Origin of the sequence: Pseudomonas sp. BF-R-30 (assembly GCF_019956175.1) — a bacterium.
Taxonomy (GTDB): domain Bacteria; phylum Pseudomonadota; class Gammaproteobacteria; order Pseudomonadales; family Pseudomonadaceae; genus Aquipseudomonas; species Aquipseudomonas jessenii.
Genome location: NZ_JAHBDE010000037.1, coordinates 1 through 48,475, shown reverse-complemented (window position 1 = coordinate 48,475; position 48,475 = coordinate 1). Strand labels below are relative to the sequence as shown.

45 protein-coding genes and 1 pseudogene are annotated in these 48,475 nt (G+C 59.7%); 33 read left to right on the top strand and 13 right to left on the bottom strand.

The annotated features are described in order from the left end of the window. Positions 1–511: 511 nt before the first annotated feature. From cas7c to KGB20_RS19410, 4 genes are all read right to left on the bottom strand, one after another. Positions 512–1,405: a type I-C CRISPR-associated protein Cas7/Csd2 gene (gene cas7c / locus KGB20_RS19425; RefSeq protein ID WP_150814317.1), complete on the bottom strand. Its 894-nt coding sequence runs from the start codon at positions 1,403–1,405 to the stop codon at positions 512–514. Further along, the gene (cas8c, locus tag KGB20_RS19420) at positions 1,402–3,192 is read right to left on the bottom strand and encodes a type I-C CRISPR-associated protein Cas8c/Csd1 (RefSeq protein WP_150814318.1); all 1,791 of its coding nucleotides are present in this window, start codon (positions 3,190–3,192) and stop codon (positions 1,402–1,404) included. The genes cas7c and cas8c overlap by 4 nt, the downstream gene beginning before the upstream one ends. After that, positions 3,189–3,863, bottom strand: coding sequence for a type I-C CRISPR-associated protein Cas5c (gene cas5c, locus KGB20_RS19415; RefSeq protein WP_150814319.1), 675 nt, complete (start codon positions 3,861–3,863; stop codon positions 3,189–3,191). The genes cas8c and cas5c overlap by 4 nt, the downstream gene beginning before the upstream one ends. Before the next feature lie 794 nt (positions 3,864–4,657). Next, positions 4,658–5,035: a hypothetical protein gene (locus KGB20_RS19410; protein WP_150814320.1), complete on the bottom strand. Its 378-nt coding sequence runs from the start codon at positions 5,033–5,035 to the stop codon at positions 4,658–4,660. A 560-nt stretch (positions 5,036–5,595) separates the two neighbouring features. Between KGB20_RS19410 and KGB20_RS19405 the strand changes: the two genes are divergently transcribed. The 27 genes from KGB20_RS19405 (at position 5,596) to KGB20_RS19275 (ending at position 28,629) form a co-directional block, all read left to right on the top strand. Continuing rightward, positions 5,596–5,931: a phage holin, lambda family gene (locus KGB20_RS19405; protein ID WP_223532911.1), complete on the top strand. Its 336-nt coding sequence runs from the start codon at positions 5,596–5,598 to the stop codon at positions 5,929–5,931. Between the two features lie 128 nt (positions 5,932–6,059). Next, entirely contained in the window at positions 6,060–6,506 is a 447-nt protein-coding gene (locus KGB20_RS19400; protein WP_223532909.1) for a DUF1737 domain-containing protein, read from the top strand. Between the two features lie 467 nt (positions 6,507–6,973). Beyond that, on the top strand, positions 6,974–7,573 hold the full coding sequence (locus KGB20_RS19395) for a terminase small subunit (protein WP_223532907.1): 600 nt from the start codon (positions 6,974–6,976) through the stop codon (positions 7,571–7,573). Between the two features lie 3 nt (positions 7,574–7,576). Further along, a complete protein-coding gene (locus KGB20_RS19390) occupies positions 7,577–9,586 on the top strand; it encodes a phage terminase large subunit family protein (RefSeq protein WP_223532905.1) in 2,010 nt (669 codons plus the stop codon). Between the two features lie 53 nt (positions 9,587–9,639). Then, entirely contained in the window at positions 9,640–9,846 is a 207-nt protein-coding gene (locus KGB20_RS19385; RefSeq protein ID WP_027923826.1) for a phage head-tail joining protein, read from the top strand. After that, positions 9,846–11,330 (top strand): phage portal protein, encoded by a 1,485-nt coding sequence (locus tag KGB20_RS19380; RefSeq protein ID WP_223532903.1) that lies wholly within the window; start codon positions 9,846–9,848, stop codon positions 11,328–11,330. The genes KGB20_RS19385 and KGB20_RS19380 overlap by 1 nt, the downstream gene beginning before the upstream one ends. Further along, the gene (locus KGB20_RS19375; RefSeq protein ID WP_223532901.1) at positions 11,327–12,481 is read left to right on the top strand and encodes a head maturation protease, ClpP-related; all 1,155 of its coding nucleotides are present in this window, start codon (positions 11,327–11,329) and stop codon (positions 12,479–12,481) included. The genes KGB20_RS19380 and KGB20_RS19375 overlap by 4 nt, the downstream gene beginning before the upstream one ends. Then, positions 12,478–12,822, top strand: coding sequence for a head decoration protein (locus KGB20_RS19370; protein ID WP_223532899.1), 345 nt, complete (start codon positions 12,478–12,480; stop codon positions 12,820–12,822). The genes KGB20_RS19375 and KGB20_RS19370 overlap by 4 nt, the downstream gene beginning before the upstream one ends. A 63-nt stretch (positions 12,823–12,885) precedes the next feature. Beyond that, entirely contained in the window at positions 12,886–13,881 is a 996-nt protein-coding gene (locus KGB20_RS19365; protein ID WP_223532896.1) for a major capsid protein, read from the top strand. A 2-nt stretch (positions 13,882–13,883) separates the two neighbouring features. Then, entirely contained in the window at positions 13,884–14,198 is a 315-nt protein-coding gene (locus KGB20_RS19360) for a hypothetical protein (protein ID WP_223532895.1), read from the top strand. Continuing rightward, complete coding sequence (locus KGB20_RS19355) at positions 14,195–14,830, top strand: hypothetical protein (protein ID WP_223532893.1); 636 nt, start codon at positions 14,195–14,197, stop codon at positions 14,828–14,830. The genes KGB20_RS19360 and KGB20_RS19355 overlap by 4 nt, the downstream gene beginning before the upstream one ends. Continuing rightward, positions 14,823–15,386 carry a hypothetical protein gene (locus tag KGB20_RS19350; protein ID WP_223532891.1) on the top strand — a complete coding sequence of 188 codons (564 nt, stop codon included), beginning with the start codon at positions 14,823–14,825 and terminating at the stop codon, positions 15,384–15,386. Before KGB20_RS19355 ends, KGB20_RS19350 begins: the two co-directional genes overlap by 8 nt. Beyond that, positions 15,353–15,913: a phage baseplate assembly protein V gene (locus tag KGB20_RS19345; RefSeq protein WP_223532889.1), complete on the top strand. Its 561-nt coding sequence runs from the start codon at positions 15,353–15,355 to the stop codon at positions 15,911–15,913. Before KGB20_RS19350 ends, KGB20_RS19345 begins: the two co-directional genes overlap by 34 nt. A gap of 58 nt (positions 15,914–15,971) precedes the next feature. Then, on the top strand, positions 15,972–16,193 hold the full coding sequence (locus tag KGB20_RS19340) for a hypothetical protein (RefSeq protein WP_151213738.1): 222 nt from the start codon (positions 15,972–15,974) through the stop codon (positions 16,191–16,193). A gap of 13 nt (positions 16,194–16,206) precedes the next feature. Beyond that, entirely contained in the window at positions 16,207–16,533 is a 327-nt protein-coding gene (locus KGB20_RS19335) for a GPW/gp25 family protein (RefSeq protein WP_043302559.1), read from the top strand. Beyond that, positions 16,530–17,408 (top strand): baseplate J/gp47 family protein, encoded by an 879-nt coding sequence (locus KGB20_RS19330; RefSeq protein ID WP_223532887.1) that lies wholly within the window; start codon positions 16,530–16,532, stop codon positions 17,406–17,408. Before KGB20_RS19335 ends, KGB20_RS19330 begins: the two co-directional genes overlap by 4 nt. Before the next feature lies 1 nt (position 17,409). Further along, positions 17,410–18,021, top strand: coding sequence for a phage tail protein I (locus KGB20_RS19325; protein WP_223532885.1), 612 nt, complete (start codon positions 17,410–17,412; stop codon positions 18,019–18,021). Next, positions 18,014–20,323 carry a phage tail protein gene (locus KGB20_RS19320; protein WP_223532883.1) on the top strand — a complete coding sequence of 770 codons (2,310 nt, stop codon included), beginning with the start codon at positions 18,014–18,016 and terminating at the stop codon, positions 20,321–20,323. The genes KGB20_RS19325 and KGB20_RS19320 overlap by 8 nt, the downstream gene beginning before the upstream one ends. Further along, positions 20,323–20,910, top strand: a complete 588-nt coding sequence (locus KGB20_RS19315) for a hypothetical protein (protein WP_223532881.1) — start codon at positions 20,323–20,325, stop codon at positions 20,908–20,910. The genes KGB20_RS19320 and KGB20_RS19315 overlap by 1 nt, the downstream gene beginning before the upstream one ends. 101 nt (positions 20,911–21,011) lie before the next feature. Further along, complete coding sequence (locus KGB20_RS19310; protein WP_223532879.1) at positions 21,012–22,175, top strand: phage tail sheath family protein; 1,164 nt, start codon at positions 21,012–21,014, stop codon at positions 22,173–22,175. 12 nt (positions 22,176–22,187) lie between these two features. Then, positions 22,188–22,691: a phage major tail tube protein gene (locus tag KGB20_RS19305; RefSeq protein ID WP_104449518.1), complete on the top strand. Its 504-nt coding sequence runs from the start codon at positions 22,188–22,190 to the stop codon at positions 22,689–22,691. 11 nt (positions 22,692–22,702) lie between these two features. After that, on the top strand, positions 22,703–23,011 hold the full coding sequence (locus KGB20_RS19300) for a phage tail assembly protein (RefSeq protein WP_223532877.1): 309 nt from the start codon (positions 22,703–22,705) through the stop codon (positions 23,009–23,011). A gap of 142 nt (positions 23,012–23,153) precedes the next feature. Further along, the gene (locus KGB20_RS19295; RefSeq protein WP_223532875.1) at positions 23,154–25,496 is read left to right on the top strand and encodes a phage tail tape measure protein; all 2,343 of its coding nucleotides are present in this window, start codon (positions 23,154–23,156) and stop codon (positions 25,494–25,496) included. A gap of 11 nt (positions 25,497–25,507) precedes the next feature. Beyond that, positions 25,508–26,365 (top strand): phage tail protein, encoded by an 858-nt coding sequence (locus KGB20_RS19290; protein ID WP_223532873.1) that lies wholly within the window; start codon positions 25,508–25,510, stop codon positions 26,363–26,365. Continuing rightward, positions 26,340–26,546: a tail protein X gene (locus KGB20_RS19285; RefSeq protein ID WP_223532871.1), complete on the top strand. Its 207-nt coding sequence runs from the start codon at positions 26,340–26,342 to the stop codon at positions 26,544–26,546. Before KGB20_RS19290 ends, KGB20_RS19285 begins: the two co-directional genes overlap by 26 nt. 52 nt (positions 26,547–26,598) lie before the next feature. Beyond that, positions 26,599–27,633, top strand: coding sequence for a phage late control D family protein (locus KGB20_RS19280; RefSeq protein ID WP_223532869.1), 1,035 nt, complete (start codon positions 26,599–26,601; stop codon positions 27,631–27,633). Between the two features lie 201 nt (positions 27,634–27,834). Continuing rightward, a complete protein-coding gene (locus tag KGB20_RS19275) occupies positions 27,835–28,629 on the top strand; it encodes a DNA adenine methylase (protein ID WP_218478692.1) in 795 nt (264 codons plus the stop codon). Positions 28,630–28,796: 167 nt separating this feature from the next. Here the strand turns inward: KGB20_RS19275 and KGB20_RS19270 are convergent, their stop codons facing one another. Further along, positions 28,797–29,837 carry an AraC family transcriptional regulator gene (locus KGB20_RS19270; protein WP_060539968.1) on the bottom strand — a complete coding sequence of 347 codons (1,041 nt, stop codon included), beginning with the start codon at positions 29,835–29,837 and terminating at the stop codon, positions 28,797–28,799. Between the two features lie 255 nt (positions 29,838–30,092). On the opposite strand from KGB20_RS19270, the gene KGB20_RS19265 reads away from it, so the two are divergent. The 4 genes and pseudogenes from KGB20_RS19265 (at position 30,093) to KGB20_RS19250 (ending at position 32,810) form a co-directional block, all read left to right on the top strand. After that, positions 30,093–31,424: an MFS transporter gene (locus tag KGB20_RS19265; RefSeq protein ID WP_150756533.1), complete on the top strand. Its 1,332-nt coding sequence runs from the start codon at positions 30,093–30,095 to the stop codon at positions 31,422–31,424. Then, positions 31,421–31,519, top strand: a pseudogene (locus KGB20_RS19260) (DsbA family protein); the annotation flags it as partial. The gene KGB20_RS19265 and the pseudogene KGB20_RS19260, both read left to right, overlap by 4 nt. A gap of 128 nt (positions 31,520–31,647) precedes the next feature. Next, the gene (locus KGB20_RS19255; protein ID WP_223532867.1) at positions 31,648–31,803 is read left to right on the top strand and encodes a hypothetical protein; all 156 of its coding nucleotides are present in this window, start codon (positions 31,648–31,650) and stop codon (positions 31,801–31,803) included. After that, the gene (locus KGB20_RS19250; RefSeq protein ID WP_150756534.1) at positions 31,800–32,810 is read left to right on the top strand and encodes a YeiH family protein; all 1,011 of its coding nucleotides are present in this window, start codon (positions 31,800–31,802) and stop codon (positions 32,808–32,810) included. Before KGB20_RS19255 ends, KGB20_RS19250 begins: the two co-directional genes overlap by 4 nt. A gap of 308 nt (positions 32,811–33,118) precedes the next feature. Here the strand turns inward: KGB20_RS19250 and KGB20_RS19245 are convergent, their stop codons facing one another. After that, on the bottom strand, positions 33,119–34,162 hold the full coding sequence (locus KGB20_RS19245; protein WP_060539964.1) for an AraC family transcriptional regulator: 1,044 nt from the start codon (positions 34,160–34,162) through the stop codon (positions 33,119–33,121). 360 nt (positions 34,163–34,522) lie between these two features. Here KGB20_RS19245 and KGB20_RS19240 point away from each other — a divergent pair, with 360 nt between their 5' ends. Continuing rightward, positions 34,523–35,596: an alpha/beta hydrolase gene (locus KGB20_RS19240; protein WP_218478687.1), complete on the top strand. Its 1,074-nt coding sequence runs from the start codon at positions 34,523–34,525 to the stop codon at positions 35,594–35,596. A gap of 106 nt (positions 35,597–35,702) precedes the next feature. Here the strand turns inward: KGB20_RS19240 and KGB20_RS19235 are convergent, their stop codons facing one another. The 4 genes from KGB20_RS19235 to KGB20_RS19220 form a co-directional block, all read right to left on the bottom strand. Next, positions 35,703–37,346, bottom strand: coding sequence for a 3-(methylthio)propionyl-CoA ligase (locus tag KGB20_RS19235; protein ID WP_223532866.1), 1,644 nt, complete (start codon positions 37,344–37,346; stop codon positions 35,703–35,705). Positions 37,347–37,520: 174 nt separating this feature from the next. After that, positions 37,521–38,000: a 2,4'-dihydroxyacetophenone dioxygenase family protein gene (locus tag KGB20_RS19230; RefSeq protein ID WP_064678531.1), complete on the bottom strand. Its 480-nt coding sequence runs from the start codon at positions 37,998–38,000 to the stop codon at positions 37,521–37,523. A gap of 106 nt (positions 38,001–38,106) precedes the next feature. Then, positions 38,107–38,979, bottom strand: coding sequence for a TauD/TfdA dioxygenase family protein (locus tag KGB20_RS19225; RefSeq protein WP_208601474.1), 873 nt, complete (start codon positions 38,977–38,979; stop codon positions 38,107–38,109). 781 nt (positions 38,980–39,760) lie between these two features. Beyond that, complete coding sequence (locus KGB20_RS19220) at positions 39,761–39,970, bottom strand: hypothetical protein (protein ID WP_060539960.1); 210 nt, start codon at positions 39,968–39,970, stop codon at positions 39,761–39,763. A gap of 884 nt (positions 39,971–40,854) precedes the next feature. Here KGB20_RS19220 and KGB20_RS19215 point away from each other — a divergent pair. Next, entirely contained in the window at positions 40,855–41,058 is a 204-nt protein-coding gene (locus KGB20_RS19215) for a hypothetical protein (protein ID WP_102671513.1), read from the top strand. On the opposite strand, the gene KGB20_RS19210 is transcribed toward KGB20_RS19215, so the two are convergent. From KGB20_RS19210 to KGB20_RS19200, 3 genes are all read right to left on the bottom strand, one after another. Continuing rightward, the gene (locus KGB20_RS19210; protein WP_223502688.1) at positions 41,051–41,332 is read right to left on the bottom strand and encodes a hypothetical protein; all 282 of its coding nucleotides are present in this window, start codon (positions 41,330–41,332) and stop codon (positions 41,051–41,053) included. The two genes, KGB20_RS19215 and KGB20_RS19210, sit on opposite strands and share 8 nt — an antisense overlap. After that, positions 41,322–41,699, bottom strand: coding sequence for a hypothetical protein (locus KGB20_RS19205; RefSeq protein ID WP_154859801.1), 378 nt, complete (start codon positions 41,697–41,699; stop codon positions 41,322–41,324). The genes KGB20_RS19210 and KGB20_RS19205 overlap by 11 nt, the downstream gene beginning before the upstream one ends. A gap of 810 nt (positions 41,700–42,509) precedes the next feature. Then, on the bottom strand, positions 42,510–48,023 hold the full coding sequence (locus tag KGB20_RS19200) for a DUF5801 repeats-in-toxin domain-containing protein (RefSeq protein WP_223532865.1): 5,514 nt from the start codon (positions 48,021–48,023) through the stop codon (positions 42,510–42,512). Positions 48,024–48,475: the final 452 nt, after the last annotated feature.

The following is a 48,475-nucleotide window of genomic DNA, read 5'->3' as shown; positions in this document are numbered from 1 at the left end:
TGTAGAACCTTGCTGAAGGGCACCGATGCGATATTGATCAACTATGGTGCCTTAAGCGGACTCACTCAGCGAACAGCCGTCGGCTCTTCGCGCCGACAAGGCCCTAATGCGTTTTTACACACTCTGGACCCATTGCTGCCTGTCATGAAGGGCGGCTAGAGCAGTCGTAAGCGTCCGGCAAACACGCCTTCCTGAAGCCATCGCTTAGGACGATGGTGTCCACCTATTTAAGTGGACACCATTTTTAGCCCCACAAGCGGATCGCCATGCGCCAACGAACCTCTTACGTAGGCAGGGTTTATGGAGCGCTGTTGATGCATTGCGCTCTATATGCCGTTGTTCGATTGGCGGCTGGTCGGTACATTCATGCAGCAAGCGCCCTTCGGTCGTATGGCAGATTCTCTGCCTACAACTGCTCGGCATGTACTAGGGCGCACCGCCGGGAACAGTCGAGATAATGCTACTAAAGCGAACAGTGAAATCAGATCGGTATCTTCCATGACCGTCCCCTTCAGATCAGCTCACGTACGCTGACACCTTTTGGCAGGGACTCTCTGTTGATAGTTACCTGGTAGTCACCGAAGCTGCGGGCGGGTGTATCGGTCTCACCATGCACCCGAGCGACCTTCACTGTATCGAACAGCACATGGGCCGGCGCATTACCCATTGGATGTTCGTGTTTGAATACGATCAGCTTGCGTGCCGCCATTTCACCACGGGTAGAGGATCGGTCATGTTCGAACATGTTGATCAGGCTGCGCCAGAGCAGTTCGAGATCGTCTTCAGAGAAACCAGTCCGCTCAGCCAACTTGGCTGAGACAAAACCGTGGGCGCGGTACAGTCCGTAGGGAATGATGTGTTTACGGCCCATTGTACGGTTGTCGCCGCCTTGCTCCTCGGCTTCTTTCATCGTGGTCACGGCCATGCGGGTGATGGCGATTTCAATGGGCACCACCGGATCGATGGAGGTGGCAAAGGCCATTTGAATCGGGCCTCGCACCTGACCGCAGTTAACGCCTGTGCTCATCACCGCGCCAAATGTACGTACGTCGAAGAAGTTGGCGCACATCCAGTCGGTCAGCTCCTTGGCCTTCGCCAAGTCTTTGGGTAGTTTTTTGTAGCCATCCTTGACATCAGCTGCGATATCCAAGGCTTTCCATGCCAATTCGTGCTGACTATTCAGTACGGATTTCTCCTGCATATAAATGGCGTAACCCGCACCGTTCTCTTTCTCCAAACTGACGTAGTTGCGGATCTTGCGTTTGAGGCAAACATCGGAGACTAACCCCTGGCTGGTCTCAGGGTCGAGGCGCGGAAGGTTGCCAGCATCCGGATCGCCATTCGGATTGCCATTAATGACATCGAACAAGAAGACAAACTCGTAACGGTTGGCGATGATACTCATTGCTCTGTTCCTTGCACTTTGTCGGGCGACTTATTGGTGCTGGCTTCGCTGTTAGGGCTAAAGTGCGCGTGGGATTGTTGGTAGTAGCCGATGGCGAAACGCCCCTGATCCTCAAGTTTCAATCCGCGTGGGAATTGGGTACCGAAGCCATCGATGATTTCGCCTATCTCGCGCTCCAGGTGATGGGCCAATCCCGGTTTTTCTTTACGCAGCTTGGCCAGATGGTTTTGCGCATGGCGCAACAGCATCGGAAAAATCGTGGTGGGGGTTGCTGACGCCACGCCGTAATAGCGATCACGGATGCTGGTATTGATAGCGCCTAAGGCACACAGCTGGGCGCTTTCCAGTGCGGCGAACAGCCGCCCCAAGCGATAACCGGTGTTGCTGGCTTCCTTATCGAGGCTCACAGGCACTTCCTCGTTGACTCCCTTGACGCCAAGGCGCAGGTCGCGCACCAGGACTGCCTTACACAGCGCTACCCGCAAACCGGAGACATCTTTATCGGCGCGCATACGCATGATCACGTTGGTCAGCAGGCTTCGCGGGTAACGGCTGCCAGTCAAAACGGCGCGGGTCATTTCACCGGCCAGTTGTGGCGTAATGTCTTCGGCTTTAGCTTTGCCATCTCGGCTGGGGGCCGTAGCTTTGAGTAAGCGCCAGATTGCTGGCTCGTTTTTCCAAGGCGCCGGCTCAATATGCAGATCCTGGTAATGCTCGGCCAGACGTTGCGCAAAAAAAACCAAACTGCCTGTCTGCCAGAAGCGAACCGACAGGCGAGCGGCATTCGGTACCAGACCCAGCACAAACAACTGCGTGTTCTCATCCAGTTGCAACCCCAGATCACGTAAGGAGCAACCCATGGCTACAGCGTCCAGTATGCAACGTAACTTGGCGGCTTCCCGGACATCGTCGCTGGCTGGACTGAGCAGGTCAGCAAACACCAGTTCGGCATTACTAGCCTCCTCTAAGGTATCGGCTATGGCCCAGAACACGACGCTGGCATCACCAATTTGCATGCGCTGGCGGTTATGTTCATCCCGTCGCAACAGATGGTTAAGCGCCATTGTGTAGGCGAAAGCCACGGCCTCGGAGATGGGTGCGTTTGCGCCCTGGCTTTTATCGTAGGAGCAAAAGGATTCCAGGTTGAAGGAGACGATGGAAGCACCGGAACTCTGGGCACCATTGACCCCCTTTATAGCTGGGTGAAGACGCGCCAGTGGCAGCCACTGGCCAGTCACCAGGCATAAACCTTTACGACTTTTAGAGCTCGTCAGCAGCTTGGCTCTGAGAAGTTGCGCGGCAGGTTGCTCATGCAGGTAGCTTTGCTCACCTTCGAGACGGAACACAAAGTTGGCATCGAGCATTTCTTCACTGAACAACGGCGCTTGAAATCGATCAGGAGACCAGCTATCAAGAAAAGCCAAAAGTGCTTGAAGGGAGGGATCAAGTTCATCGATTAGGCATTGCTGATGTAGACTCTTGAAAGCCTGGTGTTCTTGGTTGCTGCGCCCGATTGCCTTAGCACTGACGCCCAATACATAACTGGACTTGTCCCAGAGAAAATTGGGCTTGATTCCGATTGTTCGTTTTTCTGATTGAGGAACAGTTAGGCGCTTGGGCTGCGGTTTCTTGCCGGATTTGTCGCGCACATCCAGCACATCCACCAGATCGCCCTTGGCCGACAGTACTAGCGCATAGCTGATGTTCTCCTTGCTATAACCAAACACAGGTACCTTGTCTTGCCCGGCCAAGCGCAGGTAATAGTCATTGAGCGCAGCGAGGATCATGCCTTGACCTTCGCCGCGATAAAGGGCGGCACTTCGATTAGGCCATCGAGCATCTGCGCCCGGAAAAAATGTGGGGTTATGTCATCAGCAAAATCGATGTCATGCAGCATCCAGCCTAGATCACGAGCCCCCACCAACGCAGCATCGGCAATCGGCTCGACTATGCCGGGCTCAAGCAACTGGAAATTGGCGGGAAACTCGCGTACCCCCAAACAGGGCGAATGGAAGTACTGCCCCTTGCGAGCGCGACGATTGAAAATATCCAGGTGTTTTCCAATAGAATCGCTGTCATCGGCTTTTTCGGTCAGCACGAAGTGTGCCTCGATGACATAGGCCACATCCCTCAGGACGGTGGCAGCGCGTTGCTGACGGTGTTCATTGACAAAGGTAATCAGACCGTCTGTACGGTTGGCCTTCATGGCCTTACCAACACTGTCTGAGGATAGTTTTCCGCCCACCTCGTTACGCCGTAGTGACTCGAATTGAATCGGTTTGAGAACCTTAATTCTATCCACCGACCAGCGAATTGCTGGTTTCCAATGTATGGCATCGAGAATACCGCGCGCCGCAGAGGGAGTGATAACGTCATAAGAGACGCGCTCAACCTTCATTTCTGGCCGGGTAAAACAAGCGCGTTCGCCCCAGATCAGCAATCGAACTCCGTAGGCCATCTGGCCCTCCTTCTCAGTTTGCATTCCGCGCCAGCGAGCGCGCGACTTCTGCTTACCAAAACAACCGTTCGCTACTGATTAAGCCTGGATTAGGCGTCTCTCTCCAGAAGGTATAGTCGCCGATAGGCAATCGCAGGTTGCCCTGGCGGAATTCAACGCTGTTTCAGCGAGGAATAGATTTTGATCGCGTGATTGATGATTTTGGTTGAAGGCGAGCTTAAGCGTCACCTAGATACGCAGCTCGGCCGCACTACGATGATCAAACGCAGCCGAAACTGCTTCAAGCGAGGTTTGGTAGCTGTTCAATCCGCACAAACATGTCGGGTGCGACATCCATCGGATAGTCGTCTTCCTGATGCCACGGGAAGCGTCACTCCCCACCCGCGTGAGGAGCGACATAACAATCTGGGCTACAGTAGTGCCCTGGGAAGTTTCAATCCGCACGCCCGCGCAGGGCGCGACACCACCTTTATCTTATAGTCCAATTATGGATATAAAGAAAACTCTCCAGTTTTCGCGCACCGCAACGTATTACCACGGTATGCGTCGTGGGGTTTGCGATTTTTTTCGAAATCTGTCCACCGACCGCTTTTGGCCGTTTTCAGCCTGCCGCGACCGACTGAAAACGACCCTTCTCGGACGTTTATGTACGTCGCGACATATGATTTCTTTGCGCCTCAAGTCGGTCGTTATGCAGTCGCTTGCCCTGTTCCGATTGGGTGAGCAGAAGCTGATCGACGTGATGCTGTCGAGTGAAGAGTAGGTGTGCCGCAGGTGAGTGCAGCACGGAAGCGTTACTTGGCGACTCTCCAATAAACGACAGGGTCTGAATAGCCTGCTTCTCTGAGTGCCTGAGCTTTGTGCAAGTCACTATCGAGCGACATAGAGGCGGTGCCGCTTAGCTTGTCCTGGACATGGTAGTAAAGGACATCCTGAGCTGGCGCTAGCGCCGTTAAGATTGTGACCGTCTGGGGCAAGTTGTCATGCTTGAATTTCAACTCGGCAGAAAGCTGCTCGCCACGATTGAGCGCGTCGCAAACTGAATATGCGTCGCTCTCAACTTCATAAGTCAGGCCGCGTAAAGGCCATGATTCGTTGTGGATCGTGAAGATCGTTCCTTTGCCGCCCTTGTACCACTCAGGGTTTGACGTCACGACGCGAAATTTATTCAAAATCAGCTCTCCATGCGATCTATCGAAATTTAGTGATACAGGCAACCTGCCACTACTTCAAGTCCTACTTTAGTCCTGATCGAGACAATTTATAACAACCAAGCAACCCGACTGGGAGGCAATCGAACGGCCCTGACAGTCGGGGCATCATACTGAGACTTTTATTGGCTAACCTGCTGAATCAAGCATGCCCCAAGGCTTCTGCCACATTTCGGACGTTTGACCTCTCACGTGCCAACGTCTGCACTTGGCCGATTGCCGCCTGTCGCGCGAGCAATTTGCCAAGTTCATGCGACAACTGGCTAGGGGCAATTTCGCATTGACTGCGAAAAAGCCTTTTCCGCGCGGAATAGACCTGCTTTTATAGCAGCGTGTGTTGCTGTGAACGCAGCGAGACGCCTTTCAAGAACCCGACCATTGAGTCGGTTTTTTTGTGCCCGTTTATGAGCCCTGCCATCGAGCAGGGCTCTATTGTTTTTGGCTCCGCCACGCCCATCGCTTCGAGCTGGGAAGTGATGCTGGAGCCGATCTATTGCGCTTCCCGAAAGGGAGAAAACCGGATGACCAACATGCCTGACAAACCAGACACTTGGCTGCTCGTTATCGCGTGGCTGGGGCAGCATTTGCCGACGATTTACGCCGGAGCATTGTCATTCGTGGTCGGTGCCTTGCGGATCATTTACGGCGGTGGCACGCGGCGACAGGCGTTGCTTGAAGCTTCGCTGTGCACGCTGATCACCATTGGCTTGATTCCGTTGCTCGAGTACTTCGGCTTACCGCAGAACTTCGCCACGGCTGCAGGTGTGTTCATCGGATTTCTTGGCGTGAAGAAGATCGCCGATCTGGCTGATCGGTTCGCGGACTTCAAGTTTCCCAAATCGGATTCGGTGCCATGAAGCGCTGCCCTTGGGTGCTGCCTCTTGTGCTCCTGCTGGCATACGCAGTGACGGGCTACATCCGTTGTGGTGAATCGCGTGCCTGCCAGCCGCTCGCCGCTCAATCATTCAATCGTGAGATTTAGAGAATGGCCTACACCCAATACGAAACCGTCGTCGCCAACACTCCTGAGGAGTTGACGGCCAAGCTGGCACAGGCCATTGCCGAAGGCTGGCAGCCATACGGTAGCCCTGTCTCCATCACTGAAGGCTTTCAAGTGCTTCAGGCTGTGGTGAAGGGAACGAACAATGCAGCCGGCACGCCAGGCGACATCACCTCTGAAAGCATCTCGGACGCCTCAGATGTGGGCAAGGCTGTGCTGGTGAGCGTCGACGCCGCCGCTGCTCGTATTGCTATCGGCAGTGGGACTTCCGACTTCTCGGGCAGCTACAACGACCTGACCGACCAGCCAGTCATACCCGCTGAGGGTGATGCCGCACTGCTGGAAGCCGGTACCGACCTCGTCGCGCATACCTGGTCAGCCAAACTGATTCATGACGAAGTTGCCCGTCAGATTGCAGCGCTACCGGTATAAGCATCACATCCACAATTTCGACTGCCTCCGTTTTAAACGCGATCTCCAATCAGGGCAGGACCAGGGTTTCCAAACCCGCCGGGGACCCTGGCAACTTCCAAAGAACACGGGGCATAAGACTCGCGCAAACGCGTTAGCGGCACCCGGCCAAAGTTAGTTAACTGGTTAACTCGCCGGGTGAACCGGGTTGAAAGCCTTATGGGCTGCGGCTTACAGGTCGGTTAACTAAGGAGTTAACCTGGTTAACTCAGCCAACTGTCGAGTCGGCTGAAAGTCAGGCGGGCCGCGGCTTTCAGCCCGGTTAACTAAGGCAGTTAACCAAGAGTTAACTAAGCAAATGACTGAAAGGCTATGAAATTGGCTGAAAGCCAGGCGGGCCGTGGTCTTGAGGTGGTTAACCTAGGAGTTAACCGACTATTTTACTCGGTTAACTCTTGGCCCCGCCGGGTTAACCGTAAGGCATGGACATGACAGCACTCACCAAAGCGGAGTTCGCCACGCGCCAAGGCTGGTCGAAACCCTATGTGTCGAAGTTGGCCAAGAGCGGTCGTCTGGTTCTGATGGTGGACGGCATGGTGGATGTCGAGGCCACGGACCGATTGCTGTTCAGCACCGCGGATCCGAGCAAAGCCAATGTGGCGGCGCGGCACGAGCGCGAACGGATACAGCGTAGGCCGGAAGGCAATACCCCGGGCCCCCAGATCGAATGCGAGCCTTCAGCCGTTCTTTCGCACCAGGCGCCATTGTCTGTCGAGGGCATCCCGGACTTTCAGGAGTCGCGCGCCTATCGCGAGTTTTATGAATCACGCCTGACCGAGAGCGAATTTCACAAAAATCGCGGCGCCCACGTCGAGCTGGAGGCCGTTAAAACGGCGGCGTACACGACCGGGCGGATGTTGCGGGATCTGTTGCTGGGTATGCCGCCCCAGTTGGCCCCCGAATTGGCCGCCATGAGTGATCACTGGCAAATCGAGAAGCACCTCACTGCCGCCTTGCGCCGGGTGTTGGACGATGCCGAACGGATGTCCTCGACGGACCTCATCCATTCTTTGACTGCAGCGAGCTAATCCATGTCAGCGGAAATGCCCGACGGTGCAGCGGTGTACCGGGAGGCGTATTTCCGCGGGTTGCGGCCAGAGCCGGATGTCTGGATTGATCAGTGGGCTGACGAGTTCATGCGCATCCCGCGGGATGCAGGGGCCGCCGAACCCGGGCAGTACCGCACGGCACGTACGCCGTATGCCCGCGAGCCCATGCGTTGTCTGTCGCCGGCACATCCATGCAAGCGTGTGGTCACCATGGTGGCCTCGCAGTTGATGAAAACCCAGATTGCCTTGAACTGGATTGGCGGCCTGATCCACATGGCGCCGTCCAACATTCTCACGCTGTTGCCCAGCCTGGGGTTGGCCAAGCGAGTCTCGTCGCGCATCGGCAAGACCATCAAGGCCACCCCGGTGCTGCGCGAACGAGTCGCCGCGAACCGTTCGCGGGATGCGCGCAACACCATGGACACCAAAGAGTTCGAAGGTGGTTCGTTGTATGTCACCACCGCCGGTTCGGCAGCGAACCTGTCGGAGTTGTCGGCCCGGTACATCTATGGTGATGAAGTGGATCGCTGGGTGGTGGACGTGGGCGAGGAGGGTGACCCGATTGAGCTGGCTGAAACCCGGGGCAGTACGTTTGGCCGCAACGCCAAGTTTTACTTTTCCAGCTCGCCGACGATCCGGGGCGCCTCGCGCATTGCCGATCTGTTCGAGACCAGCGACCAGCGTTTTTACTACGTGCCGTGTCCGACTTGCGGACACATGCAAGTTCTGGAATGGGAACGCCTGCATTACTCGACGGACTGCCAACGGGCGCACTATGAGTGCGCCGGGCCTGACTGTGACGTGCTGATCGAGGAACATCACAAGGGTGAGATGTTGGCCAAGGGCGAGTGGCGCGCCCATGCCCAGGGCGATGGTGAAACCGTCGGTTTCAACCTCAATGCGTTGTACTCGCCGCCTGGCTGGACTGGTTGGGCCGCGCTGGCCAAACAGTTCGAGAAGGCCAAGACCGCCATGTCCCGTGGTGATCTTGAGCCGATGCAGGTGTTCTATAACACCCGTCTGGCCAAGGTTTGGGACAGCGCCCAAGAGCAGACCAAAGCCGATGTGCTGATGGCTCGGGCTCGGCTGGAAACGTATGGTTTGGGTTCGATGCCGTGCGCCGTGCTGATGCTAACGGCCGCGGTCGATGTCCAGGCCAACCGACTGGAGTTCATGGTGGTGGGCTGGGGCGCCGGCATGGAGCGCTGGATCATCGACTATCAGGTGATCTGGGGCGATCCCTCCGACGAACGCACCTGGTCGGTGCTCGATGACAAACTCAAGGCGCGTTATCCGCATCCGTGTGGCGCGGACCTGACAATCCGGGCAGCCGGCATCGACTCCGGCGGCAACCACACCGACGAGGTGTACCAGTTCTGCCGGCTGCGGCGCTGGCGCAACATCTTCGCGGTCAAGGGCGCGAGCAAGCCGGGTCGGCCGGTGATTGCGCAGCGGCCATCGATGATGGATGTCACCTGGAAAGGCCTGACCGAGCGCAAAGGTGTCGAGTTATGGTTCATCGGTACCGACACGGCCAAGGACTGGATTTACAACCGCTATCCGGTGGAGGACGGTCCCGGCGCGCTGCACTTTGCCAACGACCTGCCGGATGATTTCTTCGCCCAGTGTGTCGCCGAGCGCAAGGTGACTCGGTACATCAAAGGCTACAAAAAAATCGAATGGGTCAAGGGCAAGGCGGAGCGCAACGAAGCCCTCGACTTGATGGTGTACAGCCTGGCGATGGCGCATTACCTGGGACTGAACCGTTACAAGGAGCACGACTGGGAGCGGGTAAGAGTCGCTTTGTTGCAGGCGGTGCCGCCGGGTGAGAAGCCCGTTGCGGCTGAACGTGTCCGCGTTGCGGCGACATCACCGCAGCAACGGGCTGATCCCGTGCCGCCACCAGCGAAGCAGCCAGCAGCAGCGCTGCCGATTGCACGGCCTCCGCAGCGTCGAACCTCCAGCAGCGGCTACCTCAAAAAGCGGCGTTGAGTGAAAACGTGCAGTTGCACACCACGTTGTCTTTCTATTTTAGAGCGATCCCCATGGCCTTTACCCAACAGCAACTCGATGCGGTCGAGAAGGCAATTGCGCGTGGCGAAAAAATCGTGCGTTACGCCGATCGCAACGTCGAGTACCGCGACATCGACGAATTGCTCAGGGCACGCGACGAAATTCGTAGCTCGTTGATCGCGGCGGCCGGACCTCGTTCGCGCATCGTGCGGCTTTACCATGGAGGCAAGGGACTGTAATGGCTCGTCACTTTCCCACCTTGGGCCGCAGCGGATTCTTGATTCCCTCGAACATCAAGGCCAGCTATGAAGGCGCGGCCGAAGGGCGTCGTTCCGCCAGCTGGGATGCGCCCGACGTCGGCTTCAACAGCATTGCCATTCCGGCGTTACGCAACCTGCGCTCGCGTTCCCGCGCGGCGGTGCGTAATGATCCGTACGCCTTCAACATCATCGACAAACGGGTCAGCAACCTGATCGGCACCGGCATCACGCCGCGGCCGAAAACCCAGGATGACGAGCTTCGGCATTTGCTGCAGGAGCTTTGGGCCGACTGGACCGAAGAATCCGACGCCGATGGTCTCACCGACTTTTACGGACAGCAGGCGTTGATCGCCCGGACGGTGGAAACAGCCGGCGAATGTTTTGTCCGCCTGCGCCCGCGCAGCCTCGATGAGGGGCTGGTGGTGCCGCTGCAACTCCAGGTGCTGGCACCGGAGTTTGTGCCACACGACAAATCCGAAATGGCCCGTAACGGCAACGTCATTCGCGCCGGCATTGAGTTCAGTCCGGATAGTCGCCGGGTGGCGTACTGGATGTATCGCTCGCATCCCGGCGATGCCGCGTCGTTGAACAATGGCTACAACCAGCTGGTGCGCGTACCGGCGAGCCAGGTGCTGCACATTTTTGAGCCGGTCGAACCGGGTCAGCTGCGTGGTCTGCCGCGTTTATCGCCGGTGCTCAAGCGCCTGCGCAGCCTGGACAACTACGACGATGCGGTGTTGTTCCGCCAAGAGGTGGCCAACCTGTTCGCCGGCTTCATCAAGAAGCCATCACCGGATGACATCCAGACGCCGGTCGACCCAGTGACCGGAGCGCCACTGAACCTCGCTTCGGATGGCTTCACGCCGATGGTGGCATTGGAGCCCGGGACCATGCAGGAGTTGTTGCCGGGCGAGGAGGTCGAGTTTTCCTCGCCGCCAGATGCCGGCAACAACTACCCGGATTTCATGCGTCAGCAATTGATGGCGGCGGCGGCCGGCGCCGGAATGCCGTACGAGATCCTCACTGGCGACATGCGCGAAGTGAATGACCGCGCGCTACGGGTGGTGCTCACCGAGTTCCGGCGTCGACTTGAGCAGCTGCAATTCGGTGTGTATGTGCACCAGTTATGTCGACCGGTGCGGGCCGCGTGGATGGACATGGCCGTGCTCAGTGGCGCCGTGCTGTTGCCGGACTATGCCCAACGACGCCGTGAGTACCTGCGTACACGCTGGGTGCCACAAGGCTGGGCCTACATCCATCCGGTTCAGGATGTTCAGTCACGCACGATGGAAGTGAACGCCGGCTTTGCTTCGCGCAGCGAGATGGTCCTGCGCACCGGCTATGACGCCGAAACGGTGGACGAAGAAAACGCCGCCGATGCCGAGCGGGCTCGGGGCAAAGGTCTTAATTACAGCACGCTCGTCGAACTGCTCCAGGCGCTCGACGACAAGGAGCAGACATGAGCAAGAAAACGCCGCCGCGCATTTACAACAAGGCCGGCCAGCGGGTGCCGGTGCAGGACAAAAGCTGGTACGCCGTGCATGCCAGCGGTGAAGCCACCGAGCGGCTGATTGAAGTCTTTGTGTATGGCGAAATCGGCACCTGGGGCATTACGGCCAGTCAGTTCATGCAGGATCTGCGCGCGGTCGACGACGGCGTGTCGCCGGTGATCGCGGCGTTCAACAGCATCGGCGGCGATCTGTTCGACGGGTTGGCCATGCACAACACCTTGTCGCGGCTGGGCGAACGTTGCACGGCGCGTGTCGATGCATTGGCTGCAAGTGCGGCCAGTGTCGCGGTGTGCGGTGCCCACAAGGTGGTGATTGCGTCCAATGCGATGTTGATGATCCACAACCCGTGGACCTATGCGGCTGGCGACGCCGAGAGCTTTCGCAAGGTTGCGGATGTCCTCGACCAAACCATGGAGGCGATCATCGCGGCCTACAAGGCCAAGGCACCGGACATCGATGAGGTGGAATTACGGGGTTTGGTGGCCGCCGAAACCTGGCTGACAGCCAGTGAGGCAGTGGCACTGGGGCTGGCTGATGAAGTGGGTGACGGCGTCCAGGTCAAAGCGTGTCTGGGTCAGGGCGGGGTGATGCAGCGTTATCAGCACACCCCAGCTGAATTGCTGGCCCAGCTCGATGAGTTGCCTGAGCCAGATCTGGAGTCGGAGCCTGCGCCAAACGATCCACCCAAGCCCCTGATGGATTCGGCCAAGTTGGCGTTGTTGATCACTCAACGTTGTGCCGAGTCGGGGATCAGCAACCTGGTCGCGCCATTGCTCAGCTCGACCCAGCTTGAAAGCGAAGAGATCGTCCTGGCGGGGCTGACCCGGGCCAAGGCGGTGCATGACCTGTGTGTCGCGGCACGACTGCCAGAGCTCAGCCTCGAGTACGTGGCCGCGGGGCTGGATGAGCCCGCGGTACGCGCGCGGCTGTTCGACAAGATCGTCAGCAGCGGCAACGGTTTCGAAATCGACAATAGCGTGCCCCTCGACGATGACCCTGCACCGAAGGTGCTGGCGAAACAACCGAATCCGTCTTCGATCTGGGCAGCCCGTCAGGCCGTCCATGCGGGGCAATCCAACAGTGCAAAAGGAGCACGAGCATGACCGTAAAGTACGAAACGCTACACGCTGGCGAGTTTCTGCTCTCCGAAGGGGCCGGGAAGATCTCTCGTGAATCCATTCTGGTGGCTGCAGGTGCTGCTTTGAATGCTGGCCAGGTGCTGGGGCTGGTCACGGCGACCAATGAGTTTGCCCCCTACGATCCCGCCGCCACCGACGGCACCGAAGTGGCAGCCTGCGTCCTCTACGGGCCACTGGGCGAATCGACCGAAGAGCGTCGCGCCAGTGCAGTGGTGCGGCTGGCCGAGGTCAGCGAGGTGCATTTAACCGGCTTCGATGCTGAGGCCGAGGGTGCCTTGGCGGCTCAGTTTGTGATTGCCCGCTAAGGCATTTACCTTTCATCCAAACCCCGCCTTGAGCGGGGTTTTGCTTTTCTGGAGAGCTCCTTCATGGCCGATATTGGCATTTTTACCGACGATGTTTTTTCCGTATCTTCGCTGACCGCGGCGATCAATGAGCAGGAATACCTACCGGGACGCATCAGCAGCCTGGGCCTGTTTCGCGAGGAAGGGATCAGCACCCTGACCGTGCAGATCGAAAAGGACGGCAACACCCTGGCCCTGGTGCCGGCGGGTGAGCGCGGCACCTCGGGTCTGGTCGTGGGTGCAAGCAAACGTCAGATGATTCCGTTCAACACCGTGCACCTGCCGCAGCGTTTCACCATCAAGGCCGACGAGATCCAGGGCATTCGCGCCTTTGGTTCGACCACCGAGTTGCAGGCCGTGCAGGGCGTAGTCAACACGCGCCTGAGCAAGGCCAAACGTCAGCTCGATGCCACCCATGAATTTCAACGCATGGGCGCGCTGAACGGCCTGGTGCTGGACGCGGATGGCTCGACGGTCCTGCTGAACATTTATCAGGCGTTTGGTGTGGAGCAACAAAGCTTGTCCATGGGCCTGAATGACTCGGCCACCAAGATTCGGGTCAAGTGCGCCGAAGCGCTGGACATGCAGGACGATGAACTGGGCAGCGTCACCAGCTCGGGCGCGCGGGCCTTCTGTGGCAAGAATTTCTGGAACAAGCTGATCACACACAAATCGGTTGAGGAAACCTACCTTAATACGATCCAGGCAGCCGAGTTGCGTGGTGATGCGCGGGACAGCTTCGAGCTGGGCGGCATCGTCTGGGAGCGCTACCGCGGGCGAATCGCTGGCGTGTCGTTTATTCATGACGATACAGCCCTGTTGATTCCCGAAGGCGTGCCGGAGCTGTACATCTCCTGCTTTGCTCCGGCGGATTACATGGAAACGGCCAACACCCAAGGCCTTCCGTATTACAGCAAGCTGGAACCACTGCCGTTCAACAAGGGCATGGCCGGTGAAGCCCAATCCAATCCCTTGCACCTGTGCACGCGGCCACGGGCTCAGATCCTGCTGACACTCTGACCATGGCCTTTCGAGACCTGGTCGCGGAGATCGACAGCGTGGTGTTCGACACCCTGGCAGATGTTGCCTTCATTGAAGGTCGGCGCGTGCTGGGCATGTTCTCGGCGCCTTGGTTGCAGCCCAAAATCGGACGCTTGAACACCGGTCTGCGCGAGCCGTGCTTTCACATTCGGGTCGCCGATGCTCAGGGCGTTGAAAAAACGCAGACGGTGCACATCGATTTACCAGTCCTGGACGGTGGTGGCGAGTACACCCTGATTCACCTGGAGCCGGCGGGTGATGGTCTGGTGGCCTTGTCGTTGAGGTTAAAAGCATGAGTACCGTGCCGGTTTCGCTGCAGTTTTCCGCAGACGATATGCAGGCTTTTAAACAGTTGGCCAAGGTGATGCCCAAGGCGGCCGCCGCGGCGCAACGGCGGGCAATCAACAAGACCTTGGGCTGGCTTGCCACGCACATGGCGCGGGATGTCAGCAAGCAGGAACGAATCGCCGTTCGGGCGGTGCGTCAGCGTCTGCGCAGCTATCCCATCAAAGGCCAGGGCCAGTTGGGCAAACTCTGGTTTGGCACCAACCCGATGGAGGCCAGCCGGGTAGGCAATCCCCGGCAGGGCAAGGCTGGTGTCTCGGTGGCGGGGCGGCGCTACCAGGGCGCCTTTTACAAGCGTGTGTATGGCAACAAGGCGGATATCTGGATCCGCACCTCCAGCAAACATTTCAACCCGGATGACTATCCCGGCAGCAGCGCGTCCGCGGGTGGAGGCACAAGTTCGGGCTGGATCGCGGAAAACGACAATCGCTTTCCACTGGCCAAGGCCAAGGTCTCGCTCGAAGACGTTGAAGGTCCGTTTTACACCTGGGCCAACAAGGCCGACGAGCGTCTACTGGTCGTGTTCAGACAAGAGATGAACTTTGAACTGCATAAATACCTGAAGGGGAGCGCTCGTGTCTGATCCTGCCTTTTCGCTGGATGCGTTGTACGCCGCCATCGAGGACCACATCCGCCAGGCACTGCCCTCGGTGCGGTTTGTGGCGACCTGTCCGGACATTCAGGACCGGATAGCGTTGCCGGCGGTATTTCTCGAACCGGTTGAGTTTGAGCCCGGGCCCGACATCGGCACCGGTGAAACCGTGCTGATCCAGCGCTTTGAAGCGCGGGTCATTGTCGCGCCGGAGTTGGCCCGTCATCAGCAACTCGGAGCGCAGTTGGCCGCACAACTTGCCATTGTGTTGCGGGCACAAACCTGGGGGCTGGACAACGTCGAACAGGCGCAGTTTGTGGCGTCGCGTCAGGATTGGACCAAGCCCGAACTGGATGGCTACACCGTGTGGACGGTGGAGTGGACCCAGCAGATTTACCTCGGTGAGGTTGAGTGGCTGTGGCCTTTCGAGCCCCCGGGCACCCTTTACTTGAATGTCGATGGCTGCACCGGTACCGGCAATGAAGATCACTACTTTCAGCCGGAGGATCTGGCATGGGATACGCAAGCGCCGAACACGACCGGATGATCGCGGCGATGCTAATGCCCTGCGTGGTGGTCGGCGTCGATCTAAGTGCCGGCCGGGTGCGGGTCAAGGCCGGTACCTGGGTCAGTGCCTGGGTGCGTTGGCACAGCCTGGCCGCGGGCAAAGCTCGCCATTGGCGGGCGCCGAGCCTGAATGAGCAGGGCGCGCTGTTCAGTCCCAGCGGTGATCCGGCCATGGGCACGTTTATCCCGGGGCTGTATGGCAACGCCGGGGCCCCGCCGGACAACCGCGATCACGTCGAGGCCTGGTACTTCGACGATGGCGGCTCACTGGTCTACGACTGGCAAGCCGGCAGCTACAGCATCGCGTTACCCGACGGCAGCCGCGCGACGATCACGGTCGGTGGCTCGCAGTTTGAAGTGACGCCGGAGCAAATCCGGGTGACGGCCAGCCAGATCACGCTGTCGGGTGAGGTGAGCATCGACGGTGCGCTGAGTGTATCCGGCGACATCACCGGCGCCGGCACGATCATGGACGCCGGGGGCAACAGCAGCAACCACTCGCATTGAGTGAAACATTCACCTTCAGCCCGCCGCGTGCGGGTTTTTTTATACCTGGAGTAAATCCATGACAAGCAAAACCAAGGAAGTATCAGCCGCCAGTGAGGCGCCCGCGCCGGCCACGCTGAGCCTCTTTCGCGACACGCTGTATACCTCGCGGGTGCTGATTCTGCTGGAGGCCGAGCGCACCTTGAAAGTGGAAAAAGGCCAGGTCGCGGTGGCCTCGGATGACACGGTCGCGCTCGAGTATTTGCATGGCCGCAAGGATTTTGTCGCGGTCGAGGGCTGATCCCATGATCGGGATGATCGGACTGGACCGCCGCACCGGCCAACTCATTTCCGGCCTCGATCACCTGCGTCAGTCCATCGAGGACATCTTGTCTACGCCCTTGGGCAGCCGACGCATGCGTCCGGAGTACGGCAGCAAGCTGCGGCGCTTTGTCGACCTGCCGGTCAATGACGGCTGGAAGAGTGCCGTGCAGGCCGAGGTGGCCAGCACGTTGGGCCGTTGGGAGCCACGTCTGAAGCTCGGGCGGGTGCGTGCCGTGGCCATCCTCGACGGGCGTATCACGTTCGAGCTGACCGGGCAGTACCTGGGCAGTGACGTGACTTTGGAGGTGTCCGCATGACTATGGAACTGGCGGCCCTACCGCCGCCGCAAGTGCTGGAGGACCTCGACTTTGAAGAGGTCTACCAGGAGAAACTCGAAGCCTTCCGCCTGAGCATGGGCGACAACTGGAGCGCGGAGCTGGAAAGCGACCCGGTACTCAAGTTGATCGAGCAGGCCGCGTATGGCGCCTTGCAGAACCGGGCGCGGGTTAACGATGCGGGCAAGGCCTTGCTGTTGGCCCATGCCGAACGGGCCGACCTCGATCATCTGGCCGCCAACGTCAACCTGCAACGCCTGGTGATTCAGGCGGGAGATCCGAGCACGGTGCCGCCGACGCCCCAGGTGCTCGAGGAGGACGATGCCCTGCGCGAGCGGGTGCAGCTGTCGTATGAGGGCCTGACCACGGCGGGGCCGCGTAACAGCTACATCTTGCATGCGCGCAATGCCTCGGGCCTGGTGGCCGATGCCACGGCGGAAAGCCCGTCACCCGCCGTGGTGGTGGTCACCGTGCTCAGCCTGGAAGGCAGTGGCGCGGCCTCGTCGGAACTGCTGGAAGAGGTCCGGCTGCACCTCAATGATGAGGACGTGCGGCCGGTGGCCGATCGGCTCACGGTACAAAGTGCCGTGGTCATCGATTACCACATTGAAGCGGTGCTGTACCCGCAGGCACCGGGGCCGGAAAACGAAGCTTACCTGGCCGAAAGCCAGAAACGCCTGAGCGAGTGGATCAACCCGCGCCGTCGCTTGGGACTGGAAGTGGCGCGCTCGGGGATCGATGCGCAATTGCACGTTCCCGGCATCGCCCGGGTTGAGCTGCTGGGCTGGACCGATCTCAAGCCGAGCAAGGCCGAAGCGGCGTATTGCACGGGCTACAGCGTGATCCTGGGGGCCTGACATGAGTACTCAGCTGCCGCTCAACAGCACGCCGCTGGAGCTGGCCGTGGAAGCGGCCAATTACGAAAACACGCTGGTCCCGCTGCGCAGTTTGTACAACGCCGATACCTGCCCTGAACACCTGTTGCCGTATCTAGCGTCGGCCTGGTCGGTGGACCGCTGGAACAACAACTGGACGCAGGAGGCCAAGCGCACGGCAATCCGTTCGGCGTACGACGTGCATGCACGCAAAGGCACCATCGGTGCATTGCGTCGGGTGGTCGAGCCCTTGGGCTACCTGATCGACGTTGTGGAATGGTTCGACACCGTGCCGGAAGGCGTGCCCGGTACGTTCGCCCTGGAGGTGGGGCTGAATGACGCCGGCATCACCGAGGAACTGTACGAGGAACTGGCGTGGTTGATCGACGACGCCCGTCCGGTCAGCCGGCACATGACCAATCTGGCGCTCAGCCTGCAGACCGAGGGGGTGTTGGGCATTGCCGTGTGCGTGCAAGAAGGTGAAGAGATCGACGTGTACCCGCCGGCCCCGAAAGACATCGACGTGACCGGCACTTTTGGCCCGGCGCTCTGCGTCGATGAAACCGATACTTTGGACGTTTATCCCTATGATTGATAAAACCAGTCAGTTTTTTGCCATTCTCACGGCGGTCGGTGAAGCCAAGCACGCCAATGCTATCGCCATGGGCCTGGACTGGATGTTTACCGAGATGGGCCTGGGGGATGCCAACGGCACCGACCCGATTCCCGACCGCCTGCAAACCCAGTTGATCAACGAATGGCGCCGGGCGCCGATCAACCAGATCCGCGTCGATGCGGCTAACCCCAACACCGTGATCACCGAACAGATCATTCCGCCCGCGGTGGGCGGTGAATGGATTCGCGAGATCGGCCTGTACGATGTCGACGGCGACCTGGTGGCGGTGGCCAACTGCGCGCCGAGCTACAAACCGTTGCTGGACCAGGGCAGTGGCAAGACCCAGGTCGTGCGCATGAACTTCATCGTCAGCAGCTCGGCGAACATCGTGCTGAAGATCGACCCGGCCGTGGTGCTGGCCACGCGTGAATACGTAGACCTCAAGATTCAGGAAGAACTGGCCAAACTGGATCACAAACAGTCAGCACGGGTGGCGGCCACGGTCGCCATCACCCTGAACAACGTGCAGACCATCGATGACGTGGCCGTGGTCGTCGGTGACCGGGTGCTGGTGACCGCCCAGACCCAGGCCCAGGACAACGGTGTTTATGTCGTCAGCGCCGAAGGCTGGACGCGGGCCGCCGATGCTGACAACAGCCAGGAAGTGACACCGGGGTTGTTTATCCACGTCGAGCAGGGCACGACCAACGGCGACAGCCTCTGGCAGTTGGTTACCGACGCGCCGATCACCCTCGGCACCACCGGTTTGCAATTTGAAATGATCGCCGGCGGCAGCGGGGGCGGTGTGGGCACGTTTCGCAGTGTCACCGTCGATGCCCTGGGGCGTGTAATCGCTGGTACCAACCCGAGCACCCTGGACGGCTACGGCATCACCGATGCCCTGGCCGTCAGCGAAAACCTGGGCGATGTCGCGGATGTGGTCGAGGCTCGGAATAACCTCGGGCTGGGCACCGCCGCGACCGCTGCTGTGCAGGTCCATCTGCACGATGAAATGCCTGATGCGCTGATGAAGGTTGGAGCGTTCGGCTGGGGCGGGGCTGCCTATGCGGTCAGTGATGTTGACATCGGTAGCCTGAATGCGGTGACGGCCCTCTATTTCGTCAGCAATGGCGCGGGAGGGCCAGGCGGCGTGCCCTTTGAGGGGTGGGTTCGCGTCTCGGCGATTACACCAGGTCAATACGCCTTTCAGGAGATCTATGGGAATGCCGACCACACCCTCAACCGCCGGGCCTTGACTGCCGGTGTTTGGGGCGAATGGGAAAGCACCTGGGACTCAACCGATCTGGTTAAACAAACCTCTCCCCAAGATGACACACCAGGCCGTGTATTGCTCACGGGTGCTTATGGCTGGGGGCACGGGGGGATTGTCCTTCCCGAAGGCACCGATTTAGACACAGTCACCACCGCAGGCATTTACCGGGTGAACCCCGGCCCGAACGTTCCAGAGGGCGGTCAATTCTCGCCCATGCTGGTTGCGGTCAGTCAAGACACCCTCTGGCAACAAATCATCGGCTATAACACCGGTACAACGCTTACGCGTGGCGGTGTTCGGAGCCCAGAGGGATTCGAATTCAGTGAGTGGGTAACGGGTTGGAACACGAGTAACTTTGACCCTGCTGCGTACCAGGCGGCACTGGGTTTCACTCCCGTGCAGCAAGGCGGTGGTGCGGGTCAGGCGTCGAACAAGGTCTACATTGGTTATCGACCCGCCTCGAACGACGTGGGTTTACAGGTTGATGCATCCGACTTCGGGAAGATCTGGACCGAAAGCAATTTTGATCCTGCTTCCATATTTGCCGTCCCTGTCGGCGTGCCGTTTCCATGGCCAACCGCTACGCCGCCAGAAAATTGCGTCGTGATGACGGGGCAGCCGTTCAATGTCGAGTGGTACCCAGCATTGCTGGCCGTGTATCCCAGCGGCATCCTGCCAGATCTGCGCGGTGAGTCGATTCGTGGTCTGGATGGCGGGCGCGGTGTTGACCCCGATTCGGGACGCCCCGTGTTGAGCGCTCAGCTCGACACGCTGCAAAACATGACGGGCGAGCTCGTCCTGCAAGACGACGACTCGGCGTTACTGGTGAACACCGCGACTGGCGTATTTACGGGTGGCAACCACAGCACGGCCATTACGCCGGCTGCACCGCAAGTCACTACAACGGGTTACCGCTCAGTCGTTTTCAATCCTTCAGCCGTCGTCCGTGTGAGTACGGAAACCCGTATGCGCAACGTGGCGTACAACTACATTTGCAGGATGTACTGATGCCGACTTTAGTGAATGGTTTTTTTGAAGAGAGCGGCTGGATCGAGGTTTACACGTTCAGTGAAACCACCACCGAATACCTCGGCCCACACGAAACCTATGTCAGCTGTGGCTGCGGTCTGCCAGCGGGCGCCACGTTGGAAGTACCGCCCGAAGCCGGGGACGGGGAGGTGGTGGTCTGGAGGGATGGCACGTGGTTGGTGGTGCCCGACTACCGAGGCGTGGCTTACCGCACCACCGATGGTGCCGAGGTGACACATTCGATGCCTGGCGAACTGCCGGCCGAGCTGACGAATTTGCCGCGACCAAGTGCGGCCTATCTCTGGGATGGTTTCGTTTGGGTGCTCGATGCCGCGCGCGATCTGGCGATTCAAAGCCAGCAAGAACGGTCATGGATCGACAATGAACTGCATTGGGCGGGCAGAGAGATCGACAAGCATCTGGATGCTGACCCAGCCGCGCTCAACACGGAGCTGGCTTGGCGCACCTATCGCAACGAGCTGCGGGCCTGGCCTGGATCGTCGGACTTTCCGGCCAGTGATAAACGGCCGCTAAAGCCGGACGGATCGACCAACACCGCGTCCTGACGCCCCGCATTGCCGGGGCGTTTTCTTTTCCGTGTTGCACGTCATCGCACATCCCACTGCTTCGCTTATGCGGGGCTTTTTCGTTTCTGGAGCATCACTCTATGAGTTTCTTTCACGGCGTCACCGTGACCTTGGTGGACACCGGCGCCCGGCATATCGCCACCCCGTCCGCGTCGATCATCGGTCTGTGCAACACCTTTACCGTGGCGCCGCCGGCGACCGCGGCGGCCAACGAATTGCTGCTGATCACCCGCGAAAGCGAAGCGGTGGCGGCTTGGGGGCCGGACGCCGCGATCACCCAGGACTGCAAAGCCATTTTCAAACGGTCCAAGGCGGTGATTGTCGCCGTCGGCGTGCCGCTGCTGGAAGACCCGGCCGAGCAGCTGTCCGCGATCATCGGTGGGGTCTGGGCCGACGGCAGCCGGACCGGCATGCAGGCGTTGCTCAATGGCAAAAGCAAGTTCAACGCCCAGCCGCGCCTGTTGGTGACGCCGCAGTACTCGGCGACGCTGGCGGTGGCCACCGAGCTGGTGGCGCTGGGCGACAAGATGCGGGCCATGGCCATCCTCGACGGGCCGAACACCACCGACGAAGCCGCGATCACCTATGCCGAAAATTTCGGCAGCAAACACGCCTACATGGTCGACCCTGGCGTGCAATTCTGGGACACCGGGACCAGTGCCACGGTCAATGCACCGGCTTCGGCCTGGACCGCCGGCCTGTTTGCGTGGACCGATGCCACCTACGGTTTCTGGGCGTCGCCGTCGAACAAGGAGTTTGTCGGCATCACCGGCACCACGCGGCCGATCGAGTTTCTCGACGGCGATGCCTCCTGCCGGGCCAACCTGCTGAACAACGCCAATATCACCACCATTATTCGTGACGATGGCTATCGCTTGTGGGGCAACCGCACGCTGTCCAGCGACCCGAAATGGAAGTTCGTCACCCGCGTGCGCACGCTGGACATCGTTATGGACGCGATCCTCTACGCGCACAAATGGGCGGTCGACCGCTCGATTACCGCGACCTACGTCAAGGACGTGACCGAAGGCCTGCAGGCGTTCATGCGCGACCTGAAGAACCAGGGCGCGATTATCAACTTCGAGGTCTATGCCGACGAAGAGCTGAACACCTCCAGCGAACTCAGCGACGGCAAGGTGTACTGGAACATTCGTTTCACCGATGTGCCGCCGGCCGAAAACCCGAACTTTCGCGTGGAGGTGACCGATCAGTGGATCACTGAAGTGCTCGATACCGCCGCCTAAGGAGGCCGCTTAATGATTCCGGAAGTGCTCTACAACACCAACCTGTTTGTCGACGGTATCAGCCTGCAGGGCGACGTGCCGAGCCTGACCCTGCCCAAGTTGACCCTCAAGACCGACGAGTACCGCGCCGGCGGCATGGACGCGCCGGTCGAGATCGACATGGGCACCGAAAAGCTCGAAGCCAGCTTCATTACCAATGGCGTGCGCCGCGAGGTGCTGAAGTTTTTTGGTCAGGCTGATCTGACCGCGTTCAACGCCTCGTTCCGCGGAGCCTTCAAGGGCCAGAAAGGGTCGGTCAAGGCGGTGGTCGCCACCCTGCGTGGCAGCCTCAAGGAAGTCGATCCGGGGGACTGGAAACCGGGTGAAAAAGGCGAGTTCAAGTACGCCGTCGCGGTGACTTATTACAAGCTGGAAATCGACGGCAGTGTGATGTTTGAAATCGATCCCCTCAACTCGATCCGTGTCATTGACGGCGTCGACCAATTGGCCGCTGTGCGGTCTGCCCTGGGCATGTAAGGAGCCACACCATGAGCAACGCAAAAGACAATGTTCTGCCCAAGTGGCTGCAACTGGGTGATGGTATTGCCACCGTGGCCTTGTCCCGGGCGAGCCAGGCTAACGGCATTCAGGTCGACAAACTGACCCTGCGCGAACCGACGGTGCGTGAGATGCGCTCCGCCACTTTGCAGGGAGGTAGCAACGAAGAAGAGCAGGAGATGGTCTTGTTCTGCAGTCTGGCAAGCATCGGTCGCGGCGATCTGGAGGGGCTGCTGATGCGCGATTACCGTCGTTTGCAGACCGCCTATTTTCGTCTGGGAGCAGACGACGGGGTTTAACCCCCGGCTGCAAAAGGCTTTGGCCAAACGCTTGGCCGTCGAGCTGAATTTTTCGGCGGCCGAGATTCAGGGCCTGTCGTTTTCCGAGATGGTCTGGTGGCTCACGGACTGAGCCCATCCCCGTTGCATACAGGTACTCCGCATGGCGAATAAACTCTCGCTCGGGCTGGTGATTGGCGGCGCCGTCGATTCCTCCCTGGGCGCCGCCTTCAAGAATGTCAGCGGCGAAATGAAAAAGCTTGAGGCGCAAACCACCCGCGCCAAGGGCTTGCAGAAAGTCATCGGCGAGACCATACGTCTGCGCGATGAATGGAAAAAAGCCCATGACAGCGGGGCGGCCAATGCCGACTCATTGCTGCGCAAACTGGAAACCAACACCAATAGCCTGCGCAAGCAGGGTGTCGAAGTCGGGCGCCTGCGTCAGGAGTACCTGGCGCTGGGCAAGGTGGTGCGCGGTGCCGAGTTCAAAGCCAAAGGCATGGGGCAGGTCGAAGAGGGGCGGGAGAGCCTGCGCAGCGGATTTGGTACGGCGGTGGCCGGTACCACGCTGGCCGCGGTACCGACCAAGGTCAGCGCGGATTTTCAGGCGATCATTCGCGACATCGCAATCAAGTCCGGCACCGCCAACACCCAGCAGGAAATGGACACCGCCCGCGACATCGTGCAGACCTCAAAAGATACTGGCATGGCCAACACCCAGGTGGCCGACCTGGTGAATCAATTGGTCGGTGGCGGCATGGTGTTGACCGAAGCGCTGAAGTACGCCCCGGTGGCCGCCAAGTTTGCGGTCGGGCAGGGCGCGTCGGGCACCGACACGGCGAAAATGATTCTGGCGATGCAGAACAACGCCAAGATCACCGACCCCCAAAAAATGGAACAGGCCCTGGCGTCAGTTGCCCTGCTGGGCCAGCAAGGCAGCTTCGAGGCGGCCGACATGGCCAAGTGGTTTCCGGAGTTGTTGGCGCAGATGGCCAGCAGCGGCATCACCGGTCAGGAGGCGGTGACCCAGCTGGGCGCCATGCTGCAGGTGCAGATCAAGAGCGCCGGCAGCGCCGATGAGGCGGCGAATAACCTGAAAAACTGGGTTGCGAAAATCGGTTCAGGGGAGACGGTCAAAGGTTATGCCGATGCCGGGATTGACTATCAGGGCTCGATGAACGCCGCCATTGGCAAGGGCTTGTCGACCTTCGAGGCCAGCTTCGAACTGGCGCGCCGGTATGTGGAAAAGACCGATCCGAAAAAGGCCAAACAGCTGGATCAGGGCCTGACCCAGATCAGCCAGGAGACGGACCCGGCCAAGGCGCAAGCGATGGCCGATGCCTTGGCTGCTACTTTGCGTACCGGCGATCTGTTTGCCGACATGCAGGTCAAGACCGCCCTGATGGCGTACACCCAGAACAAAAAATTCTACGCGGAGCTGAAAAAAGGCGCCTCGGACCCCAATGGCCCGCGCAAGGACATTCTCGACAAAAACCTGAGCGAGCGGCGCGAAGCCTCGTCACAACGCTGGGTCGAAACCGGTCAGGCGTTCAACGATTCGCTGCGGGCGATCGGGGATGCCCTGCGTCCCGCGACGGATGCGCTGGCCACCGGTATCGGTGCGGCAGCGCGTGGTTTGACCGCCTTGTCCGAGGAGACGCCCAAGGTGGTGCTGGGTCTGGCGGCGCTGAGTGCCGGAGCCTTGCTGGCGGGCAAGGCCTGGGCCGCGCTGAAGATCGGTCGGGGGCTGGTGAACATCGCGCGCGGTTCGGCCGGCGACCGGTCCAACATCGTCCAGCGGGTGTTCGTGACCAACGCGAATGACGGCGATGATGACGGGCTGGATCACGATTCAGGTCGAAAGAGAAAAGGCCCTGCAAGTCGGCCGTCCCGTGGCATGAAAGTGGGCGGGGCGCTGGCGGTGGTCGGTGCCGGCGTTCAGATGCTGGACACTTACCAGAACGCCATCACCCGTGATGAAAAGGCCGAAGGCTACGGCGAGGCGGCGGGTGGACTGGCAGGTGGTTTGGCCGGTGCGGCAGCGGGTGCAGCCATCGGCTCGGTCATCCCGCTGCTCGGTACCGCGGTGGGAGGGATGATCGGTGCCTGGCTCGGGGCGATGGGCGGCGGTGACGTGGGCGCGACCATGGGCAAGGCGTTGTTTGGCGGGCCGGACACCCCGGTCGTACCCAAAGCACCGCTCGGCCTCTTTCCCATGGCCGTCGGCCAGAGGGTGGGCGCGGTCGTGCGCTCGATGGACGGCGCCCCCGCCGCGCCGGTCACGGCGGCGGCATTGATGTCGAACACTGCGGTTAAGGCACCCGAATGGCCGAAGGTCGATCAGCAATTCACCTTCGCCCCGGCCCCGGTGTTTCAGGTGCACGGCGATGTGAAAGACCCGGCGCAGTTGGTCCAGGAATTGATGCCGTACCTGCGCCGTCAGTTTGACGACTTCGCTCGGGAAGCGCGCGATCGCCAGTTGTTTGATGCACCCCACGTGGGTTGAGGAATAGTGTTATGGCGGATGAAAAGACCTACCTGCAGCACCTGCAGGGCGGGCTGAAGTACATGGTCGACGCAGGGGAGGCCGGGCGGACTGACCTGGAGTCCATGACCGGACCCATGAATGGCGCGCTCAATGAGATCAGTGGGGCGGCCGATGCGCTGGAAGGTCTGCCCTTTATCAGCGAGGACCTGAGCGACAAGACCCGGCGTCTGCAGGATGCGATCAACGCGGCGCAGGCCAAGATCGGCAAGGTCGCCAGCTACTACAACCAGACCCAGCGCGCGCTGGCCCAGTTTGAAGAGCACTTTTCCGCCCTGACCGAACAGATCGGCCGCTTTGGCGCGGCGTTCAACAAGGTGGCCGGCAAGGCCAATGCCGCGTTGGGCAACATCTTCCCGACCGAATGGTTTGCCGGCGACATGACGCCGATACCCGACGCGGTGAAGCCATTCCCGCACCTGCTGATCATCTACCCGCTCAAGGCCAATGAGCGGCCGTATTATTTCAACCTGGACACCGCCGCGTTTGACGAACTCCGGCGGCAGACGTCGTTTCGCTGGGCCGCGCAGGAGCGCCTGACGCGGCGTCCGGCGCAGCAGGCGGTGGGCCTGGGTGAGGAAAAAATCACCATCAAGGGCGCGATCTACCCGAGCTTCAAAGGTGGGCTGAAGCAGCTGGATAGGCTGCGCAGCATCGGTGCCAAGTTGTTACCGCTGAACCTGACCACCGGTTACGGCGAGGTGTTGGGCAACTGGTGTTTGACCAATATTGACGAAGAGCAAAGCGCCTTACTGCCCGGGGCGATCCCGCGCAAGCAGGGCTTTTCATTGGAGTTTGTCCGCTATGGCGATGATCTGCAGAACGGCTGACGGGGATCTGCTCGACACCCTGTGCCATCACTATTACGGCCACCTGAACCGCAGCGTCGAGGCGGTGCTGGCGGCCAATCAGGGCCTGGCCGATGAGCCGCAGCCGTTCCGGGCCGGTGTGCTGATCACGCTGCCGGACCTGGTGGTGGAGACTGACAGCGTAATTTCACTGTGGGATTAATCCCATTACCCAGCCCGCCGAGTGCGGGCTTTTTCTTGTCCGGAGTACCGACATGCAACCACTTTTCCGCATCGTCGCCGATGGCGCCGACATCACCACCTTGATCAATGATCGGCTGGTCTCGCTACAGCTATCCGACCGGCCCGGGATGGCCTCCGATTCGTTCGAACTGCGCATCGATGACCGCGATGGCGCGGTGTCACTGCCTACGCGCGGCGCGAGTATCGAAATCTACCTCGGCTACTCCGGCGCCGACCTGACGCGCATGGGCCGCTACACCGTGGACGAGGTGGCCGTCTCCGGCCCACCGGACACGCTGGTGATCAGCGGCAAGGCCAGCGACATGCGTGGCAGCGGCAAGACCACGCGTAGCGGCAGTTGGGAGGAGGTGAGCCTGGCGCAGATCGTCGGCGATGTAGCGGCGCGCAATGGCTGGCAGCCGTCGTGCCCGGTCGATACCCGGGTGTCACGCATGGACCAGCTCAACGAGTCTGACTACAACTTCATCACCCGGGTGGCCAAAAAACACGACTGCACCGCCAAGGTGGCCGATGGCAAGCTGCTGGTCTTGCCGCGACAGGGCGGGCAGAGCGCCAGTGGCAAGGCCTTGGGTGTGATCACCCTGCAGCGCAGTGATGTGACCCGATGGCAGTTTCGCTTGAGCGACCGCAGCACGCATCAGGGCGTCAACACCCAGTACCAGGACCCGGCCAGCGGCGAGCTACTGATTTCGCACCTGGACAACCCCAACGTGCCCGAAGGGCTGCCGCCGGTGCATACCGATCGCCATCTCTACCCGGATCGCACAGCGGCCGACGAAGCGGCCAAGGCCCGTCTGGCGGCGTTCAATCGTTCCACCGCCTCGGTACGTCTCGACCTGCCGGGTCGGACCGACCTGTTTGCCGAAGTCATGATCCAGGCCCAAGGCTTCAAGCGTGGCCTCGATGGTGAGTATTTGGTGGAGTCGGTGGATCACACTTTTACCCCGTCCGGCTGGACAGTGTCGGCGGAGTGCAATGGCGGCAAAGAAGGCAAAGCCAAGACGTCAGGCAAGCCGCAGAAAATCGTACTCGAGGTGCCGGTTTAATTGCGCGGGCGCATAAATCGGCCCGAGTCAGAAGTTTCAAAAATCAAAGAAAAAGGAGCGGCCAGTCTGGATGCGTCAACATCCAGCCTGGCCACCGTCCCCGCAGATTGTCCCTGCAAGTCCCGCCAAGGCTCCTGCTCTGTGCACAAAGCAGAGCGAGCCTAGCACCTGTTTATTTATACAGTAAAGGTCTTGCTATCTATGTCTTCACCTATCATCCCTTGGATGGGCGGCAAACGCCGTCTGGCCGATCGCCTTATTCCGCTGTTTCCTCCCCACGAATGCTACGTCGAAGTCTTTGCCGGCGGCGCCGCGCTGTACTTTATGCGACCCCAGGCCGCGCCGGTTGAAGTCCTCAACGACATCAACGGTGACCTGGTGACGTTGTATCGTGTGGTGCAAAATCACCTCGAAGAGTTCGTGCGTCAGTTCAAATGGGCGCTCAGTTCGCGTCAGGTATTCGAGTGGCAGAAGATGACCCGCCCGGAAACCCTTACCGACATCCAGCGCGCCGCGCGATTCTTCTACCTGCAGCACCATGCCTTCGCCGGCAAGGTCTCTGGGCAGACGTTCGGCACCGCGACCACCGGCCCGGCCATCAATCTGCTCCGTATCGAGGAAAACCTCTCAGCCGCGTGGCAACGTCTGTCCGGTACCTACGTGGAGAACCTGCCTTGGCTGGAATGCGCCGAACGCTACGATCGGGCACACACCTTCCACTACATGGACCCGCCGTACTGGCAGACCGCAGGGTATGGGGTGGATTTTCCGTTTGAAAATTACGAACGCATGGCCGATTTTATGCGCCGCTGTAAGGGCAGGGTGATGGTCAGCATTAACGACCACCCGGACATCCGCCGGGTGTTCGAGGGCTTTCATTTTGAGACGCTGGACATCCGCTACACCACGACTAACCAGCGGCAGGGCAAGGCCGAGGTCAGTGGAGAACTGGTGATCATGAACTGGGAGCCAGCAGCATTGGGAGGACTGTTTTGACGTGACAGCTATCGACCGACTCTGTTGAAAAAGTCGGTCCGCCCAAACTGCCTGCTCATTGGCTGGTGAAAACGCCTTGTCGCCGATAATGGCCGCGTCGAAGAAATGACAGTTTCAGGCAGGTTGGTCGGCCAACAGGCTTGTCAGTCGCCCTTGAATCTCTCCTTCTATTTTTTCAGGCGGCGGGGCTCGGGGGGCGCCTTGCTCTCTCGATAGGAAGCAACCCAATTCGAAGGTGTCTTGCCAAACTGGCTGCGGAACCAGCGTGAAAAATCACCGGCCGTGGAAAAGCCGAGCAGTTCGGCCACCTCATAAAATCGGCGTCTGCTGTTGGCCAAATACTCTTCGGCGAGTTCAGCCCGTACAGCGTTGATGATCGTTGTGACACTCTCACCCTCAGTTGCCAGGTGGCGGTTAAGGGTGCGTCGATGCATGCCAAGATGCTGGGCAACCGCATCGACAGAACACAGTCCGCTTGGCAGCAGCATCTTGACGATCTGACGTACCCGCTGCGTCGGCTCGTCGCGCAGGTTAGCCAACTGCATGTCCAGCGATCGCTTCACTTCGCGATGCAGCGCGGGGTCTGCCTCAGGTATGGCCATATCCAAATCGCCCCCGCGGCAAACGATGGCGTTGAATTCCTGAGAGAACTCGATCGCGGTTCCCAACACACGATGGTGTACTTCAAGGCTGGAGGGGGGGGCGTGAGTAAAACTGACCCTTACCGGCCGGAAGGTATAACCGCTCAGAATGCACAACGTGCGGAGGATAATTCCGGTTGCTTGTTCAATCGCTTGGCGCCAGACGCCATGATGGCCCTGCATGTTCACCCCCACATGCAGCAGGGTCAGATCGCCCACATCCTCAAGCCACAATTGCACACCGGCGTTATGCAGTCGCGTATAGCGAAAGCAAGATTGCAAGGCGGCGCGCAGTGTTGGCTCTTCGCGGATAAGCAGTGCCAGCATGCCAAAGTTGGAAAGGTGTCTCTTTTCGGCGAGCAGCAGACCGAAAGCCTCCTGACCGGACAATCGGGCTGACTCCTCCAGCAGCCACCCGACCGAATCGCTACTGATCATGATATTTGGATCGTCGAGGGCACTGGCCGGCAGCTTGGCCATCCGCAGCATACGAAAAGGATCGAGCCCCTCTGAACGGGCAACCTGTTCATAGTTGGTAAGGCTGGCACTCCGCGTCAGGGTATACATGATTTCCCTCGTGTCCCAATTTCGCAAGATTGAGTCCTGCGAAGCTTAGTGCAGGAGGCCCCGTCAAAGCTACCTTCAGGCTTCCGAAAATAGAGAGCGGAAGGTAATGGATACGCGCTAGAACCTACTGCGGTTCAACAGCACGGCCCTTGGTCATGGGGATGCTCACGCGTGTGGGCATTGAAGTCACTTTCGTAAGCCGTAGCGGCTACACGCTTGATAACAACAATAAAACAACCACATTGAGGAGGCTGCATGGCCTTTCACCCAATCGCCGCCGACGATGACGACTCCGGTGGAGTCGGCGTTGCGCGTAAATATGCCTGGATTGTCTTCGCGCTGACGTTCGGCCTGTTGATTTCCGATTACATGTCACGCCAAGTGCTCAACGCGGTGTTCCCGCTGCTCAAGAGCGAGTGGGCGTTGAGCGACGGCCAGCTCGGTCTGCTCAGCGGCGTCGTTGCCCTGATGGTTGGCCTGCTGACGTTCCCTCTGTCGTTGATGGCCGACCGCTTCGGCCGGGTCAAGAGCCTGGCGTTGATGGCGCTGCTCTGGAGCCTGGCGACCCTGGGCTGCGCGGTGGCGCAGGACTACCAGCAGATGTTCATCGCGCGATTTATGGTCGGTGTCGGTGAGGCGGCTTACGGCAGCGTCGGCATCGCCGTGGTGATCTCGGTGTTCCCCAAACATATGCGCGCCACCCTGGCCAGTGCTTTCATGGCCGGTGGCTTGTTTGGTGCCGTGCTGGGCATGGCGTTGGGCGGTGCTATCGCGGCCAAGCTGGGCTGGCGCTGGTCGTTCGCCGGCATGGCTCTGTTTGGCCTGGTGCTGGCGGTGCTCTATCCGCTGATCGTCAAGGAAGCACGCATTGCGCCACAACGTGCCGCGCAGATTGCGAACAAGACGGCTGCCGCGGTCAAGCGTCCGCTGCGCACTTTGTGGTCCAGCCATTCGGTGATCGCCACGTACGTGGGTAGCGGTTTGCAGCTATTCGTCGGCGGAACGGTGATGGTGTGGATTCCCAGCTACCTCAACCGCTACTACGACATGCCCACCGACAAGGCCGGCGGCATGGCGGCGCTAATCGTGTTGTGCAGCGGTGTGGGGATGATTCTGTGCGGCATGCTCAGCGATCGCCTGTGTCGCCACTCACCGGAGCGCAAGGTCAGCCTGGCCATCGCCTTTTGTCTGGGCAGTTGTCTGTTGCTGTCGGCAGCCTTTGCCTTGCAGGCGGGGCCGGTGCAACTGCTGCTGATCTGCCTGGGCATGCTGATTGCCACCGGTACCACCGGCCCTAGCGGCGCGATGGTTGCCAACCTGACCCATTACTCGGTGCACGGCACGGCCTTCGCCACGCTGACCCTGGCCAACAACCTGCTGGGGTTGGCACCGGGGCCGTTCATCACCGGTCGGGTGTCCGACCTCATCGGTTTGCATGCCGCGTTTCAACTGGTGCCGCTGGTCAGCCTCGCGGCAGCGGCGGTGTTCTTTTATGCCAAGTGTCATTACCACAGAGATATCGCCCGGCTTCAGGGGCAGAGCGTGCCTGACCCTGTCAGTGAAGCCGGGTTAGAGGTGAGGTTGTGACTCGTCGTTTGCGTATTGATGTGTTTTTCGATTTCTTTTGCCCCTGGTGCCTGATCGGCGAGCGCCAACTGGAACACTCGCAGGTACAGTTTCGACGTGCCTAGTGTGCAGTTCAGCCGGCAGAGGACGGGGGTGGGTTCACGACCCCCCGATGCGCTGCTGGCCTCCATGAGTGAAGCGTTGCGCGAAAGTGATCGCGAGCGGTAACTGGCATGCCCGGCTCATGTCTGTACCTACTGACAAAAGCCCGCCGGCCGGGGGCCATACAAAGAGCGGCTATCTGTTCATTTCCACCCAACTCAAAGTCAATAACCACCCGGCCACGATCATCGACGGCCAGGCGTTCATTACCACCTTTTTCGAGGAGTCCGCGCCATGAGCGCTATTGCTCTAACCCGCATCCAAACCCGCACACGCGAATTGGTACCGGGCTTTATAGTCAGCCTGATCGTGGCTGCCGCCGCCTCGTTTTTGTCCGAGCACTACGGCGCACCGGTCATGTTGTTCGCCTTGTTGCTGGGCATGGCCTTGAATTTTCTTGCCGACGACGGTCCCTGCAAAGTCGGCGTCGAGTTCACCGCCCGCACGGTACTGCGCATCGGCGTCGCTCTGCTGGGCATGCGCATCACCCTGGAACAAATGGCGGCACTGGGCTGGAAGCCGATGGTACTGGTGGTGATCCTGGTGGTGTTGACCATCGCTGCCTCGGTGATCGCCGCGAAGTTTCTGGGTTTCTCGCGGCTGTTTGGCATGCTCACCGGTGGCGCCACGGCCATCTGCGGCGCATCGGCAGCCTTGGCACTGGCGGCGGCGTTGCCGAACCATCCGCAGAAAGAGCGCGCGACCCTGTTCACGGTGATCGGCGTGTCGGCGTTGTCCACCCTGGCGATGATCGTCTATCCAATGATTGCCAACTGGTTCTCGTTGTCGCCACAGATCGCCGGGGTGTTCCTCGGCGCCACCATCCACGACGTCGCCCAAGTGGTCGGTGCTGGGTACGGCATGTCAACCGAGACCGGTGACACGGCCACGGTGGTCAAGCTGATGCGCGTTGCCATGCTCCTGCCGGTGATCGTCACCGCGGCCATGATCACCCGCATGCAAGGCGCTGACCCGACCGGCAAGCGCCCACCGCTGCTGCCATGGTTCGCCGTGGGCTTTCTGATTCTGGCCTGCATCAACAGCACCGGCTGGATCGCTCCGGCGGTGCAAGGCGGGGTCAATGAGTTGTCGCGCTGGTGCCTGGTGATTTCCATCAGTGCCCTGGGCATGAAGACTCGGCTCAAGGAGCTGGCGGCGGTCGGCATCAAACCGATCCTGCTGATGGTCGGTGAGACGGTGTTCTTGGTCGTGCTGGTACTGCTGTTGCTGCACTGGGGCCTCTGAAAACAGGCTTCACTCAGGTTTATGGCAGGGCTTCACTGGGCTGGCTCCTCGTTACAGTGAAGCTCACCACCGGTGCCACAAACATCGGTTTTTTGCGGCGACTGTACCAGCAGTCGCCGTTTTTTTTGGTTCATCACGAATGGTCGGGAAAGACGCGATCTACTTGAAAAAGAATTCGCAATACTCATATCACGCACAAGAACGCCGATTTGTCAGATGTGTTTGCTCGCACGAACATCATCAGTCAAATCGGCGCTGTTGTTTCTGAGTTTCCCGCAATTGCGTGAAAAACCTTTTTTGCCTTGTACTCAGAAAGATTTAGGGACTGCGGCACTCTCTGCGCAGAGACCGGACTGTTTCTGCGCGCTGCGCCACGCCGCCGGTGGCATGCCGAACTGGTTGATGAACCAGCGGGTAAAGGAGCTGGCCATGGAGAAGCCGAACATGTCGGCGATGCGGCTCATCGAGTTGTTCGGGTTCTCCAGATAACGCAGCGCTAGGTCACGGCGCACGTCATTGATCAGGTCGTTGAAGGCACAGCCGTCGTCCTGCAGACGGCGTTGAAAGGTACGCACGTTCATGCCCTGTGACAGGGCGATCTGCTCTAGGGTGGCGCGCCCCATGGGCAACAACAGGTAGATGGCCTTGCGCACCTCGAACAGCATCGAGGTGCTTTCATCACCCTGCAACGAATCGATGTAGTCTTGGGCATAACGGGCCATGGACGGGTCGGCATTGGGATTGATCATATCGAGACTGGCTTCGGAGCAAACGATGCCGTTGAACTCGCTGCCGAATTCCAGATTGCAGCCGAACAGGCGCTGATGCAGGTGCAGGCTGTCTGGCGGCTGGTGCATGAAGTTGACGCTGTAGGGGCGCCACTTCGAGCCGAGCAGTGTCGAGCACAAGCGGAACAGCACGCCAATGACCAGCTCCGTGGCTTGGCGATTGGGCAGCAGTGTCTCGGTGACCATCACTGCACGAATGATCACCATCCTGCCGGCCTCTTCAACGAAGATTCCCAGGGAATCGTTCATCAGATGACGGTAGCGCTCCATCACCTGCAAGGCGTCGCGCAGGGTGCGCTGTTGGCTGAGCAGCAAGCTGACTACACCGAGGTCCGAAAGCTGGCGTGACTCGGCCATACGCAGGCCGAAGGTCTGGCAATCGCTGGCGGCGGCCGAATCTTCCAGCAGACGTACGGCGGCATCGATGGGAATGCGGTATTCAGGGGCTTGCAGCTGAGCCTTGTTCAGGCCGGCAACTGCCAGCACGTCACGCGGGTTGAATCCCAGGTCCTGGGTGACTTCCAGGTATTTGGTCAAGACGGCGGCGCGAACAAGCTTGGGCATGTATAGGATCTCCCTCGGCCGATGGCGGCGTTTCTTTTTTCATCGAAGATGTATTGAACGAGAAGACGGCGCTTGTGGAAGTACTGATAGCGCTAGCGATCTTCAACCTTGGTCTGGCGTAGTGCAGAGCAGGAAGCGCGGTCCCATTGTAGGGAACACGAGCGCGGCGCTATGGGCATGGCGGGATAATTTCTTTGCATATTGGGACACTATCGGCGAGCCAAGAATGGCGGCGGCAGAAGCAGCTCTATAGTCTTTCGCTCTGTCCCAATTTCACAATATTGTGTCCTGCTAAGCTCAGTGCGGGGCACCCTCTCAGAGCTACCTTCAAGCCCACAACTAATAAGATGGAGGTAGATAATGGATACGCGCACTTCAATGCGTATCGGTCAGCCGCTCGCTGCAATGGCGCAGGTGGATGCCGACGATCCTGATGCATTCAACCACTGCTTTGCCGACGTCAACGGCATCCGCATGCACTACATCGACGAGGGCCAGGGCCCGCTCGTCATCCTGCTGCACGGCTTCCCCTACCTCTGGTACATGTGGCGGCGCCAGATCGTGGCATTGGCCGAGGCCGGCTATCGGGTTGTGGTGCCCGATCAACGCGGGTTCGGGCAATCGGACCGCCCCGACGCCATCGAAGCCTATGACATGAGCCAGTCCGTCGGCGACATGGTGGGTTTGATGGCGGCCCTGGGGGAAACCTCTGCGGTGATCATCGGCCACGACCTGGGCGCCTGGGTGGCCCAGGCGGCCGCCATGTTGCGCCCGGATCTGTTCAGTGGCCTGGTGATGCTCAATACCCCGGTACCGCCGCGGGGCAAGGTCAAGCCAACCGTGGGCTTGCAGGCCATGGCGAAAGGCCGGGTCTACCACCACCTGTATTTCCAGCAGCTCACCAAGCCGGATCGCGAGCTGGCCGCTGATCCGCGCAAGACCTTGAGCAGCGTCTTTTACTCGATCTCCGGCAGCGCCGTCGGAGCCGAACGCTGGCGTCTGTTTGTCGAGGCCGGTGAGCCGATTCTCAACGCCTTTACCGAGCCGAAGGGAGCGTTCCCGTCCTGGCTGAGCCCGCGGTCGCTCGACTACTACGTCGCCGAGTACACGCGCACGGGGTTTACCGGTGCCCTGAACTACTACCGCTGTCGCGACCGCAACTGGGAAATCACCGCGTTTCTCGACGGCGCGAAGGTCAGCCAGCCAAGCCTGTTCATCGGTGGTGCTGCCGACCCTTCCCTGGAGCCGGTGGAAATCCGCAGCCTCTACGACCAGATGGACGCCTACCTGCCCGCTCTGCGCAAAAAGGTGCTGCTACCCGGTGTAGGCCATAGCGCCGCAGAGGAAAGCCCGGCTCAGGTCAACGAATTGCTGCTGGAGTTTCTCGAGCAGTTGATGTCCGGCGACCCGACCTCTGAGCCAGCGGCTGGCTAAACCCCTTGATAGCGGAAATGCAAAGGCAGGGCGAACGCTACCGGCATCTGCCGTAACGTCCGCCCTGCCTTTGCACATGGACAGGGCTGGATTTGTTCCTTGTTACTCAGCTGGCAGCCTTGACCAGCAGATGATCGCCGAACTGCTCGCGCAGGCGGTTCTTCAACACCTTGCCCGTAGCGCCCAGTGGAATCGTGTCGACGAAGACCACATCATCCGGCGTCCACCACTTGGCAATCTTGCCGTCATAAAAGGCCAGCAGATCTTCCCGGGTCAGGGCTGCCTGCGCTTTCCTGACGATGATCAGCAAGGGCCGTTCATCCCACTTCGCGTGTTTCGCGGCGATGCAGGCCGCCTGGGCGACTGAGGGATGGCTCAGGGCAATGTTCTCCAGATCGATCGAGCCGATCCACTCGCCACCCGACTTGATCACATCCTTGCTGCGATCGGTGATCTGCATGAAGCCATCGCCATCGATGGTCGCCACATCGCCGGTGGGGAACCAGGTCTGGCCGGCGTGTTCGAGCAGCGGCGAACAGTCGCTTTCATTTCTGAAATAGTCGCGTACCACCCAGGGGCCGCGCACCATCAGGTCACCCGAGGTTGCGCCGTCCCAAGGCAGTTCCAGGCCGTCCGCGCCGACGATCTTCATATCGACACCAAACACTGCGCGGCCTTGTTTGGACTGCACAGCATTACGCTCTTCCGGGGACATGCCAAGGTGCCTGGCCTTGAGGGTGCCAATGGTGCCGATCGGGCTCAATTCCGTCATCCCCCAGACGTGCAACACCGCCACGCCGTAGGTCTCCTGAAACTTGTTCAGCATTGCCGTGGGACAGGCTGCACCGCCAATGATGGTGCGTTTCATGCTGGAGAAAGGCTCGCCGGTTTGCTCCAGATGCCCGAGCAGCCCTTGCCAGACCGTGGGTACGCCAGCAGAGAGGGTCACCTGCTCCGCTTCGAGCAGTTCGAACAGCGATTTGCCGTCCAGCGCAGGGCCGGGAAATACCAGCTTGGCCCCGACCATGCACGCGATGTACGGGAGCCCCCAGGCGTTGACATGGAACATGGGCACAACCGGCAGGATGACGTCGCGCGCCGAACAGTTCAGGGCATCCGGCAGCGCGGCGGCATAGGTGTGCAGCAGCGAAGAGCGATGACTGTACAGCACGCCTTTCGGGTTGCCCGTGGTGCCGGAGGTGTAGCAGAGCGTGCAGGCGGCATCCTCGTCGAGATCCGGCCAGGCGTAATCGCAGGCGCCCTGTTGCTGCAGATCTTCATAGCACAGCAGGTTGTCGATACCGGTGTCTGTCGGCAGGTGATCGGTCATGGCGATGAACGCCTTGACCGTTGGGCAGCGGCCAGCGATGAGCTTGATCAGCGGCAGGAAGGTCATGTCGAAGAAGATGTACTGGTCTTCGGCATGATTAGCGATGTAGGCCACCTGATCTTCATGCAGGCGCGGGTTGATGGTGTGCACGATGGCACCCATCCCGCCAATGCCGTAGTACAACTCCAGGTGACGATAGCCGTTCCAGGCCAGCGTACCGATCCGGTCGGCGGGCTGGACACCCAGGCTGGTCAGCGCGCTGGCCATCTGGCGCGCGCGACGGTGGCAGTCCCGGAAGGTGTAGCGATGGATATCGCCCTCCACCCTGCGGGACACGATCTGCGTATCGCCGTGATGGCGGTCGGCGTGCTCTATGAGCGAGGAAATCAACAGCTGCTTGTGCATCATCAAGCCATGCATGGCATCGCTCCGTTCGAAAGTCTGTGATCGGGGAGCGGGCAGGGCCCTCTGTCAGATTCCACGTCAAGACCGCGAACCGGGACAGCCTGTTTTCCTCCCCTGGATTTTTGCGATCAGGCTACTTTCCCGGCCCCCCTTGAATCGAGGGATACCGGGAGTTCTCCTGGAACCGGATCAGTTGAATGCCGTGAGGTCTTTCGGCGCGATGTCATGCTGTTCGCAATAGTCAAGATAACGCTTGAGCCCGGACTTCCAGTTTTCGAGCGCGACGATGTTGTCGTTCTCATCCAGAAACGCAAGATCGCCATTGACCTGAACCAGCGTGAGCACATAGCCGTCGCCATTTCCGGTGCTGACGACTTCTGGGGTGTGAGTCGATCCGGCGGTCTCGTACACGATGCTGCCCGGGCCGGCGACCCAGTCATGCTCCTTGTATTTCCACTGGCCTTCGAAGGTGTAGACCATCACCGTACCCGTGTGGTGGTGCTTGGGCAGTTGCATGTCGATCGGCGCCTTCATCATGACGATCCATTCGCCACGGATCGGGTCGAGCTTGAAGTACTTGAGCAGGACGTTATCGGCATAAGGGGTAAACGGAATCCAGGGCAGGGATTCGCCATCGATGACGGCGGTGTCGACGTGTTCGTAGAGCATAGGTATCTCCGTTGATTGTTGTTTTGATCGGGAATTTTTCGGCGGCCGGGATCGTCCGACCATCACGGATGGTCGGGTGCCCGGGCTGTCTGTCTGGCAGTCAGGGTCAGGTCAGCGGGGTTCCCGCCAAGGTTGCGCGCAGCATCTTCCGTGGCGCGTTGCCGTAGTCAGCCACGGCGTAGTGCTGGATTTGCAGGTTGTCCCACATGGCAACGGTGTTGGTGCGCCACTTCAGGCGAACCTGGTATTCCGGGATGGCGGCCTGGGAGATCAGGTAGTTCATCAGGTGATGAGCCTCGGGCATGAAGTCCTGGCCGTAGCGGATGTCCTCGAAGTTGAAGAAGTTCGAGAAATGGGTGGTGAATGCGGAATTGACGAACAGCACCTTCTCGCCGGTCTCGGGATGCACAAGCACTACCGGATGCTCGGCGCCGGGCGTCTTCAGGGCCATCGCGTGACGTTCTTCGCGTGGCAACTGGGCGCCAAAGGTCTGCTCGGCACCGTGCTTGGCATACAAGCCATCGATCCGTTGCTTGATGCTTTCGGGCAGCTTTTCGTAGGCCATCACCATGTTGGAAAACAGCGTATCGCCGCCGGTCTCCGGACCCAGTTCGCAGCGCAATACCGCACCGCGGGGCGGCGCCTGCTTGTAGGTGACATCGGCATGCCAGAGGTTTTCGCGACTAGCCTTTTCCACATAGCTCTTGGGCTTGCTCGGATCGAGATTGCGGTACAGCATCAGCAGCTTGTCCGCTTCCGGATGGCTCGGCGCCAAGGGATGGGCTTCCAGTTCGCTGAATTGCGCGGCGAAGTGCTGTTGCTCCATTGGGGTGATGTTCTGGTCGCGAAAGAACAACACTTTGTGCTTGAGCCACAGCTCCCGGATTTGCGCGATCAGTTCTGGATCTTGGGCAGCGTCGACAAGGCTGACGTTGCTGAGCTCGGCGCCGATGGCGGGTGTGCAAAGCTCTACCTTGATCGAATGCTGTCGCACCGACGACCGGATGATGGCCGGCGCCGAGGGCGATGCTGGTGAAGGGGTGTTTTGGATGTCGGCGATTTTTGTCATTGTTGTCTCCAATCCGTGCTTGTACGGCGATGCGCAAGATGTGCATCCGGTATAGGTAACAGGCCCCCGCTGATGGCAGAGGTACTGGTCCTATAGTAGATATCTCGGGCACGAGACTATGGGCGCGGCGGGACAGTTTATTAGCATATTGGGACGGTGCGTCGGGACCACGGACATTAGCTGATTAATGTCGACGCACCGGCGCAGTTTTGCCTGCTGGGACGGAATTTCTAGAGATGGACGGAGGAGTGCATATCGTGAGGAGCATCGAGGGCGTCGAAAATCCACGCAATATGGCTGATCAGGAGCACTAAAAAGCACGTGAGCGGTCGCCGGGCTTCGCTTTTATGCGAGAGGCCTTGGGGGCTGCCTAGTTCTCCAGTTGTAAAAGGCTCAATCCGAAAGTGATTGGTCAAACTGGCCGCGGAACCACTGCGACATCTAGTGTTTTCATCAAAGGACTTTGAGGTTCCCAAAAAAAATCGAACGTCAGCTTCTGGCCGATTCTGTTGAAAAAGTATGGCTTGGTTCTCACGACAGAAAAGTACGCGTCTGAGATTGAATTTCTTGCTTTCAGCAGAGGTGTCCAGACTCGGATTTTACGTAGCAGCGGGCAAAAAATGTGTTTTTACCCGTCAATATTCGAGCGGTTGAGAAAACCGACTTTTTCAACAGAATCGGCCGGTAGCGGTCACTCCGGCGCCATCATCACCGCGAGCGTCATCTTGATAAATTCCTCATTCTTGTCGATAGCTTCAAGGGCGCCGCGCACATTGTCGGCGACATCGGCCGATCCGCGCTGCTCGACCCAGCTCGAAAGCTCCAGGATAGCGGCTTCAAGGGCAAGCTGGTTTTCGTTGATCTTGAACAGCAGGGAAGGGAGCAGGTCAGAGTTTGGCATCGCGAATCCTCCGTGGAGATTTCAGCGTAGCATCGGGAGATAGTGCATGAAGGGGGGCGGTCGGCAGGACGCCGGGGAGGGTGGCGAAAAGGCGTGCGTGACTTTCTCACGCACTTTTAAGCTCTTGTAGGCAGTCGGTTGCAGCTAGCGCCAGTAAAAATGGCCATTACAAAGGGGGGATGCATGATCCCTGCGGACATGGATGCTTGGGGCGAGACGACACCAGTAGAGCGCGTGAAGTATGCGTGATCGGCATACGACTGATGGTTATCACGCTGCTTGAGTGCACATTTTCGATGCTTGAATCATGGATTTTTTTGGACCGCAATCTTCTAAGGTTATGCGGAAACATTGGGCTGTAGGGCAAGCCAATAGGCTTGATTGCGGTCCGGAAAATCTATTGGAAGCCCCAGTCTGATTGATTTTCCCTCGGGACTTAAAATCCCCCGCTCGTAAGGGCGTGCCGGTTCGATTCCGGCTTCGGGCACCATATAAATCAAGGGTTTGCGAGCGAAAGCTGGGCAAGCCCTTGTTCGTTTCTGGTCCGCAGTTATTGGATTGGTCCGCAATTCACTTGGTTGGTGAGACTTTTTTCCCTTTCCTGTTGCGGATGTACTGCTCGGTCATTACAACGGTTGGGACAGATCTTTCACACCGAGCGCCCCCAACAGTTCTTGCTGATCCATTCTCGGTCGGGCCAAGTGCCTGCGATTACGCGTATCGAGACTACAAAGCATCGATTGATTGTGGAAAGCACGCGAAAAGGGTTAGGGTGGTTCAAGCGCCGTACTCCGTGACCGGATGCGACAGGGTGTAGTGGCAATTTGGTTGTGGGTGAGCGATTAATCTTTCAGGCCGGCATGGGGTCGGTTTAAGGAGATGCAGTGGTTAGTGATCGCGAAATTGCACTGGAACAAGCGCTTGTAGCAATTATTGGAGCGGCCGTCGCCAGCGGGCTTGATGTAAAAAGCCTGATGGACAACGCGACAGCCGGCTTACTTGGAAATGCTTCATACCGCTGGGCTGAACATCCGCATGTGTTGAACGCCATTAAAGTGATGAATGATGCATATGATCAAGTCAAGTAGTGGAGACTGCGCCAGCGCAGTAGCTAGACCGCCAGATTTCGACACCGGTCTTGGCGAACCCTACTAGCTTTCGCGACCACTTTTCAGAAACTACGATTTCAGGTCGCGACATGTTGGCGAAGCGGGCAGACTGATCGGCAGGTGCTTTGGCCAGATTGATGAGGAGTGTGGACACCGTCTCCTGCCACTCCTCGAAGTCGTGGCGCTCGCCCAGCACGTGGTTGTTGATAAGCGCTTCCAGAGTTTCTTGTTGGATGGTTTTTTTATGACTCATCCCACCGGAACGCGGCGAGATTTTCCATCCCGCTAAAGACCAAGTTCATCGTCGAATGATAGCCGCAGCTGATGCTTTCCAGCAGCATGACGGTCAGGTAGGCCGCTATGAAATCGACTTCATTCTGCTGATCTCTGGCTTCGTTCATTTGCGAAATGATGGGAATCATGTAGTTGACTTTTCCCTCAACCGACAACGCCATAAACCCAGGTAGTCCACCTATGTCGTTTTCCAGGGCCCGTTGATACTTCCGCAACCTGTGAGACGTCATCAGCTTGATGGTGGTACTGAGGGGTTTGAGACGGAGCGAGAGTCCCTCGAGGTCTAGTTCAAGCGCTAGTTGTCGCTCGGGTTTGAAAAACAGCATGCCGAACTTCCTTTCTGATTAGCGTGTTCACTCTTAAGCCGCAAAATGTATGCACTGGTGCACCAGCGGTTTGGGGGCTTCGTTGCCATCAGCGGCGCAGCTTTCAACCAGCAGCGCCTTGTCTGTACCGGGCAATTGAACATAGCCCCCGTTACTCGTAATGCGCGGGCTACCTTTTTGCTGCGGCCCGCGCTTCAGCGTTTTGCACCGCTCCTTGAATGTAGTCAAAGCCCATCGATCGCCGGCAAGGCTTGCAGCGGATCTCGATCAACCCCTGAACTGTCTCCCATACTCAAGCATGATCCATGCCCGTTCGTTGTTCACGTCGGCCACCCACTGCGTCGCTTCCTCGGTTCTGATCTCCCCGGCCAGGCATTCGTTTCTTGCACCAGATGCTGCGCCTTGGCGTACTTGGGGGCGGAGGAGGGATTTTTGACCAGGCGCGCGCCGTCGTCCCCCAGCCACGCCTGCGGTCTGAATGTGTCGTTTTTTCTGCATACCTGCACCCGGCTAAAACAGGCCCAGGTTGGGGGCTGTGTACGCGAATGTGGGGCGGAAAAAGCCTGCAGATCGATGGGTCAACATGAAAAGCCTGAAGCACCCAGGGGGAGGGTGCAGGCAGAGGTCCATCTGCTGTTTGTGCGTGCAAACACACAAACGGACCCCAATATGCACGCAGCGGCGTTCTTTAAGCTTGTGCTGCTCGCCAGTTCACAGCGCATGGGATCAAGGGGATCTCGTATCTGAACTGCAAAAAAAATGCGAGGGTGGTTTCCTAGGCCACCCTCGCATCCGTTCACGCGCAAAGCTTCAAGCACTGCCAAAAAAGACGTCGGTATTCAGAACATCAACCCCGACCAAGGTGATGGTCGTTGTTTGTCCGCCCGTCTCGGCAACCGTCACGACGCTGTCGGCACCGGTGTTGTTGATCGATTGGACAACGGCGTTCGGGTCGCCGTTGAGTACCAGCTTGTCCCGCACGCCCAGGCCCGCATCGAAGCCGGTGACCTGGTACAGGTTCTCATTGACTGACAGATCGATGTTGAACGCATCTTGCTCACCGCCCGTGCCAACCAGCGTGAAGTCGAAGGAAGCGTTGGCCGGGTCGTTGGCGAACAGGTTGGCGTCAAAGGTACTCGTCGCCGAGTCCCCGTCCTTGTCCGTCAGCGTCGCGCTGAACGCCAGCTGGACATCGCTGGCCAGACTCTCGCTCTGCTGAATGAACTGGATCACCGGGATCTTGACATCGCCCCGGCCCATCGTCAGCTGAACCGCGTCGATCAGTGTCGCGCCCGCCTTCTCGACGAGGAAGGACACCTGTCCGCCCGCCTCCGGCGTCAGGGTGTTCACCTCTATGCGGTCCGAAAACGAGCCATCCGCGTAGTAGATCCTGTAGTACAGGTCTTCGGTCGCGGTGTTGTAACCCGCCACGGAGTTGTCGATGAAGACCTTCATTCCCGTCAGCAGGCTCTCTGGGTTGATGACGAAACTTTCATCGGCGGCGCTGATTGCCGCCAGGTTATCGCCCTGGAACACGTTGTTGGCGACGCCGATGCCGGACGTGCTGACGTTCATGGCCGCCGGGTCGATGTACCCCGGCAGGGGGTTGGTCTGTAGCGCCGCTTCGGTGGGGTCGGGTGCTCCGAGCCCGATACCGGTCAGGATGTCCGCAGTCGACGCCAGCGCCTTCGCGGAAAAGAACACGATCTCCTCGGATGTCGAAGGAATAGCCGGGTTACTCGTCTGCGGAATCAACAATGTGCGCACCGAATCCGGGCCACCGGCAGCGAGCGAGCCGTCGGCACTGCTGAGCACGATCGTCGAACGGAAGCCTTGCACCAGATCCAGTGCATAGCGACCATCGGCATAGGCGGTCAACGTGTAGTCGACGGTGGTATTCGCCGTTGCGGCGTTGTTGTCGAAATCACCGGTCAAGGTTCCCGCGAACCGGTACGCGCCATTGACATCTGGTGATGGCGACAGCTCGCTGAGCGTGCCGGTCCCGGTCGTGGTCGTGTTGTCTGGCCTGACGAGGGTGAACTGGTTATTGACCAACGAGATATCCAGACCGGCCGCCCCCAGGCCGTCGGCTCCCGTCGCCATACTCCAGAACCCGGATTGCGCAAGGACGCTACCGGTCCCGATCAGGTTGCCGAAACTGAGTGCCGGCCCGTCGTCCTTGAACACCAGGTTCTGCCCGATGTTCAGCGTTGCCTGGGCGCTGTCGCCATCCCTGTCGGTCTTGGTCGCCGTCAGCGTTACCAGATTGTCCGAGGTCAACGACTTCGAATCATCGGGATTGCTTGGGTCGGAATGCACCACGGCGCGGAGCTGGTCAAGCGTGACGCTGCCATTGGCGGCGACGCTGACCGTGAACACCAGCAGATTACTCGTGGCCGTGCGGCCTTCCACCACGGTGCCATTGAGCGACAGGTTCACCGCCTGGTTCGAGGCCGTGTCGGTCAGCCCGGAGGCTCCGGCCACCACGCCCAGCGCATAGGTCAGGGTGCCTGCATCATCGGCGCCAAACGCCGAGGTGAAGTTGGCGGCAAAGTTCTGGGTGGCGTTGGTCGCCAGTACCGTTTCGTCCACTGTCAGCGTTGGCTCCGTGCCGGTGGTGGTGATGCTCGGCCCGTCGTCCTTGAACACCAGGTTCTGCCCGATGTTCAGCGTCGCCTGGGCGCTGTCGCCCTCCTTGTCGGTAATGGTCGCGGTCAGCGTCACCAGGTTGTCCGAGGTCAGGCTCGTCGAGTCATCCGGATTGGTGGTGTTGGAATGCACCACAGCGCGGAGCTGGTCGAGGGTGACATCACCGTTGGCGGCCACGCTGGCCGTGAATACCAGCAGGTTGCCGAGGGCCGTGCGGCCTTCGACCACGGTGCCGTTGAGTGAGAGGTTCACCGCCTCACCGGTGGCCGTGTCCGTCAACCCGGAAGCTCCAGCCACCACGCCCAACGCATAGGTCAGGGTGCCGGCGCCATCGGCACCAAACGCCGAATTGAAGTTGGCGGCAAAGTTCTGGGTGGCGTTGGTCGCCAGTACCGTTTCGTCCACCATCAGTGTCGGTTCCACGCCGGTGGTGGTGATGCTCGGCCCGTCGTCCTTGAACACCAGGTTCTGCCCGATGTTCAGCGTCGCCTGGGCGCTGTCGCCGTCCCCGTCGGTCTTGGTCCCCGTCAGCGTCACCAGGTTGTCCGCGGTCAGGCTCGTCGAGTCATCCGGGTTGGTAGCGTCGGGATGCACCACGGCGCGGAGCTGGTCCAGGGTGACGCTGCCATTGGCGGCCACGCTGACCGTGAACACCAGCAGGTTGCCGAGGGCCGTGCGGCCTTCGACCACGGTGCCGTTGAGCGACAGGTTCACCGCCTCACCGGTGGCCGTGTCGGTCAACCCGGAGGCTCCGGCCACCACACCCAGCGCATAGGTCAGCGTGCCCGGACCATCAGCGCCAAACGCCGAGGTGAAGTTGGCGGCAAAACTCTGGGTGGCGTCGGTGTCCAGTACCGTTTCGTCCACCGTCAACGTCGGTTCCACGCCAGTGGTACTGATGCTCGGCCCGTCGTCCTTGAACACCAGGTTCTGCCCGATGTTCAGCGTCGCCTGGGCGCTGTCGCCGTCCCCGTCGGTCTTGGTTGCCGTCAGCGTCACCAGGTTGTCCGAGGTCAGGCTCGTCGAATCATCGGGATTGGTGGTGTTGGCATGCGCCACGGCCCTGATCTGGTCGAGCGTGACGCTGCCGTTGGCGGCCACACTGACGGTGAACACCAGCAGGTCGCTCGTGGCCGTGCGGCCTTCGACCACAGTGCCGTTGAGTGAGAGGTTCACCGCATGGCCCGTGGCCGTGTCGGTCAACCCGGAAGCTCCGGCCACTACGCCCAGCGCATAGGTCAGCGTGCCGGCACCATCGGCGCCAAACGCCGAGGTGAAGTTGGCGGCAAAGCTCTGGGTGGCGTTGGCGTCCAGTACTGTCTCGTCCACCATCAACGTCGGTTCCACGCCAGTGGTACTGATGCTCGGCCCGTCGTCCTTGAACACCAGGTTCTGCCCGATGTTCAGCGTCGCCTGGGCGCTGTCGCCGTCCCCGTCGGTCTTGGTTGCCGTCAGCGTCACCAGGTTGTCAGCGGTCAGGCTCGTCGAGTCATCGGGATTGGTGGTATTGGAATGCACCACAGCGCGGAGCTGGTCGAGGGTGACATCACCGTTGGCAGCCACGCTGACCGTGAACACCAGCAGGTCGCTCGTGGCCGTGCGGCCTTCGACCACAGTGCCGTTGAGTGACAGGTTCACCGCCTCGCCGGTGGCCGTGTCGGTCAGCCCGGAGGCTCCGGCCACCACGCCCAGTGCATAGCTCAGGGTGCCCGCACCATCAGCGCCAAACGCCGAGGTGAAGTTGGCGGCAAAGTTCTGGGTGGCGTTGGTCGCCAGCACCGTCTCGTCCACCATCAGCGTCGGCTCCGTACCGGTGGTGCTGATGCTCGGCCCATCGTCGTCGAAGATGATCTTGGAGCCGATTTCGGTTTTCGAAATAGAGGCCTGGACCAGCGTGAAACCACCGATATCAAAGTCGGCGTGCTCATTGCCCTTGGCAGTGACGGCCGCACCGTTCTCGATAAGCACGCGGTTGTGATCCGCCGTAGTGGTGTATTCAATCTGGTAGCCGGCTTTAATACCGGTGAGGGTTGCGACCCCTGCAGCAAAGCTGATGGTGATGGTGGGATCATTCGCCGAGCCGTTTGAATTCTCGATCACCTGCCCGGTGCTGTTGAAGACGCGAACATTGGTGATTGCAATCGGCGCATCGCCCGCGTATCCGTTGATGAAATTCACGCCAGGTTCAGCCGCGGTGCTGGATGCGCTGATTCTTACCACGGCACTCTTGCCGCTTTGCAGCTGCACAACGTCGAAACTGGCCGATTTCGCATTGAAGACACCGGTAAAGTCGACGTTGGATTCAAGATCGGCTTCGTTCTGGTCCAGGTTGGGAATGGTCACATTCTGCCTGGCACCCGTGACGAACGAAAAGCGAATGCCCTCTTGCTCCACAATCATCTGATTGTTGGTGCCGAAGGTGGTCGGGCCACCCGCCTGGCTGGTATTGATCGTGTCGCCAGTCGTTATATTGGCGCCGCTTGACTGGTCTGCGGGGTCCTTGCCGGTGGCAATGATGGTGGGATCCGTGATCCGCAACACACCACCGTCGTTGACAACGTTCGGGTTCGCCTTCGTGAACATCAGGAACAGGTTCTGACCGGAAGGCGCATTGGCCAGACTGAATTCCAGGTCCTGGCTGGCACCGATGAAAACCTTATCCAGCAGATTGAGCGAATCATCGGCATTCGTCATAACGGGATGCTTGAGCGGCTGGTACTCCACGGTCCAGATCTTGCCGCCGCTGACCGGTGATCCGGTTTCCTCAATATAAGCAGCGAACACAATCGCGCCGCTTGAGCCGCCGGCTCGACCCAGAACGATGTTGTTGTTCGTATCCGTATAGAGAAAGATGCTGGTGCCGTTGAGGGTCAACAGCCCGCTGTCCACGCCATTGAGTGGTGCGCCAGAGGTGCCGACGAAGCTGATATCGGTAATGCTTGCTCCGGGGTCAGCGGTGATGGTGAATGCATTGCTGCCTGTGTTGCCTGCGGCACCGGTATAGCCACTCAAGGCCGCGCCCGTTGCAGTACCTGCCCCCAGTGCGGCCAAACGGGTGGCGAAGTTCGAGGGCAGCGACGTCACCAGAATGTCGTTATCGTCAGCATCCCCCACTGGGCCTGGCGTGGCAGTGGCGTTCTGCAACCCGGCCGTTTCGTCCAGCGTCACGTCCTCGCCGGTCGCCACGACGCCCAAAACGCTGTCCGTAAAGGACGTAGTCGCCACGGCGTCGTCACCCGTGCCGACCACACCATCGGCGCCCGCAGAGGCCGCTGTGAGCAGAAACGTTGCGCCTGCCGAGTCGTCGGGATTCACGTACCACGAAGTGGTGACGCTGCCGTTGACTTGGCCGTCGAGATCGCCGACGCCACCGTCGGTCACGGACCAGGGCTCGTGTCCCTCGCCGGTATTGGTATCGAGCACGTCGTCGGACGTACCCCACACACTATCCGCACCGGCACCGATGGCGTGGTCCACTTCGAGCGTTACGGTGCTGCCGGCGGCGAAACCGCTGGCCGTGATGATGGCCGTGCTGCCGGGGGCGTAGTCTTCAAGGTTGGTGGCGACGGTTGGAATGTAGGTAAAAGTCCAGTCGTGGCTGACAGGTGAAGGATGGTCACCGGCGTTACTGGCCAGGTCACTCGTGGGCGATGAGGTTTTTTTGCGCATAGTCATGACTTTCTCCTGAGCGGGGTCCAGTCATCGGGGGTCGACCTTGGACCATTTTCGGTTCTATTGGTCACAACTATGAACATGCGCCGCAGGCTGCACATCGACTGATACTCCTAGGCGGACTAGGAGTTTCAGGCTATTGGGAAGGGGAGACGGGATGACGCGAAGGAACCGAGCCGCATATTCCGCTTGTGAATGAGGACATGGCGCTGCTGTTCAAGGTCGCCGGGGCTTTAACCGCCAGCGCGTCGAACTGAGGCAGAACCTGCTCAGGCGGCCGGGTAGAAAGGCGATATGGATTTAACTGGTCGAGAAGGGCCGTTTTTGGCCCAGAGTGTGTAAAAACGCCTTCGTGAACCCTTGCTATGATTTCTGAGGAATTCATCGCAGGGATCGCCCATGAAGCGCTTTATCCAAGGTGAACATCGAGGCCAAGGTACCTTACTTCCCGAAAG

Excerpts from the sequence above, each read along its gene's own strand:
- cas7c (WP_150814317.1), bottom strand. The coding sequence starts at position 1,405 with ATGAGTATCATCGCCAACCGTTACGAGTTTGTCTTCTTGTTCGATGTC.
- cas8c (WP_150814318.1), bottom strand. The coding sequence starts at position 3,192 with ATGATCCTCGCTGCGCTCAATGACTATTACCTGCGCTTGGCCGGGCAA.
- cas5c (WP_150814319.1), bottom strand. The coding sequence starts at position 3,863 with ATGGCCTACGGAGTTCGATTGCTGATCTGGGGCGAACGCGCTTGTTTT.
- KGB20_RS19405 (WP_223532911.1), top strand. The coding sequence starts at position 5,596 with ATGACCAACATGCCTGACAAACCAGACACTTGGCTGCTCGTTATCGCG.
- KGB20_RS19400 (WP_223532909.1), top strand. The coding sequence starts at position 6,060 with ATGGCCTACACCCAATACGAAACCGTCGTCGCCAACACTCCTGAGGAG.
- KGB20_RS19395 (WP_223532907.1), top strand. The coding sequence starts at position 6,974 with ATGACAGCACTCACCAAAGCGGAGTTCGCCACGCGCCAAGGCTGGTCG.
- KGB20_RS19390 (WP_223532905.1), top strand. The coding sequence starts at position 7,577 with ATGTCAGCGGAAATGCCCGACGGTGCAGCGGTGTACCGGGAGGCGTAT.
- KGB20_RS19385 (WP_027923826.1), top strand. The coding sequence starts at position 9,640 with ATGGCCTTTACCCAACAGCAACTCGATGCGGTCGAGAAGGCAATTGCG.
- KGB20_RS19380 (WP_223532903.1), top strand. The coding sequence starts at position 9,846 with ATGGCTCGTCACTTTCCCACCTTGGGCCGCAGCGGATTCTTGATTCCC.
- KGB20_RS19375 (WP_223532901.1), top strand. The coding sequence starts at position 11,327 with ATGAGCAAGAAAACGCCGCCGCGCATTTACAACAAGGCCGGCCAGCGG.
- KGB20_RS19370 (WP_223532899.1), top strand. The coding sequence starts at position 12,478 with ATGACCGTAAAGTACGAAACGCTACACGCTGGCGAGTTTCTGCTCTCC.
- KGB20_RS19365 (WP_223532896.1), top strand. The coding sequence starts at position 12,886 with ATGGCCGATATTGGCATTTTTACCGACGATGTTTTTTCCGTATCTTCG.
- KGB20_RS19360 (WP_223532895.1), top strand. The coding sequence starts at position 13,884 with ATGGCCTTTCGAGACCTGGTCGCGGAGATCGACAGCGTGGTGTTCGAC.
- KGB20_RS19355 (WP_223532893.1), top strand. The coding sequence starts at position 14,195 with ATGAGTACCGTGCCGGTTTCGCTGCAGTTTTCCGCAGACGATATGCAG.
- KGB20_RS19345 (WP_223532889.1), top strand. The coding sequence starts at position 15,353 with ATGGGATACGCAAGCGCCGAACACGACCGGATGATCGCGGCGATGCTA.
- KGB20_RS19340 (WP_151213738.1), top strand. The coding sequence starts at position 15,972 with ATGACAAGCAAAACCAAGGAAGTATCAGCCGCCAGTGAGGCGCCCGCG.
- KGB20_RS19335 (WP_043302559.1), top strand. The coding sequence starts at position 16,207 with ATGATCGGACTGGACCGCCGCACCGGCCAACTCATTTCCGGCCTCGAT.
- KGB20_RS19330 (WP_223532887.1), top strand. The coding sequence starts at position 16,530 with ATGACTATGGAACTGGCGGCCCTACCGCCGCCGCAAGTGCTGGAGGAC.
- KGB20_RS19325 (WP_223532885.1), top strand. The coding sequence starts at position 17,410 with ATGAGTACTCAGCTGCCGCTCAACAGCACGCCGCTGGAGCTGGCCGTG.
- KGB20_RS19320 (WP_223532883.1), top strand. The coding sequence starts at position 18,014 with ATGATTGATAAAACCAGTCAGTTTTTTGCCATTCTCACGGCGGTCGGT.
- KGB20_RS19315 (WP_223532881.1), top strand. The coding sequence starts at position 20,323 with ATGCCGACTTTAGTGAATGGTTTTTTTGAAGAGAGCGGCTGGATCGAG.
- KGB20_RS19310 (WP_223532879.1), top strand. The coding sequence starts at position 21,012 with ATGAGTTTCTTTCACGGCGTCACCGTGACCTTGGTGGACACCGGCGCC.
- KGB20_RS19305 (WP_104449518.1), top strand. The coding sequence starts at position 22,188 with ATGATTCCGGAAGTGCTCTACAACACCAACCTGTTTGTCGACGGTATC.
- KGB20_RS19300 (WP_223532877.1), top strand. The coding sequence starts at position 22,703 with ATGAGCAACGCAAAAGACAATGTTCTGCCCAAGTGGCTGCAACTGGGT.
- KGB20_RS19295 (WP_223532875.1), top strand. The coding sequence starts at position 23,154 with ATGGCGAATAAACTCTCGCTCGGGCTGGTGATTGGCGGCGCCGTCGAT.
- KGB20_RS19290 (WP_223532873.1), top strand. The coding sequence starts at position 25,508 with ATGGCGGATGAAAAGACCTACCTGCAGCACCTGCAGGGCGGGCTGAAG.
- KGB20_RS19285 (WP_223532871.1), top strand. The coding sequence starts at position 26,340 with ATGGCGATGATCTGCAGAACGGCTGACGGGGATCTGCTCGACACCCTG.
- KGB20_RS19280 (WP_223532869.1), top strand. The coding sequence starts at position 26,599 with ATGCAACCACTTTTCCGCATCGTCGCCGATGGCGCCGACATCACCACC.
- KGB20_RS19275 (WP_218478692.1), top strand. The coding sequence starts at position 27,835 with ATGTCTTCACCTATCATCCCTTGGATGGGCGGCAAACGCCGTCTGGCC.
- KGB20_RS19270 (WP_060539968.1), bottom strand. The coding sequence starts at position 29,837 with ATGTATACCCTGACGCGGAGTGCCAGCCTTACCAACTATGAACAGGTT.
- KGB20_RS19265 (WP_150756533.1), top strand. The coding sequence starts at position 30,093 with ATGGCCTTTCACCCAATCGCCGCCGACGATGACGACTCCGGTGGAGTC.
- KGB20_RS19255 (WP_223532867.1), top strand. The coding sequence starts at position 31,648 with ATGTCTGTACCTACTGACAAAAGCCCGCCGGCCGGGGGCCATACAAAG.
- KGB20_RS19250 (WP_150756534.1), top strand. The coding sequence starts at position 31,800 with ATGAGCGCTATTGCTCTAACCCGCATCCAAACCCGCACACGCGAATTG.
- KGB20_RS19245 (WP_060539964.1), bottom strand. The coding sequence starts at position 34,162 with ATGCCCAAGCTTGTTCGCGCCGCCGTCTTGACCAAATACCTGGAAGTC.
- KGB20_RS19240 (WP_218478687.1), top strand. The coding sequence starts at position 34,523 with ATGGATACGCGCACTTCAATGCGTATCGGTCAGCCGCTCGCTGCAATG.
- KGB20_RS19235 (WP_223532866.1), bottom strand. The coding sequence starts at position 37,346 with ATGCATGGCTTGATGATGCACAAGCAGCTGTTGATTTCCTCGCTCATA.
- KGB20_RS19230 (WP_064678531.1), bottom strand. The coding sequence starts at position 38,000 with ATGCTCTACGAACACGTCGACACCGCCGTCATCGATGGCGAATCCCTG.
- KGB20_RS19220 (WP_060539960.1), bottom strand. The coding sequence starts at position 39,970 with ATGCCAAACTCTGACCTGCTCCCTTCCCTGCTGTTCAAGATCAACGAA.
- KGB20_RS19210 (WP_223502688.1), bottom strand. The coding sequence starts at position 41,332 with ATGAGTCATAAAAAAACCATCCAACAAGAAACTCTGGAAGCGCTTATC.
- KGB20_RS19205 (WP_154859801.1), bottom strand. The coding sequence starts at position 41,699 with ATGCTGTTTTTCAAACCCGAGCGACAACTAGCGCTTGAACTAGACCTC.
- KGB20_RS19200 (WP_223532865.1), bottom strand. The coding sequence starts at position 48,023 with ATGACTATGCGCAAAAAAACCTCATCGCCCACGAGTGACCTGGCCAGT.